At 57.0% G+C, this 57,671-nt stretch carries 53 protein-coding genes (2 of these 53 cut by a window edge); 32 read left to right on the top strand and 21 right to left on the bottom strand.

The genetic code is table 11. The features are described from left to right. The 3 genes from AC0YNU_RS21080 to AC0YNU_RS21070 all read right to left on the bottom strand — a co-directional run. Positions 1–525, bottom strand: partial view of an ABC transporter ATP-binding protein gene (locus AC0YNU_RS21080; RefSeq protein WP_475760268.1) — the 5' end (the start) only. It extends 1,191 nt beyond the left edge of the window; only the first 525 of its 1,716 coding nucleotides appear in the window; its start codon is at positions 523–525; its stop codon lies off the left edge, out of view. A gap of 241 nt (positions 526–766) precedes the next feature. Next, the gene (locus AC0YNU_RS21075; protein WP_475760266.1) at positions 767–2,803 is read right to left on the bottom strand and encodes a response regulator transcription factor; all 2,037 of its coding nucleotides are present in this window, start codon (positions 2,801–2,803) and stop codon (positions 767–769) included. 218 nt (positions 2,804–3,021) lie between these two features. Continuing rightward, entirely contained in the window at positions 3,022–3,714 is a 693-nt protein-coding gene (locus AC0YNU_RS21070; RefSeq protein WP_475760264.1) for a stalk domain-containing protein, read from the bottom strand. A 247-nt stretch (positions 3,715–3,961) separates the two neighbouring features. Here AC0YNU_RS21070 and AC0YNU_RS21065 point away from each other — a divergent pair, with 247 nt between their 5' ends. Next, positions 3,962–4,723: a YheC/YheD family protein gene (locus AC0YNU_RS21065; protein ID WP_475760262.1), complete on the top strand. Its 762-nt coding sequence runs from the start codon at positions 3,962–3,964 to the stop codon at positions 4,721–4,723. Between the two features lie 170 nt (positions 4,724–4,893). Here the strand turns inward: AC0YNU_RS21065 and AC0YNU_RS21060 are convergent, their stop codons facing one another. Together AC0YNU_RS21060 and AC0YNU_RS21055 are read right to left on the bottom strand one after the other, a co-directional pair. Next, positions 4,894–5,547, bottom strand: a complete 654-nt coding sequence (locus AC0YNU_RS21060) for a hypothetical protein (protein WP_475760260.1) — start codon at positions 5,545–5,547, stop codon at positions 4,894–4,896. 18 nt (positions 5,548–5,565) lie between these two features. Further along, entirely contained in the window at positions 5,566–6,363 is a 798-nt protein-coding gene (locus tag AC0YNU_RS21055) for a hypothetical protein (protein WP_475760258.1), read from the bottom strand. A 365-nt stretch (positions 6,364–6,728) separates the two neighbouring features. Between AC0YNU_RS21055 and AC0YNU_RS21050 the strand changes: the two genes are divergently transcribed. From AC0YNU_RS21050 to AC0YNU_RS21040, 3 genes are all read left to right on the top strand, one after another. Then, entirely contained in the window at positions 6,729–10,670 is a 3,942-nt protein-coding gene (locus AC0YNU_RS21050) for an S-layer homology domain-containing protein (RefSeq protein WP_475760256.1), read from the top strand. A gap of 80 nt (positions 10,671–10,750) precedes the next feature. Beyond that, a complete protein-coding gene (locus tag AC0YNU_RS21045; RefSeq protein ID WP_475760254.1) occupies positions 10,751–11,029 on the top strand; it encodes a hypothetical protein in 279 nt (92 codons plus the stop codon). 117 nt (positions 11,030–11,146) lie between these two features. After that, positions 11,147–13,108, top strand: a complete 1,962-nt coding sequence (locus AC0YNU_RS21040; RefSeq protein WP_475760252.1) for a dihydroorotate dehydrogenase — start codon at positions 11,147–11,149, stop codon at positions 13,106–13,108. Here the strand turns inward: AC0YNU_RS21040 and AC0YNU_RS21035 are convergent. Then, positions 13,074–13,271, bottom strand: a complete 198-nt coding sequence (locus AC0YNU_RS21035) for a hypothetical protein (protein WP_475760250.1) — start codon at positions 13,269–13,271, stop codon at positions 13,074–13,076. The two genes, AC0YNU_RS21040 and AC0YNU_RS21035, sit on opposite strands and share 35 nt — an antisense overlap. Positions 13,272–13,696: 425 nt before the next feature. Between AC0YNU_RS21035 and AC0YNU_RS21030 the strand changes: the two genes are divergently transcribed. Beyond that, a complete protein-coding gene (locus AC0YNU_RS21030) occupies positions 13,697–14,752 on the top strand; it encodes a FecCD family ABC transporter permease (RefSeq protein ID WP_475760418.1) in 1,056 nt (351 codons plus the stop codon). Then, positions 14,752–15,789: a FecCD family ABC transporter permease gene (locus AC0YNU_RS21025; protein ID WP_475760248.1), complete on the top strand. Its 1,038-nt coding sequence runs from the start codon at positions 14,752–14,754 to the stop codon at positions 15,787–15,789. Before AC0YNU_RS21030 ends, AC0YNU_RS21025 begins: the two co-directional genes overlap by 1 nt. A gap of 129 nt (positions 15,790–15,918) precedes the next feature. Here the strand turns inward: AC0YNU_RS21025 and AC0YNU_RS21020 are convergent, their stop codons facing one another. Next, positions 15,919–16,236, bottom strand: coding sequence for a hypothetical protein (locus AC0YNU_RS21020; protein ID WP_475760246.1), 318 nt, complete (start codon positions 16,234–16,236; stop codon positions 15,919–15,921). Next, complete coding sequence (locus AC0YNU_RS21015) at positions 16,229–16,597, bottom strand: DUF6864 domain-containing function (protein WP_475760243.1); 369 nt, start codon at positions 16,595–16,597, stop codon at positions 16,229–16,231. Before AC0YNU_RS21015 ends, AC0YNU_RS21020 begins: the two co-directional genes overlap by 8 nt. A 521-nt stretch (positions 16,598–17,118) precedes the next feature. On the opposite strand from AC0YNU_RS21015, the gene AC0YNU_RS21010 reads away from it, so the two are divergent. The 3 genes from AC0YNU_RS21010 (at position 17,119) to AC0YNU_RS21000 (ending at position 22,283) form a co-directional block, all read left to right on the top strand. After that, positions 17,119–18,870: an ABC transporter ATP-binding protein gene (locus tag AC0YNU_RS21010; RefSeq protein ID WP_475760241.1), complete on the top strand. Its 1,752-nt coding sequence runs from the start codon at positions 17,119–17,121 to the stop codon at positions 18,868–18,870. A 113-nt stretch (positions 18,871–18,983) separates the two neighbouring features. Further along, entirely contained in the window at positions 18,984–21,026 is a 2,043-nt protein-coding gene (locus tag AC0YNU_RS21005; protein WP_475760239.1) for an ABC transporter ATP-binding protein, read from the top strand. A gap of 24 nt (positions 21,027–21,050) precedes the next feature. After that, positions 21,051–22,283, top strand: coding sequence for an MFS transporter (locus AC0YNU_RS21000; RefSeq protein ID WP_475760237.1), 1,233 nt, complete (start codon positions 21,051–21,053; stop codon positions 22,281–22,283). A gap of 141 nt (positions 22,284–22,424) precedes the next feature. On the opposite strand, the gene AC0YNU_RS20995 is transcribed toward AC0YNU_RS21000, so the two are convergent. Further along, positions 22,425–23,612, bottom strand: a complete 1,188-nt coding sequence (locus AC0YNU_RS20995) for a GGDEF domain-containing protein (protein ID WP_475760235.1) — start codon at positions 23,610–23,612, stop codon at positions 22,425–22,427. A gap of 212 nt (positions 23,613–23,824) precedes the next feature. Between AC0YNU_RS20995 and AC0YNU_RS20990 the strand changes: the two genes are divergently transcribed. Next, entirely contained in the window at positions 23,825–24,415 is a 591-nt protein-coding gene (locus tag AC0YNU_RS20990) for a TetR/AcrR family transcriptional regulator (RefSeq protein ID WP_475760233.1), read from the top strand. 107 nt (positions 24,416–24,522) lie between these two features. Here AC0YNU_RS20990 and AC0YNU_RS20985 read toward each other — a convergent pair whose 3' ends face one another. Further along, positions 24,523–25,053 (bottom strand): SRPBCC domain-containing protein, encoded by a 531-nt coding sequence (locus AC0YNU_RS20985; protein WP_475760232.1) that lies wholly within the window; start codon positions 25,051–25,053, stop codon positions 24,523–24,525. 310 nt (positions 25,054–25,363) lie between these two features. Between AC0YNU_RS20985 and AC0YNU_RS20980 the strand changes: the two genes are divergently transcribed. The 3 genes from AC0YNU_RS20980 to AC0YNU_RS20970 are packed head-to-tail and all read left to right on the top strand — an operon-like array spanning position 25,364 to position 26,962. Beyond that, positions 25,364–26,086 carry a hypothetical protein gene (locus AC0YNU_RS20980; protein WP_475760230.1) on the top strand — a complete coding sequence of 241 codons (723 nt, stop codon included), beginning with the start codon at positions 25,364–25,366 and terminating at the stop codon, positions 26,084–26,086. Further along, a complete protein-coding gene (locus AC0YNU_RS20975; protein ID WP_475760228.1) occupies positions 26,083–26,637 on the top strand; it encodes an RNA polymerase sigma factor in 555 nt (184 codons plus the stop codon). The genes AC0YNU_RS20980 and AC0YNU_RS20975 overlap by 4 nt, the downstream gene beginning before the upstream one ends. Positions 26,638–26,650: 13 nt before the next feature. Beyond that, entirely contained in the window at positions 26,651–26,962 is a 312-nt protein-coding gene (locus AC0YNU_RS20970; RefSeq protein ID WP_475760226.1) for a hypothetical protein, read from the top strand. 169 nt (positions 26,963–27,131) lie between these two features. Here AC0YNU_RS20970 and AC0YNU_RS20965 read toward each other — a convergent pair whose 3' ends face one another. Both AC0YNU_RS20965 and AC0YNU_RS20960 read right to left on the bottom strand, forming a co-directional pair. Further along, positions 27,132–27,425: a transporter gene (locus AC0YNU_RS20965; RefSeq protein ID WP_475760224.1), complete on the bottom strand. Its 294-nt coding sequence runs from the start codon at positions 27,423–27,425 to the stop codon at positions 27,132–27,134. Positions 27,426–27,462: 37 nt separating this feature from the next. Further along, complete coding sequence (locus AC0YNU_RS20960; RefSeq protein ID WP_475760222.1) at positions 27,463–27,789, bottom strand: hypothetical protein; 327 nt, start codon at positions 27,787–27,789, stop codon at positions 27,463–27,465. A 143-nt stretch (positions 27,790–27,932) separates the two neighbouring features. Between AC0YNU_RS20960 and AC0YNU_RS20955 the strand changes: the two genes are divergently transcribed. The 9 genes from AC0YNU_RS20955 (at position 27,933) to gdhA (ending at position 39,167) form a co-directional block, all read left to right on the top strand. Next, complete coding sequence (locus tag AC0YNU_RS20955; RefSeq protein WP_475760220.1) at positions 27,933–28,712, top strand: M55 family metallopeptidase; 780 nt, start codon at positions 27,933–27,935, stop codon at positions 28,710–28,712. 206 nt (positions 28,713–28,918) lie between these two features. Continuing rightward, positions 28,919–29,920 carry an iron-hydroxamate ABC transporter substrate-binding protein gene (locus AC0YNU_RS20950; protein ID WP_475760218.1) on the top strand — a complete coding sequence of 334 codons (1,002 nt, stop codon included), beginning with the start codon at positions 28,919–28,921 and terminating at the stop codon, positions 29,918–29,920. A 237-nt stretch (positions 29,921–30,157) separates the two neighbouring features. Continuing rightward, on the top strand, positions 30,158–31,660 hold the full coding sequence (locus AC0YNU_RS20945; RefSeq protein ID WP_475760217.1) for a S8 family serine peptidase: 1,503 nt from the start codon (positions 30,158–30,160) through the stop codon (positions 31,658–31,660). Positions 31,661–31,812: 152 nt separating this feature from the next. Continuing rightward, positions 31,813–32,904 carry a serine hydrolase domain-containing protein gene (locus AC0YNU_RS20940; RefSeq protein ID WP_475760215.1) on the top strand — a complete coding sequence of 364 codons (1,092 nt, stop codon included), beginning with the start codon at positions 31,813–31,815 and terminating at the stop codon, positions 32,902–32,904. 61 nt (positions 32,905–32,965) lie between these two features. After that, the gene (locus AC0YNU_RS20935; protein WP_475760212.1) at positions 32,966–34,537 is read left to right on the top strand and encodes an ABC-F family ATP-binding cassette domain-containing protein; all 1,572 of its coding nucleotides are present in this window, start codon (positions 32,966–32,968) and stop codon (positions 34,535–34,537) included. Positions 34,538–34,600: 63 nt separating this feature from the next. Next, positions 34,601–35,359, top strand: coding sequence for a GNAT family N-acetyltransferase (locus tag AC0YNU_RS20930; protein WP_475760210.1), 759 nt, complete (start codon positions 34,601–34,603; stop codon positions 35,357–35,359). A gap of 128 nt (positions 35,360–35,487) precedes the next feature. Next, on the top strand, positions 35,488–36,447 hold the full coding sequence (locus AC0YNU_RS20925; protein WP_475760208.1) for a D-2-hydroxyacid dehydrogenase: 960 nt from the start codon (positions 35,488–35,490) through the stop codon (positions 36,445–36,447). A gap of 135 nt (positions 36,448–36,582) precedes the next feature. Beyond that, positions 36,583–37,461: an AraC family transcriptional regulator gene (locus AC0YNU_RS20920; RefSeq protein WP_475760206.1), complete on the top strand. Its 879-nt coding sequence runs from the start codon at positions 36,583–36,585 to the stop codon at positions 37,459–37,461. A 335-nt stretch (positions 37,462–37,796) separates the two neighbouring features. Next, positions 37,797–39,167 carry an NADP-specific glutamate dehydrogenase gene (gdhA, locus tag AC0YNU_RS20915; RefSeq protein ID WP_475760204.1) on the top strand — a complete coding sequence of 457 codons (1,371 nt, stop codon included), beginning with the start codon at positions 37,797–37,799 and terminating at the stop codon, positions 39,165–39,167. Positions 39,168–39,243: 76 nt separating this feature from the next. Here the strand turns inward: gdhA and AC0YNU_RS20910 are convergent, their stop codons facing one another. Further along, positions 39,244–40,230, bottom strand: coding sequence for a diaminopimelate dehydrogenase (locus AC0YNU_RS20910; RefSeq protein WP_475760202.1), 987 nt, complete (start codon positions 40,228–40,230; stop codon positions 39,244–39,246). Positions 40,231–40,522: 292 nt separating this feature from the next. Between AC0YNU_RS20910 and AC0YNU_RS20905 the strand changes: the two genes are divergently transcribed. From AC0YNU_RS20905 to AC0YNU_RS20890, 4 genes are all read left to right on the top strand, one after another. Further along, the gene (locus AC0YNU_RS20905; protein WP_475760200.1) at positions 40,523–41,431 is read left to right on the top strand and encodes an aldo/keto reductase; all 909 of its coding nucleotides are present in this window, start codon (positions 40,523–40,525) and stop codon (positions 41,429–41,431) included. Positions 41,432–41,538: 107 nt separating this feature from the next. Beyond that, positions 41,539–42,345, top strand: coding sequence for an alpha/beta fold hydrolase (locus AC0YNU_RS20900; protein ID WP_475760198.1), 807 nt, complete (start codon positions 41,539–41,541; stop codon positions 42,343–42,345). A 24-nt stretch (positions 42,346–42,369) separates the two neighbouring features. Then, complete coding sequence (locus AC0YNU_RS20895; protein WP_475760197.1) at positions 42,370–43,353, top strand: sensor domain-containing diguanylate cyclase; 984 nt, start codon at positions 42,370–42,372, stop codon at positions 43,351–43,353. A 93-nt stretch (positions 43,354–43,446) separates the two neighbouring features. After that, a complete protein-coding gene (locus AC0YNU_RS20890; RefSeq protein ID WP_475760195.1) occupies positions 43,447–44,154 on the top strand; it encodes a tyrosine-protein phosphatase in 708 nt (235 codons plus the stop codon). Between the two features lie 126 nt (positions 44,155–44,280). Here AC0YNU_RS20890 and AC0YNU_RS20885 read toward each other — a convergent pair whose 3' ends face one another. Both AC0YNU_RS20885 and AC0YNU_RS20880 read right to left on the bottom strand, forming a co-directional pair. Next, entirely contained in the window at positions 44,281–45,639 is a 1,359-nt protein-coding gene (locus AC0YNU_RS20885; RefSeq protein ID WP_475760193.1) for a cytochrome P450, read from the bottom strand. Between the two features lie 236 nt (positions 45,640–45,875). Then, positions 45,876–46,199 carry a 2Fe-2S iron-sulfur cluster-binding protein gene (locus AC0YNU_RS20880; protein ID WP_475760191.1) on the bottom strand — a complete coding sequence of 108 codons (324 nt, stop codon included), beginning with the start codon at positions 46,197–46,199 and terminating at the stop codon, positions 45,876–45,878. 185 nt (positions 46,200–46,384) lie between these two features. On the opposite strand from AC0YNU_RS20880, the gene AC0YNU_RS20875 reads away from it, so the two are divergent. The 6 genes from AC0YNU_RS20875 (at position 46,385) to AC0YNU_RS20850 (ending at position 53,339) form a co-directional block, all read left to right on the top strand. After that, on the top strand, positions 46,385–46,996 hold the full coding sequence (locus AC0YNU_RS20875) for a hypothetical protein (RefSeq protein ID WP_475760189.1): 612 nt from the start codon (positions 46,385–46,387) through the stop codon (positions 46,994–46,996). Between the two features lie 122 nt (positions 46,997–47,118). Continuing rightward, entirely contained in the window at positions 47,119–47,568 is a 450-nt protein-coding gene (locus AC0YNU_RS20870; protein WP_475760187.1) for a YdeI/OmpD-associated family protein, read from the top strand. A gap of 240 nt (positions 47,569–47,808) precedes the next feature. Further along, positions 47,809–48,813, top strand: a complete 1,005-nt coding sequence (locus AC0YNU_RS20865; protein ID WP_475760185.1) for a substrate-binding domain-containing protein — start codon at positions 47,809–47,811, stop codon at positions 48,811–48,813. Next, positions 48,810–50,318, top strand: coding sequence for a sensor histidine kinase (locus AC0YNU_RS20860; RefSeq protein ID WP_475760184.1), 1,509 nt, complete (start codon positions 48,810–48,812; stop codon positions 50,316–50,318). The genes AC0YNU_RS20865 and AC0YNU_RS20860 overlap by 4 nt, the downstream gene beginning before the upstream one ends. Further along, entirely contained in the window at positions 50,293–51,618 is a 1,326-nt protein-coding gene (locus AC0YNU_RS20855; protein WP_475760182.1) for a helix-turn-helix domain-containing protein, read from the top strand. The genes AC0YNU_RS20860 and AC0YNU_RS20855 overlap by 26 nt, the downstream gene beginning before the upstream one ends. A gap of 311 nt (positions 51,619–51,929) precedes the next feature. Next, entirely contained in the window at positions 51,930–53,339 is a 1,410-nt protein-coding gene (locus AC0YNU_RS20850) for a sugar porter family MFS transporter (protein WP_475760180.1), read from the top strand. 147 nt (positions 53,340–53,486) lie between these two features. Here AC0YNU_RS20850 and AC0YNU_RS20845 read toward each other — a convergent pair whose 3' ends face one another. The 6 genes from AC0YNU_RS20845 to AC0YNU_RS20820 form a co-directional block, all read right to left on the bottom strand. Continuing rightward, positions 53,487–53,756, bottom strand: a complete 270-nt coding sequence (locus AC0YNU_RS20845) for a hypothetical protein (protein WP_475760178.1) — start codon at positions 53,754–53,756, stop codon at positions 53,487–53,489. 328 nt (positions 53,757–54,084) lie between these two features. Next, positions 54,085–54,792, bottom strand: a complete 708-nt coding sequence (locus AC0YNU_RS20840) for a histidine phosphatase family protein (RefSeq protein ID WP_475760176.1) — start codon at positions 54,790–54,792, stop codon at positions 54,085–54,087. 298 nt (positions 54,793–55,090) lie between these two features. Continuing rightward, on the bottom strand, positions 55,091–55,456 hold the full coding sequence (locus tag AC0YNU_RS20835) for a hypothetical protein (protein WP_475760174.1): 366 nt from the start codon (positions 55,454–55,456) through the stop codon (positions 55,091–55,093). A gap of 289 nt (positions 55,457–55,745) precedes the next feature. Then, positions 55,746–56,717, bottom strand: coding sequence for an aldo/keto reductase (locus AC0YNU_RS20830; RefSeq protein ID WP_475760172.1), 972 nt, complete (start codon positions 56,715–56,717; stop codon positions 55,746–55,748). 44 nt (positions 56,718–56,761) lie between these two features. Next, a complete protein-coding gene (locus AC0YNU_RS20825; protein WP_475760170.1) occupies positions 56,762–57,613 on the bottom strand; it encodes an NAD-dependent epimerase/dehydratase family protein in 852 nt (283 codons plus the stop codon). 35 nt (positions 57,614–57,648) lie between these two features. Then, on the bottom strand, positions 57,649–57,671 hold the final stretch of the coding sequence (locus tag AC0YNU_RS20820; protein ID WP_475760168.1) for a VOC family protein. It continues 427 nt past the right edge of the window; 23 of the gene's 450 nt are visible here — the last part of the coding sequence; its start codon lies beyond the right edge, outside the window — the gene reads right to left on this strand; its stop codon occupies positions 57,649–57,651.

Below are 57,671 nucleotides of genomic sequence, written 5' to 3'. Positions count from 1 at the left end.
GCTGAAATAAAGGGATAGATAAATCATGAGCGGGATAATGACGAAGGTCATCAGGGCCAGCTGCCAGTTGATGCTGAGCATGATCCCGAACGCGCCGATCAGCGTCATCAAGGCAATGAACAGATCCTCCGGTCCATGATGCGCGATCTCGCCGATATCCATCAGGTCGTTGGTCATCCGGGATACCAGATGTCCCGTCTTATTGTTGTCGAAGAAACGGAAGCTCAGCTTCTGCACGCGATCGAACAGCTGCTTGCGCATATCCGATTCGATATTGATGCCGAGCTTATGACCCCAGTAGGTGACGACGTAATGCAGCACGGCGCTGATCATATAGATGCCGAGCAAGGAAATACAAGCGAATACGATCCATTTCCAGTTGCCGCTAGGCAGCAGATCATCGACGACCCGGTTCACCGCAAGCGGAAAGGCGAGCTCAAGCAGCGCAGCGAATATGGCGCAGGCGAAATCCAAAATAAACAGCTTCTTGTACGGCTTGTAATACGCAAAAAAACGGCGAAGCATAGCCAACTTCCTCTCTAACCTGTTTCAGGCTTCTAAATGAAAACGGTTATCAATTGCAGCCCATTCATCGTAAAACAAAGCGGCACCGGGCACAATGGACAAACGTGAGCCTTTTCTTGTACAAAAAACGGAGGCCGCGGCAGGCGAACGAGACCTGCTGAAGGCTCTCTGCGTTACCGCCCCGGCACCGTAGCGCGAACGAAAAAACCACCCGAGACGGGTGGTTTTGTCATGCGGGCGATTATACGCGATCCGATATTTTATGAATTAACTGCGAACGGCTTTTGACATCGAGCTTGCGGAAGATGTTGGCCAAATGTTTCTTGACGGTCACTTCGCTCAAGCAAAGATCGCTTGCGATCTCGAGGTTGGATCGGCCGAGCGTGACGCGTTCGGCAACCTCCCGTTCTCGGCGGGATAACGCGGCGGCGGCGGAAGTCTGCTCCTCTTCCAGGTTGTCCTGCAGGCCGAGCGACTTTATCATTTTATCGACGTAATGCTGCACCTTGTTGCCGCGCGTATCCATGACGTAGTAGGCCGCTGCCGTAACGCCGTCGTAGTCGTAATTGCGAACATCCTCCGCCTCTTCGAGTCCGAGGTTGGAGCAGATGGCTTTCGATATCGGGTTGCCGATCGGGGACGCGACGATATAACCGGTCGAGAGGATATGGCTGATTAACGTCGACAGCGAGGCGTGCATCATGGCGAAGTCGGAGAAATCGTAGACGTCGAGCGTCTTCACGAAGTAGCCGGACTTGCCCGGCGGCTCCACCGTCAGCTCTTGCCGCGTCTCGTCGGACAGCGCGTTGAAATACACGCGGGACAGCGGAGCGGAGCGCAGGTAGTCCATCGTACCGGCATGAATCGGAATGATTTCGATCAGGCCGCACACATCCCCGCCTCCGCCGCGAATCAGCTTCACGCAGCCCGGCTCCAGGTCGTACAGCTCCTGCAGGCGGATCTGGTTCAGCACCAGCAGGCTCTCCTGCCCGGACAGCAAATATTCCGCGGGCGTGCCGTCCTGATTGACGAATCGGATCGTCCCGTCCTTCGCGGTGCGCCGCCGGAGCTCCATGTAGCGGTCCGCTTCCTCGCGGTTGGCCAAGCTTAACGGCTCCACGCTATAGGATACCCATTGCCGGTACATCAGGTAGTGAATGAACTGGTTGCCGATGTAATACAGGAAATCGGCGTTCTCCCACGAGACCGATTTCTTCCGCGCGGATTGCTTGAGTTTATTCGAGTAGTATTGCATGCAGCGCCGCCAGAGGCGATTGTAGCGTTCCGGCATGCGCATGCGCAAATCGTTCGCGATCGATTCCCTTAGCAGCTCGTGCATCAACCATCCCCGGTCGATGCGCTGTATGAAAGAGTAGGAGACGAACCGCCGGAATTGTTCCGTCGTCACGGGCTTGCCCATCAAGCGGCCGAGCAGCTCTTGGTTGAAGTGGCGCGAGACGGCGGCGGATTCGACAAGCTCCCGCATGTCCGGATCGGGTACTTCGCGCAGCCACGTCTGAACGATGTGGGCGAACAAGTCGTCTTCGTCGTCGGCAGCCGTTTCCAGTCCCGGCGACGCGAGGGAGGTGGAGGCGAGAAGCGCGAGGGAGAGCGGGTGACCGCGCGTCCGCAGCCAGATGCGGCGGATGGTCTCCTCGTCGTCGATGCCGCAGGTCAACAAGTAAGCTCTCGTCGCATCGACATCGAGATCCCCCAGCGGCAGCCGATGAATCGTGCGCTGCCATGCGGGCGAAGCGTGCCAAGCGGGGTGCAGGGCGAATCGGCCGCTCAGAACGATGAGCACGCCCGCGGGCAGCCGCTCCAGGAAGCTTTCGCGCAGCCAATGCTCCATTTCGCCGATTTCTTCGAAGGTGTCGATCGCCAGGACGAACATGCCGCGGTTGCTTTTGTCCGAGATGGCCTCCCGGCATGTTTCCGCCAGCGCTTCCGCGTCGTTGGCATGGCCGACCCGATGCATCTGGTAATGCATCGCCCGCAGGAGGAACAGGCAAAACTCCGCGGGCGTATGCGCGAACAACCGGCTGTCGAGCATCAGGAAAGGAATGCCCGCGCGTTCCGCCAGCCGGCCGAATGTCCGCAGCAAGCTCGTCTTGCCGACGCCGCCTGTTCCGTGAACGTTGATGATCCGCTTGCCCGGCGACGAATTCGCCAAATATCCGGCGAACAGCCGCATTTCCCCGTCTCTGCCGTAAAGCTCTCCGGAACCCGGCATATCCAGGTCACCGGTCGATCGTACAACTCGTAGTTCCTTCGCCATGAAATACGTTCACCTCGCGCGATCGATTATACAAGCTTAATAGGTTCGGATAATACTTGAGTTTAATCGATCGGGGCTATAAATGCTGTCGAATTCTGGCATGCACGGCGAGAATGCAAACAGGCCGTAACGGCCGCCTGTTACGGCGGCCGTTACAGCCTTTTATTCGTGCAATGCGTGCCGAGATTATCCTGTTCCAAGCAATCGCGATTGCTGTCCTACTTGACCCAGCTGTCCTTCAGGAGATAGAAGACCGAATCGGTCGTGATCTTCCCTTCGTACGGATAAATAATAATGCCGTTGCTGCCTAACAAATCGATGTCGTACTCCGTTACCTGATCCTTCGTCACCGTCAATTCCGAGGCAAGCACCTGTTCCTCCAAATTAGCCACCTTGAACTTCAGATCCGTAGAGCCGGCAACGACCAGGTGAAGCTTCTGGTACTTCCCGTCGAACTGGAAGCTCATGTAATCGTTCGGCGCCGTACCGTTCCACGCCGGCATGCTGTAGGCGCCGCTGTACGTTTTATCGCCGAATTGGAGCTTGGACCGGTCCACGATCTCTTGGAATTGATACGGTTTGTATTTCGGCTTGATTCCGCTGGAATTGAATCCGACCGCGTCGCCCGATCCGATGCTGATCGTCTTCGAAGCGCCGTCGTACTTGATCGGCGTTCCGAAGGCGTCCGATACGGCTCGTACCGGCAAATAAGTGGTCCCGTTGTACGAAATCGGCTGAACGGCTTTGCCGCTCGCGTCGGTGGGCTTCCATTGCACGCCGTTGATCTTGAACTTGATGCTGCCGTCGAGAAAAGCTTGTATCTTCGTGGAGGAAGTTGCGGCCACTGCGCCCGTCGCCATGGAAATCAGAGAAACGGCACCCACGATCATCACCAGCATTCGCTTTTTCATTTATTCATCTTCGCCTCCCTTGGTTATGCTTTCGCTGATTCCATGGTAGCACCGCGATTTCGTGGCGAATATTATCCGAAAGAAGTATTTATTCGGCAGGGGCCACCAGCTGACGCGCGGCTGCGGGCACGTTGGACATGGGGGGAACAATAAACGGCTTCCCTCTTCATCCGACCATGATACCTGCCGTTCCCGTTCCCGCAGGGGATAATAATCTATCCCGAGAGACGCGAAAGAGAGGGACGGTATGCGTAGAAAAGGCAGCATGTCGGTCAAGAGCAAATGGACCAAGACCAAGTGGTTGCGGGCGGACCGTGCATTGAGACGGTTCGTTCCCGAGACGAAGCGGTTTACCCGTTCGTCATTGAAGAGGATGACTGCGCGATATAAAACGGTCTATTTCAAACCGACGGACGGAACGGGCGGCAGCGGGATCGCGCGCATCATACGGGTGTCTTCACGGAAGTATAACGTGAAGAAGGATATGCGGACGTTCGAGGTATCCACCGTCGGCTCCTTATATGGCCGGCTGGTGCGCATCGCGCGCGGCAGAGGCTATCTGCTGCAGAAGGGGATCAGCCTGCAGAAGTCCGGCGGGCGGCCATTCGATTTGCGCATGACGATGCAGCGGGCGGGGAATGGGAATTGGATGCCATCCGCCATGTTCGTCAAGCTCGGGAAGCGGAACAAAGTCGTGACCAACTATCATCAGGGCGGCAAGCTGGCGCTTATAGAGCCGACGCTTCGCCGTTCGGGCTACAGCTCGGCGCAGGTTAGCGGGTATAAACGGCGGATCAAGAAGCTGGGCAGGCAGACAGCCAAGTGCTTCGACCGGCACAGCGTTCGGTTCAAGGAGCTCGGTCTGGACGTGGCGCTGGATCGTCAGGGGCGGTTATGGATCTTGGAAGTGAACACGCGCCCGAATCTCAGCGCGCTGAAGCATCTTCCCGACAAAAGCATGCACCGGACCGCGATGCGATATGGCAAACAGTACGGGAGAACCAAATAAGCATGCCGAGTCCATGGCGGACGAGGAAAGATCGCTGAACCATATCGCATCGTTCAAGCCTCACAGGGTACACGTTTTCTTAACCAATCGGCAAGAGCCTGCTAACCCTTATTCGAGGGCTGGCAGGCTCTTCTTCAATGATGTAATTCAACGATGCAATCCGTCATCCATCAGCTCTTCAGAGGGAATGGGAGCTCCTGCCCCACGGAATGCTGCTCGGGAAGCACCTCCATCTCCTCATCGTCGGCGTTCATGTGCATCGCGTGTAGGCCTTTGGATACCAGCGTGCAGAGAGTGAAGAAAATGACGTACAACACAAACGAAATCAAGCTCGAGGCGAACAGCAGCGTGCCGGAGACTTCATCGGCGTTGCCCACGAACCGATTCAGAATATTCGCGGTAAACATGAAGATGACCAGCGGAATGGATAATCCTTGAATCCATTGTCCGTCCTTTCGAAGAGCGGGAGTCCGTTGAAACTGGCTTCCGATGATCTGATAGGTCGAGGGCAGGCCATATATACTGTAGAAAGGAATGAGCATGCAGGCCATCGCTTCTCCAGGCGTGCGAGGGTATTGCAAATACAGGCGATTCAAGTCCTTATGCACCCGGAAGATCCAAATCAAATAAACGACGATGACGATGTAGTAGAGCACGACGGAGACGATATCGACAAAGCCATAGAGGGAGTAGAAATGTTGGCTGAATAGATCGACGTCCATCATGTAGACGGCGGAGCAGACGAGATCAACGGCAGCGGCCGCGATGAGCGCCCCCAGGAGGATTTTGAGTACGAATGTCCAAAGCTCGGATTTCAATGGCAAGCACGTTCACGCTCCGATTCAAGAATAGGGTAGCTGCTTCAAACAGGCAATGGCTTCTTCCAAGGAACTCACCGGCACGACATGAAGCCGCAGCTGCAGCTCTTCGGCGGCTTGGAGCGCTTCTTCTTCGTTGCTGAGTCCCGCGTACATGAACGTTTCCTTATCCTTGGGCACGAAGAAAATATCCGCTCCCGCAGCCTCCGCCGTCCGCAGTTTGTCCCGAATGGCGCCGACGGAACCGACCGAATCGTCGGCCTCGAGCGTCCCGGTACCGGCAATCGTAAGCTTGCCGCCCTTGGAGAAGTCCTCGTGGCGTTCTTCCTCGTACAAGCCGATGCCGAGCATTAGACCGATCGAATTGCCGTAATAGTTGGCCGTTTCTTCGATTAACGCGTTCAGTTTCGTTTCCTCTTCGGCAGCGGCGTCGGCCTGGTTCGTCAGGTCCGCGGCCGAATCGATCGCATGCTGGATCGTATCGTCCTTCATGATTTGTTCGATGTCCAGCATATCGTCGAAATCGTCCTTGGCGTCGGCGTCGGTTCGCGTGAAATGCGCTTCGGGGTACGACCGGCTGACCGAAAACTTCTCGTATCGGTTGCGGGTGATGCCTTCCCGTACATAGACGAAGCGGACGCTGCCATTCACGCCGATCTCTCGAACGGGAACGAGCTCGCCAGGCGCCGAGAAGCTGTTGTACTGGGGGAGGTAACAATAGAGCCCGATCGAGAGGGGGATCAGGAGGAGCAGGGAGGCAATAATCCATTTGCGGCCGGTTTGACTTCTCGCTTTGGCGGGATTTATCGGTATATTGTCCAAGTGCCATCATCCATTCTACGCATGTGAATTTCAACGATTCGTCATTCTATTCGATGATCTAGATCGAAAGTCCTGCCGAAGAGAGGCAGAACGAATGCGAATATGGGCGTATTTCTGCGTTTATTGTAGAGTTGGCATTTTCCAATAATTAATAGCATCCTGAGAGGAGAAAGAGGACATGCGGAGAAATTACATAACTAGCTAAAAACTCATAAATTGGAGGAATAAGTTAAATGGTGTCCAATCCGCGATTTCGATCTCGAAAGATCTATAGCCTGATGCTGGTCTTATTTTTTTGTTTGAGTATGCTTCTCCCGTTATCACAGCAAGCGAATGCCAGCGAGGCTGAGGCGGATGCTCATGCGATGGCTTGGACCGACGACATCGCGGCCTGGCAATTAGACGATGAGTCTGGCATGCTCTATGTTCTCCCTGTTCAAGGAAATAATCTATATTTCATTAATGCTCATACGATGATAATAGAAAAAACGCTGACCGTGGGCGATAAGCCCAATGCGATGAGCAGATACGGAGATATACTCTATATTGCAATATCCGGGGAGCAAAAAATCGCCCGCGTGGATTTGTCGAGTCAATCCGTATTAGACCCGATTACGGTTGAAGGAAATCCCTATTATCTTGCTGCCACGTCAACGTATCTGCTCTACTCGACAGAGAACGGAACCTATAAGTATAAATTGTCCGACGGCACCAATGCCTATATGTACGTCACGGACAAGGCTTCGTTATATGCCGATGAATCCACGAACAGCGTGTATATCGGATCGCCGTTTTGGTCGGGCAGCGACTTCGTGAAGCTCAATTATTCGACGAACGAGAAGCTTAGCGAATCGCGTAGTTACGACGGCAATCATCTCAATTATCCGAACGAAAAGATTTTCATGGACACGGATTATGTCTATTACGCCGGATCAAAAATCGATCGGAACAACCTGAAACGGGTTTACGGCACTTATCCGTCCAATGGTACTTGGTATTACTATGCTCAGATCTCCGACGTGAACGAACGGTACGTACTCACGCATGAGGCGATCTATGCGAAGGATACCCTTAAGAAAGTCGCCGATTATCCCTATCCGACTACGCGTGCTTTAATATCCGCCCAGTCGGATGCCGTCTATTTATACAACAAAGATGGTCATGCTATTGAACGCTACGATCTGGGGCAGGCGGAAGCCGATCAATTGACGTTGGCGGCGACGGGCTCGAGTTATCTGCAGGCCAACCATGTCATCACCGACTTGGCAACGAACGAGTCGACCCCGTATTTGTTCGTTATATCGGAAGAAACGAATGACTTGGTCGTATTGAATAAAGCAACCAGCCAGGTCGTCAACACCTTCGCCATCGGCTCCAAGCCATCGGATATCGAGCTGCTTGGCGAATCGATCTTCATCGCTTTTGCGGGAGAAAACAACATCGGCACGATCTCGATCTCCGATGCGCTGCTCCCGGGCAGCGGTATCACCCGAATTCCGACCGTCGAATATCCGTATCGGATTGCGCCTGAGGCAGATCGATTATTCTATACGGGAAACGACCAGCATCAGCCGCTTCGCGTACTGAATCGGACCGACGGGACGGAGCAAAACTATGCTTCCTTGTATTATCCGAGTTTGTTCGCGGACCCGATTAAGCAGCTTATCTATGCGGCGGATTCCCATTCCACGGGCAGCCGAATTTACAAATTCTCGACGGCGAACCATGCCTTATCGCTTCAAGCGTCCTCGTCGAACGACATCCCTCATTATGCCGAACAACGTTATGTACATGCCGACGGGGAAAATTTGTATTATGATCATGACCGGCTGAGCGCCTCGGATTTGTCCGTCCTCTCGACATATCCAGAACCGATTATTTATGCCAAAGACGTAACGGTGTTCGGGATGAACGCCGTATACGACAGAGATACAGCCGCGAAACTGGCCGATTTGCCGTTTATCGCGCTTCATGTTTACGTTGCCGATAATGGTTCAATTTATATCTCAAGCGAGAAAAGGTTATATGAGTTCGAGAATAGGGATGCTTTAATCGCGTATGCCGAGACTGCCAATACTACCGGTGCCCCTTTGCTGGTGGATGAGCATGATGAAGCGGGCAAGATTCAAGGGAGCATTTATTTTACCGGCGCTGAAGATGACGGGGCGATTGGATCGTATAATTTGTATTTTGCGGATGCCCTGGGCAACAAGCTGGGTTTCATCGGGAATGCCAATGATCAATATCGGACCGGCGATTATTATCGTTATCGCGTCTTTCAGGAACTCGCGGTTCCGGCAGGTGCCGTTCGAATCGGCGTTGTTCCGGTAATCAAGGGCGCGCTATCGGATTCGGGTAGCCTTGTGCTGGGTCAGCTATGGGACTCCCCGACTTACATGGCCCAAGACATTCATTTGACGGATACGGATGCCAGACCCGGTCATTTTAGCGGGACAGTCGCGTGGAAAAAGGCTTCCAATGAACCGGCGGACGGACAGTACCGCGTGTTTTTCACGGATGGAGACCAGCTTCTCGGCGAATCGATCCGGACGATTCCGGCAGGCGTGGCCTCATATGGGGAGACCTTCGGAGATACAACCGTGCCTTCCGGAGCGATTGGAGTTGCGGTGATCTTGGAAGATTCCGCGGCCCAGTCGGGTCCCTTGTTCAAGCCGGCTGCATTCAGTGAATATCTGTCCGCGCCGGTTGCCCTCTCTGACGTTACGATCGTGAACAATGCGACGGGGACGGATCGAATTACGGTAAACGGTTTATCGTTCGGAGATTCCGTATGGGTCCGTAAGAACGGCAGCAATTTGCTGCTGTATGCATCCAGCGTCGCACCCTCGCAAAGCCGTCTGGACATGAATATTCCGAGCCTCGGAAGTCCGGCCGACAAACTTGTGTTGATCCGAAGAAGCGCCGGGAAATACTTTAGCGATCCTGTACTTGTAACGGTTCCGGAGGTAGGAACCTCAGGAGGCGGTACGCCTGGAGGAGGGACCCCTGGGGGTGGAATGCCCGGAGGGGATACCCCGGGTGGAGGCACGCCAGGAGGCGGCATGCCAGGCGGTGGAATTCCTGGAGGCGGAATCCCGGCCGAGGATTCGTCCGGCGAACCCTGGGACACGGATATTTCGACTATGGACGGCAAACAACTTGTCCGCATTCAGTTGAAGGATAGCGGCGTCGAGGAGCTAGCCGAGGGCGATGCATTTAAGTCCGGCAAAGTATTTCGAATTGACGCGACAGACCAGGCGGATCGCTACGAAGTAACATTGTCGAAAACATCTCTTACGGATATGTTATCGCTCGAAGCCTCAGCAACGCTCAGAATCTCAACACCGAATGGATCATGGGGGATTCCGGTAGCGGTTTTGCTGAAAGGGCTTGAGCAGACGGCGGACAGCATGGTCATTTCCATTGAACGCGCAGGCTCGGAATACGAAGAGATTCTAAAGAAGCAGTTGGCCGGAAGCGGTACGCAGCCATTGGGAAGCATGACGGATTTTTCAGTTACGGTTAATGGAGTGAGTGAGTCCGTCCATTATTCGGCATATGCGGAGCATGAACTTTTAGTGGCAACCGCGCAAATACCGGTCGATCAACTGGCAGGGTTGACGTATGATCCGCTCACGAAGAAATTCCTCCCCGTACCGATTAAGGCCGAATGGAAAGACGGCATGCTCCGCGTGTCGCTGTTCAAGAAAGGAAATTCGGTGTATACGGTTGTTCGTACCGGAAAAGTGTCGTATAAGGACGTTGCAGCAAACAGCATGTACCTGAAGAGCATCGAAGCGTTGAGCAACCGTATTGTTCTGACAGGCTTCCCGGACGGGACGTTCAGACCGACACAAGCGGTATCACGCGCGGAATTCGCAGCTTTATTGGACCGATCGCTTGGTATCCTGCCCGGCGGCGAACATTCGGCAAGTCGGTTTGCGGATGTTAAGAAAGGCGCCTGGTACGAGCAAGATATCGATTCCGCCGTATCCGCCGGGCTAATTACGGGGTATTCCTCGACGTCCTTTAAACCGGATCAGACCATTACGCATCAAGAGATGATCGTTATGCTTGCAAGGGCATACGATTACGCGGGATCGGGGTCTCCGGGCACGTCAAGCGTCGCGATTCCCGAAGCTTTGAAGCTGCCCGAATGGTTCACTCCGACCTATCAACAAGCGATTCGGGAAGGCATTCTTCTCGCCGAATCCGATCCGTTCAAATTTCAGCCTACACAGGCGGCGACCCGGCAGGAGAGCGCCTATCTGCTCTATCGACTGCTTCAGGTGCTGCAGTTTACCTAGAGAAGTGAAGGACATCCCGACATGAATCAACGCTGGTCTGCTATACTTAAATCCATAATGACATTCGGAGGGATTCGTTCATGTTCGGTAATAAAAACGCGCCGTCATCCGAGCCGACAGCTTCGCCTGAGCGAGTCGTGCCCGTCTATACCGTGCATACGCTGCCTCAGGCCTACGAAGTAATATGCGTCGTCTACTCGGGCAAAGTGAACAACAATTCGCCCCTTACCGTCTTGCAGCAGCTCGGGCGTGCGGGCGGTGCGGTTCCGGAGTGCGATGCGGTAATCGGCATGATGATTACGCACGGCTTCTCGGCCGGAGCGGTAAATGTGTACGGCACCGCCATTCGCTATCTATAACGATCGATAAATGCGAAGAGGCTAGCTGAAAAAGAACCGAGCAGCTGCTCGGTTCTTTTTGGTACTAGGACGAATGCGGTTAGGGATAAAGTCGAAACGAAGGCGGTGAAGTCGGGCATGCCGGATTGGTCTTATCAAACGCTTTTCCGCCCGGGCTTGTTCCGTCTGCCTGCCAGACGAGCCCGCGAATGGACGCTTCGGGCGATGCGCGGCGTAAGCGTACTGCCGGGGGGCACTTTATTGATCAAGACATTAGGCCATATGGAGCCTGCTTCGATTCTCGAGAGCCGGATCGCCGGGACGACGCTGCCGACGCCTGTTGGCCTATCGGGCGCCGTGGATCCGGAAGACATTGCCACTCGCGCGATGGCTCAGTTCGGGTTCGGCTTCGTCGAGGTGGGGCCGATTACGGTGAACAAGATCGCGGACGCTTCGCCGATTGAGATGGATCAACGCGAGGAAACGATCCTGTATCCCTGCCCGTACGAGAACGTTGGCGCGGAGGCGGCGCTTAAGCGTATTCGGAATCCCGGTCACCGGCTGCCGCAGTTCGTGCGCATCGCCTCGACGCCGGGAGCGAGTCCGGATCAGGCGAGCCTCGAGCTGCGGTCTTTAGTGGACCAATTTATGAACGAAGGTCAAATGTCGGCCCTTACAATCGAGGCGATTTCGCAAGACAGAAGTCTGGAAGAGAATGTACGCTTGCTCAACGTTCTGACCGCCTATATCCAAGAAAAACCCGCCAGCACGTCAACAGTGCTGCTTTATATCCCCCTGGATCTATCGGAGTCGCAGTTAGCGTCGCTGGTACGTGAAGCGGATCAAGGGATATGGAAGGGCTTCGTCATCGGCGATGCGATTCAAGGTCCGAACGGCACGGTGGCAGGCCGCCAGGGCAAAGCCGAATGTCTATCTAAACTGCGTGCGATCCGTATGCAAACCGAAGATAAGCCGAAGCCCCTTCTGTTTGCCGGCGCCGGCGTTCATGAACCGGCAGATGCGCTCGATTTGGTCGAAGCGGGCGCGGATTACATCCTGCTGCACAGCGGGCTCGTCTATTCCGGTCCGGGCCTCCCCAAACGCGTGAACGAAGCGATCATTCACCGCAAGCTGGCGGAGACGGAGCTTCCGGCTGACCAACCCTTCTGGCGCAACTGGGGTTGGATGTGCTTGCTCGGAATCGGCATGATCATCGGGGGCATTATCGCTTGGTTCATCGCGTCGACTTCAGTGCTTCTTCCCTATGACGAAGCCTTCCTCGGGATGACGGGGGACGAACTGAACGCGATCGACCATCGCTTGCTGCATTTCATGTCGCATGACCGTATCACGCTGGCCGGCACGATGTTATCGATTGGCATTCTATACTACCAGCTGGCGAAGCATGGCCTCCGGTTCGGTATCCATTGGGTAAGGATGGCGCTGCTGACGTCGGGTGTCGTCGGGTTTCCGAGCTTCTTTCTTTATCTGGGCTATGGCTTCTTCGATCCCGTGCATGCCGCGGCCGCCATCGTGCTGTTTCCGCTGTTTCTGCTGTCCATGCGGCGTAACCCGGACCGTCTTTATCGAGATCCGGTTAACTTGCATAACAGTACGGCATGGCGCCGGGCGTTATGGGGCCAGCTGTGCTTCGTCATTGTCGGTGCCGCGCTATGTATCGGCGGGCTCGTCATCGCGTTCGTCGGCGTTACGCATGTTTTCGTGCCTGAAGACATCGGCTACTTGGGTATGTCGCGCGAAAGCCTGGAGCTCGTCAACGCGAAGCTCATTCCGCTGATTGCGCATGACCGTGCGGGATTCGGCGGCGCGCTGTTCTCGGATGCGGTCGTGATTCTTATTTTCGCCCTATGGGGTCTGCAGCAGGGGGCCAAGTGGATGTGGTGGACGCTTCTCTGGGGCGGAGCGCCCGGTTTCGTCGCAGGGTTAAGCGTGCACTTTAGTATCGGCTACACTGATTTCCTCCATCTGCTGCCTGCTTACTTCGTCTTCGTGCTTTATATCGCGGGACTTGTGCTGCTCTATCCGTACCTGATGAAGCCCGCAGCTAACGAGGCCGCTTCTTCAACGAGCGGCGGATGAGCAGGGGCCCGATCATGCTCCCGGTCATGGCTGCGATTACCGAGTGGAGCGGGATTAGAAGCATGTAATACAGCACCGTTCCGCCGACGATATCGATGACGACGAATTTCTTGATTTCGGACAGCGGTACGACGACGACCACGAATTCCTGCTTGCTGCTCATTCCTGCATCCCTGCTTCCGTAACGATATCCACTTGAAAAGTGTATTGGCGTCTTTCTTGTCCGATGTCAGAAGGACGGCAAAAAAACGAAGACCCTGCTCAATGAGCGGGGTCTTCGTTCGGTACAAGTCAGGTGCAAGTCAGATGAAGAATGCCGTTCACGTGATGAGACAGGCTGTATAAGCGAACAACCCCGGTTTCTACGGGAAGAGGCCAGGGTGGTGCCGTCAGTTGTCGGTTGACAGTATCGTCCAATCCCCTTATCATAACAATGATAATCATTATCAATTATGATAGGCCGGACAATACTTCTATAACTCGAGAATCGCCTATAGGATTCGAGAAGGACGAGCGATTCCGGACAAGGTATAGAAGTGAATGAGGAGTGTCAACGTGGAAATAGGTGCTCGCAAACAGAACAAGGAGCTGCCCCTTAAGCCGAACAGTAAATCGGTCCAGAAAGCGGTCCAGCTCAGCCAAATTCAAACCAGGCCGGTTACCGCGATCTTAATCATCTTCGGAGGATTGATCGCGCTGGTTATCGGCCTTATCGTCTCGGTGTCATTCGGAGCGAGGGATATTCGCTTCTGGGACGTGTGGCAGGCCATCCTGCATTATAATCCGGATCTGACCGACCATCAGGTCATCCACGAGCTTCGCTTGCCGCGGGTGCTCGGCTGCGTGCTCGTCGGCAGCGGCTTCGCGGTCTCCGGCGCTCTTCTGCAAGGGATGACGCGCAACCCGCTGGCGGATTCGGGGTTGATCGGCTTGAATGCCGGGGCGGGCTTCGCGCTGGCGATTTGCTTCGCTTTCTTCCCGGGCCTGTCCTATTCGAAGCTTATCCTGACGTGCTTTATCGGCGCGGCCCTGAGCGCCGTGTTCGTCTTCTTCCTAGGCTCGATTGCGAAGGGCGGGCTGACGCCCATTCGTCTCGTCCTTGCGGGCGCGACGCTGTCGGCCTTGTTGACCGCGCTCAGCGAAGGCATTGCCCTCTACTACCGCATCGGCCAAGATCTCGCGTTCTGGTTCGCGGGCGGGGTGGCGGGAACGAGATGGGTGCACATCAAAATCATGTTTCCGTGGATCTTGATTGCGATCCTCGGCGCCATCGTCCTGTCCAAGTCCATTACGCTGCTTAGTCTCGGGGATGACGTTGCCAAAGGGCTGGGTCTCCGCACGGCCCGCGTCAAGTTCTTCGGCATGATCATCGTTATCGTCCTTGCGGGCTCGGCCGTCTCTGCCGTCGGCGCGGTTTCTTTCGTCGGACTGCTCGTCCCGCACGTGACTCGGAAGCTTGTGGGTGTCGACTACCGCTGGATTATTCCGACTTCGGCCGTGCTGGGAGCGCTGCTCGTGCTGTTGGCAGACTTGGGCGCGAGAATGATACGCCCGGGCTACGAGACGCCGATCGGCGCCTTGATCGCCCTTATCGGCGTTCCCTTCTTCCTCTACCTTGCCAATAGGGAAGAGAGGTCGCTGTGATGAATACCGAAATCTTACTATCCGCTGCGGAGCTGCGCAGACGCAGAAGGAATTTTATCGTCGTCGTCGTACTGGCTGTCGGGATCTTCTTATCCTTCGTACTGAGCATGAACACCGGCTACATCCGGCTTTCTCCCCTCGAGCTCCTGAAGACGTTGTTCACCGGGGGGACGGCCGACCAGCATTTGATTCTGTTCGACTTTCGGCTGCCGCGCATCGTCATCTCCATCTTGATCGGCGCCGGATTGGGGATATCGGGCTGCGTCTTGCAGGCCGTGTCGCGGAATGCCCTTGCGGATGCGGGAATTATCGGCATTAATTCCGGGGCCGGCTTTGTCGTGCTGTTGTTCGTCGCTTTCTACTCCTCGACGGCCGCGGTGCCCGCGTACGCGCTGCCGGTCCTTGCCTGGATCGGCGGAGGAGGGGCGGCCTTGCTGGTGTTCTTCTTGTCGTACCGGAGGAACAGAGGCTTGTCTTCCAACCGTCTCATTCTGAACGGGGTCGCGCTCAACCTGGGGATATCGGCATTTACGATCGTGCTGTCTCTGCGGCTCAGGCCGGAGCAATTTCAATTCGTGTCCACGTGGCTTGCGGGAAGCATCTGGGGCAAGGATTGGAAGTTCGTGCTTGCGCTCCTGCCCTTCATATTGGTCCTCCTTCCTTACGTTTATTTTAAAGCACAAACCGTCAACGTCATTAATCTTGGCAATTCGTTGGCTACCGGGCTCGGCGTAGCGATTAACCGGGAGCAGTTCCTGCTGCTGGCGGCGGCCGTCGGCCTTGCGGGATCATGCGTCTCCGTCAGCGGGAATATCGGGTTTGTCGGGCTGATCGCGCCGCACCTGGCCAGGTCCCTGGTCGGGCAGCGGCATCAGATCGTGCTGCCGGTTACGGCATTATCGGGCGCCTTGCTCGTGCTCGTGGCGGACACGCTCGGCAGGTGGGTCTTGCAGCCGACCGAGATTCCGACGGGTATCGTCGTGGCGGTCATCGGGGCACCGTATTTTCTCTATTTGCTCGTGCGTTCCAAATCCTAAATCCTTCATCCAAAATAATTAGGCCGGGTTGTCTCCGTTATGGGGAGCCCGGCCTTATTTGTTTTTGCGGTCTGTTAGCCCATGCGCAGCTACTGTGCAAGGAACATGCACGAATAGGCGCGAAATCACTCAACTTCCCGCGTCCTTCGACGACCGGGAGCCGATCAAGTAGCCGATAATCGTGGATTCGACGGGGAGAACGACGAGCGTCCACATTTCTTTTAGCCCGAAGTCGGGCGAGCGGAATTGGTCGGGGAGCAGCGTATAGACCAGCGCGATGAGCAGCACGCCGAGCGCGACCGTGCCGACGATATACAACCGCACGTTCTCGCCGGATCCGAAGAACTTGCCGAGGAAGCCGAGCTCCGCCTTGCGTTTGTCGCTCTCCGCGTTCGCCGCGATGATCTTGCTGGCAACCTTGGGGTCTTGGATTTCTATTTTATTCATGCTCCGCAACCCCCTCGCCCGCGAAGAACGTAAACGTGAGCGCCCAAGATGTCGCATCGAAGTTAATAGTCACCTCGTAGCGCAGCGAGAGCTTGCGGTTGTTCAGCACGCCGAGATGAATCATGTCCTGGTTGCCGGTCGGCTTGCCTCTCGGAAAATTGACGCAGGCAATCCGCACCTCATTGTAGCGGACGAGCCGAATATCCGTCATGTAGTCGTCCCTCGCCGGCTCCTGCTCCACGCAGAATACGAACGTTAACGGATCGTTCTCTTCCGACAGCACGATTTCGATGGGGTGCATGTCATAGGCAAAGACTCGGCCGTAATACACCGCTTCAAATCCGCCGGACGTGATTTTCATCTTGATCCCTCCGAGGTCATCAGTCATCGAACAAGCATCTTGGTCTAGTGTACGGGCGAGCGCGGGGATTCATGTCTATTACCGCGTCCATGGCGGCGGGCAGTCTAACAAGCCCGGCATGCATGCGCGGTGGATGTTCATCAAATCGTCAATTTTTTCGTTGACAGCTTTTGGGGGCCGATGGTAAAGTGACACATATACTTTGATGAACGGAAAGGAGGGTTACGTACATGCGCAACGGAACAATGGAATTTATCGCTCTGCCTGCGGGCGGAACTTACAATCGTAATGGACGTAACCCTCGCGTGAACTGACGAAAGCGAAGCGGAGAATGGCAGATTCCCGCTTGCATCGTCATGAGGCGCATGGTTACGGTGACGTAATCGTGCGCCTTTATTATCGCACCCGGCTGGCCTCGGCAGGTTTTCGACTGCTGTTGTCCGCATGCCGGGTCAAGGCGTACCGCTTACGGCGGCACGCCTTTTTTTGTTCCTTAGAAGTAAGAAAGGTTGAGGATATAAATGTTTGTCGTACTTAAGAAACTAAGCTGGTTTTTCAAAATGCGCTGGAAACGGTACACGATCGCCGTTATTCTGCTTACGATCGTCGGGATCATGGATGTGATTCCGCCCAGACTCATCGGCACGGCCGTCGATGGTATTCAACAAGGCACGATGTCGACGCATCGGCTGATGGAGCTGCTGCTCTTCTGGGCAGGGCTTACGGTAGGCGGCTATTTGATTACATGCGTCTGGTGGTCGCTGCTCTTCGGATCGTCCTTCGTGCTGGAACGGACCCTTCGTTCGCGGCTGATGCAGCATTTTATGCGCATGACCCCTACCTTCTACGAGCGTAATCGTACCGGCGACTTGATGGCCCGGGCTACGAACGATCTCGGCGCGGTGTCGCAGACGGCCGGCTTCGGGATTCTGACGCTGATCGATTCCACCTTGTTCATGATGACGATTCTCGTCATGATGGCGGGGGTGATCAGCTGGAAGCTGACGCTTGCCGCGATGCTGCCGCTGCCGATCATGGCGCTGATCATGCAGCATTTCGGGAAGAAGATCCACGAGCGCTTCATGGCGCAGCAAGACGCCTTCGGCAACCTGAACGATCAGGTGCTCGAATCCGTATCGGGCGTGCGGGTCATCCGCGCGTTCGTGCAGGAGGACGCGGATCGGAAGCGGTTCAGCGCGATGACGGATGAAGTGTTCGGCAAGAACATCGCCGTCGCCAGAATCGATGCGATCTTCGAGCCGACGGTCAAAATATTGGTCGGCATCAGTTATCTGATCGGTCTCTGTTATGGCGGCGTGCTTGTCTTCCGGAGCGAAATTTCGCTTGGCGAGATGGTGTCGTTCAACATGTTCCTCGGAATGCTCATATGGCCGATGTTCGCCATCGGAGAGCTGATCAATATCATGCAGCGGGGGAACGCCTCACTGGATCGCATTAACGAGACGCTCGGCGTGAAGCCGGACGTGAAGGATGCGGCAGCCCCGGTTCCGATGCCCGTGCCGGAGTCGATCGAATTCAATCAACTGACGTTCCGCTACCCGTCATCGTCCATCGATAACTTGGTCGATATCTCGTTCAAGCTCGTCAGAGGCCAGACGCTTGGCATCGTAGGCAGAACGGGGAGCGGCAAGACGACGCTGCTCAAGCAGCTGCTCAGGGAATACCCGATGGGTCAAGGAAGCTTGACGGCAGGCGGCGTCCCGCTGACGGATATCGAGTTGAACGAGATCCGCAGCTGGATGGGTTACGTGCCGCAGCAGCCGATTCTGTTCAGCAAGACCATTCGCGAGAACATCGGCTACGGTGTCGCGGGTCGGGAAGTCGATGAGGAGCTGCTGGGCAGCGCGCTGGAGCTGGCCGCATTCCGCAAGGATGTGACCTTCCTGCCGGATGGCCTCGAGACGCTGGTCGGCGAGAAGGGCGTGGCTCTCTCCGGCGGTCAGAAACAGCGGGTCAGCATCGCGAGAGCGGTCATCGCCAATCCCGAGATTCTCATGCTGGACGACGCCCTGTCGGCGGTAGATGCCAAGACGGAGACGGAAATTCTCACGGGCATTCGCAGAGAGCGCGCGGGCAAGACGACGCTCATCGCGACGCACAGGCTGTCGGCGGTGCAGCATGCAGATTGGATTATCGTGCTGGATGAAGGACGGATCGTGGAAGAGGGCGTCCATGAGCAGCTGCTTGCGAACAACGGCTGGTACAAGGAGCAATACGATCGTCAGCAGCTCGCTTCCGTCGTGGAAGCATAGCCCCGTTCGATTCGATAACTTAACGAATTTGCGATAACGGATAAGACATAGCAGATAAGACGTAACAAATAAGACGTAACAGATATACAAGGGCAAGTACGGATAAAGAGAAGGTGACAACACAAGTGGGCAACAACGGGAAACGATTATTTCAATATGCATGGCACTACAAACGCCCGATCCTGCTGGCGCTGCTGCTGCTGACGCTGGCGATCGCCGCGGAGCTGGTGGGGCCGTTCCTCGCCAAGCGAATGATAGACACGAACATCATGGGCATCGAGAAGCCTTGGTACCAGACCCAGTCCGAAGAACGCTATGCGGTCTCGTATGAGGGAAGCTGGTACAAGAGGGACGATCACTGGACGGACGGCGAAGAAAAGGGTCGCGAGGTGCGCGTCCTGCAGTCCGGCCGGAACTATTATTTCGTCGATGCGGCGGACGTTCCGGATAAAGGAGCCCGGGTATTCGATAACGACAACGCACGGTTGACGGTTACCGCGGAGGATGGGCAATCGCAGCAGTTTCCCGCGGATCAATTAAGCCGCGGCGAGACGTACGACTTCTTCAAGCCCGAATTCCGCAGCATCTTCACGCTTGCGGGGATCTACGTGGGCCTGCTGCTGATAGGCGCGGGGCTGGCCTATGGACAGCGATATCTGCTTCAGGTATCGGCGAACCGAATCGTGCGCAAGATGCGCAACGACGTATTCCGGCATATCCAGGAGCTGCCGGTTCAGTATTTCGATAATCTCCCTGCGGGCAAGGTGGTCGCGCGGGTAACGAACGACACGGAAGCCATCCGCGAGCTGTACGTATCCGTACTGGCGAACTTCTTCTCCGGGATTATTTATATGACCGCCATCATCGGCGCTTTGTTCATCCTGGACGAGACGCTGGCGCTCATCGCGCTGCCGCTGCTGCCGATCTTGTATCTCTGGATCGTCATCTACCGCAAGTTCGCGTCGCGCTTTAACCACGTTATTCGCTCGCGCCTGAGCGACATTAACGGTATGATCAACGAGTCGATCCAAGGGATGCCGATCATTCAAGTCTTCCGCCGGGAGAAAGAAACGATGACGGAGTTCCACGTGATGAACGACGAGTATTTCAAATACCAGAACAAGCTGCTGACGCTGAACTCCGTCACGAGCCACAACCTGGTGAACGTGTTCCGTAACGTGATTTTTCTCCTCGTCATCTGGATGTTCGCCGGCGGCTCGTTGAGCGCATCGGTATCGGTCGGTATCCTGTATGCCTTCATCGATTATATGAACCGGATGATGCAGCCGATCGTCGGCATCGTGAACCAGCTGTCCAATCTGGAGGTCGCGCGGGTGTCGGCGGAGCGCGTATTCGCGCTGCTTGATGAGCCCGGGGTCCAGGTATCGGAGGAGCGGATGAAGCGGTATACGGGCAACGTGGCGTTCGAGGATGTTTCCTTCGGGTACAAGGCGGGCGAGGACGTGCTGAAGAACATCAGCTTCCAAGCGAAGCAAGGCGAGACGGTCGCGCTTGTCGGCCATACCGGCTCGGGCAAAAGCTCGATTCTGAACCTGCTCTTCCGGTTCTACGATGTCGACCGCGGATTGATTACGATCGACGGCATCGATGCGCGCGACTTGACGAAGCAGCAGCTTCGCGAGCATATGGGCATCGTGCTGCAGGATCCGTTCCTGTTCACCGGCACGATCGCCTCGAACATCAGCTTGGACGATCCGTCGATTACGCGGGATAAAGTCGAGCAGGCGCTTCGCGACGTCGGCGCGTACGACATGTTCATGCAGCTGCCGGGCGGCTTGGATGAGCCGGTCATCGAGAAGGGGAGCACGTTGTCCGCCGGACAGCGGCAGCTGATCTCGTTCGCGCGCGCGCTGGCGTTCGATCCCGCGATTCTGATTCTGGATGAAGCGACGGCCAGCATCGATACAGAGACCGAAGCCATCATCCAGCAAGCGCTGGACGTGCTCAAGCGGGGACGCACGACGTTCGTCATCGCCCATCGCCTGTCGACGATTCGGGCGGCAGACCAAATTCTCGTGCTCGACCGCGGCCGGATCGTGGAACGCGGCAATCACGATACGCTGATGGAGACGGGCGGCAAGTACTACGCGATGTACCAGCTGCAGCAAGGCGCGGCAGTCGGAATAGGCGCATAACAAGACAGCGAAGGAGACTTTCAGTTGAGCAAAGCATTAACCAAGGCGCTTCCGATAAGCGCGACCGTATTTCCGATCCTATTCGCGATCAGCATCGTTCATTTGTTGAACGATACGATGCAATCCACCGTCACGGCGCTGTTTCCGATCCTGCGCGATTCGATGGACCTCAGCTATAAGCAAATCGGGTTTATCGCGTTTGCCATGAACATGACGGCAGCTCTGATCCAGCCGATGGTGGGCATGCTTGCGGACCGGCGTCCCCGTCCTTATATTTTACCGGTCGGGGTATGCTTTACGCTGGTAGGCGTCGTCGCGCTTGCGGTTGCGCCGGAGTATGCGTACTTGGTCATCGCGGTCATGATGATCGGTATCGGGTCGGCGATCTTCCATCCGGAGTCGTCGCGCGTCGCCTATATGGCTGCCGGAGCACGGAGAGGCTTGGCGCAGTCGATCTTCCAGGTAGGCGGCAATATCGGCGGCGCGCTCGGACCGATCATGAGCGCAGCCATCTTCGTGCCGCTGGGGCAAATCAGCGTGCTCTGGTTCTCGATTGCCGCGATCGCCGCGATCGTCATTCAGAGCTTCGTCGCGCGCTGGTATAGTCAGAACGTCCTGCAGCCGCGTCCGGCCGCATCCAAGTCCAAAGCCTCCTCGAGCGTGAAGAAGGAACGGGCCGCGGGAGCGGGCCTCTCGCAGCGGCAAGTGGTTTGGGCGATTATCGTGCTTGTGTCTCTAGTCATGACGAAGCATGTGTACATGTCCAGCATATCCAGCTATTATAGCTTCTATCTCATTGATAATTATGGCGTCACGGTTTCGCACGCGCAGCTGATTTTATTCGCGTTCTTGGCGGCATCGGCGGCGGGGACGTTCTTCGGCGGACCGCTTGCGGACCGTTACGGACGGCGCAACATCATCTGGTTCTCGATTCTCGGAACGGCGCCGTTCTCCATTCTGCTGCCGTATTGCAACTTGTTCTGGACGGGCGTGATGTGCGTATGCGCGGGGTTCGTGCTGTCTTCGGCATTCTCCATCATCGTCGTGTTCGCGCAGGAGCTGATGCCGGGCAAAGTAGGGCTCGTATCGGGGTTGTTCTTCGGGCTCGCGTTCGGTATCGGCGGGCTGGGCTCGGCCGTTCTGGGCTGGATCGCCGATTCCACGAGCATCGAATATATTATGAAGCTGTGCGCCTACTTGCCGCTGCTCGGCATTCTGGCGGTATTCCTGCCGAAGGATGAGCGTTTGCGGGCGTAGTGCCGCGTAGATTCAAAACATACAGAGCGAAGCGAGTTTGAAGCTTCTGCTCTGTTTTTTTATGAGAAGAGATGTGGGGCGTACGACTCGAGGGTCTCGTATAGCGTCGAGGATCATATATAGCGTGCAAAATGTACAGGGCTACAGAGGCTGCAGCGCCTGAGCCGGCAGCTGGCCGCGGAACGTGCCGCTTCGCCCGTTGCGCTTCGCGGTGTACAGCGCTTTATCGCAGCAGGTGTACAGGGTCTCAAGCTGCGTGGATGGATCGGGGATGAGCGTAAGAACGCCCATGCTGATGGTATAGGTGACGGGGAGGTCGTGAATCATCGTTCCGGTAAGCGCCCGGTTAATCCGCTCGGCGAGTTCATTGGACGCCGCTTCGTCCTTGCCGGGCAGCAGAATACCGAATTCATCGCCCCCGTAACGGACGAACAAATCGTCTTGTCCCAAATTTTGCTGGATGCGAGAGGTCAAGTCCTGGAGTACTTGGTCCCCGATATGGTGGCCGTACGTGTCATTGATGTTCTTGAACCAGTCGATATCGAACAGCAGGTAAGACAGCGGCGCTCCCTTCTTGGCATGATCCGCGAGATACCGTGCCGCATGCTCGGCGAAGGTTCTGCGGTTCAAGGCGCCCGTTAAATCGTCATAGCTGGCCAGCCGGATCAGCTCTTGGTTCGATCGCTCTTTCAATAGCAGCACGAATCCCATATTCTCCATGATCGTAATGAGATAGAGCGCCAAGGTCGCGATCATTTGATACTGGCCCGGCGCGTAAAAGCTTGTCGATATCGAGGCGTCGAAAAATAGAGCGGCGGCGCCCCTGGCCACAGTGCCGGCAAGCGTAAGCAGATAGAGACAGCCCATCAATCGCATGAGCAAGGATTGATTCTTCCCGAGCGCCATGCGATATGCCGGCAGCAATAGCAGGGCGAATACGAAGGAGCAGTAGGCGATTCGGATGTTCTCTTGGTTGTCTACGAGCAGAATCACTTGAAAGCCGACAATGCCGATGACCGCAATTATGACATAGAGAATCTTGGTTATCCGGCGAAGCTCGCCCCGCAGACGCAATAGAGCGATGATCTCCAAGGCGGCTCCGGCAAGCAGAATGGAGTTGGCGAACGAGATGGATAAGAAGTCGGCGATCTCCCCGCGCAGAATCATCAAGCACCAAGCGAGGATTTGCGCGCATTTGGAGAGGAAGAACATTTTGACCGTCGCAGCCTTCATATGATCATGCCAATAGGCGCTAATCAGAATGAACGTGAATATATAACCGATTCCAAGCGAGAGTAAGATCGTTTTGGAATCCAACAGCAACATCATGATGGGCCACCAGCTTTTAATAGAATGGACATGGTTTAATTATACAAAAGCTGGGAGGACTTTTGAACTACTGATTTAGACCGCGGGTCATGGACCGCAATCCGGGCGGCAGTCGAATATTGTAGAACGAGGGGGAGCGTCAATGACGTCCGCAGATGAAACTGATACACTAGCCTTATAGGGCAACAGAAGCGGATGGGAGCGTGTTGGTTTTGCCTCGGAATGCGGAGCGGGATTCATTGCTTAGGGAAGAGAGAAGGAAGCAGATTATTCGGGCGGGCAGTATCGTGTTCAGCCGGAAAGGGCTGGCTGCTGCCAAAATGAGCGACATAGCGGCCGAGGCGGGTCTCAGCCATGGGCATTTATATAATCATTTCAAAACGAAGGAAGAGCTGCTGACCGCGATCGTGCATGGCAGTCAAGAGGCATACAGGGTGCATCTGCTGGAGGCCATCGCACGTGACGAGCCTGCAATGGACAAGCTCCGGTGGAGCATGGAATTGCTTGTCTTTCGTCCCGGATTTTACAACAGCTACTGGGTGGTGCTGCAGGCGCAAGCATCGGACGTGCTCCCGCGAGAAGTGAAGGCGGATATCAACGCTCGCATGCTGCACAACTTGGAGCTGCTTTCCCGGATGATCGAGCAAGGGCAGGCGGAAGGAACGATGGCCGCCGGCGATCCCAAAGAGATCACGAAAGTCGTCATGACGCTGTTTCATAATATCGGACTATGGGGGATCAGGGGTCTCGGCGAGCCGACGCCGTCCGTCGTGGATTATTTGGTCAAGCTGGTGCGTCCGTGATGCGGAGCAACGTTGCTGTCGTGGCGTCCGGCTGCGGTGCGCCGGAAAAGAGAAAGGCCGTGATAACCGCCGATTAGGCGGCCGTCACGGCCTTTCTTCTATATGTCTTAAAGGCTTGCGAGATAGTCGTCAAGCTGGTCGAACGTGCCGCTGAAACCTTGCTGCATGGAATCGAACATGCCTCGGAAGAACGCGTGCTCCGCCGCGGATGCGCGGTGAGGGCCTCCGTCGATCGTAATGGTGGTTCGGCCGTCATTCTCGGCGAAGGTGACGGTATTCATCACTTCGAGCGGGAAATCAGGCGCGAACGGAGGACGCAGCGTGCCGCCCTCTTCATCCGAGAAGGAGTTCGTGAAGACGATTTTCTCCGGCGCGACGATCTCGTGATAGACGAATTTGCCCCACATTTTATGGCCGTCGGGCGTGCTCATGTTGTAATGGAACATGCCGCCCGGACGCAGATCGAGCTTGGCAACTTCGATGTTCACGCCTTTGGGTCCCCACCAATGCTGCAGGTGCTCGGCCTGCGTCCATACTTTGAACACCAGCTCGCGCGGTGCGTTGAAGGTGCGGGAAATTACCAATCTTGCTTCTTCCGTGCTGCTGGCATCGGTATTCGTTGCTTGGTTATCGTTCATTTCAATTCCTCCAATGTAAGATTAGATTAGGTTAGGTGCAGTCGTTCTTCCGTTGGTTCGTAAGTAAATCGTGCCGGTCCGTGTTCATAGCCTTCCCATGCAGTTCGTGCAAATAAACGTCTACAAGATGAGGTTCGGTGAGGCAGAAGAGTTAAAGCTCCTAAATCGAATATACCTGATATGGAATATTCCTGTCAAGGAATATATAATGACGCATTTTCCCGGACATTATTTTTCCAAATCGCCAACACTCGGCTCCTTCGAGCGTTATCCTATACGTAAGCCATTACATGGACTGGGGGAATGCGGAGTGGAAGACGTTGCACAAGGCATTACGATCGAAAACGTGGGGATGCTGGACCTGGCCGGGAAGCAGGCGGATGATCTGTCGGGCATCGCGTTGATTCAAAACGTAGGCCTTATTCTCGTGCCGCAGGCGTTAACGGCCGCGCTGATGAAGATCGCGCAGAAGAACGTCGGCTTGACCGTGACGCTGCCTGAACCTTCGGCGAACGGCAAACTGAAGGTAATCAGCGGCCAGGTAACGATAGGCGGGGAGGCCTTCGCCAACGAGAACGGTTCCGCCGACGACGTGCTCGTCATCGTAGGTCAGGTCATCGTGACCTCGCCTGTCGCCAAGATCGGGTTCGGCGAAGTGCACGCCGCCGGCCAGTTTATTTTTCCCAAGGTATCGGAAGCCATTCTTGCCGGCGGCATAACGCGGCTGGCGGGGCAAATCGTATACTACCACAAGGAAGCGCCGCGTCTGTTCGTCGGCAACGACACGTTCTCCAAGGGTTTCTTCGAGCTATTCGATACCCCGATGTCGATGGTGCTGGTCGGGGATTTCGAATTCGAGTCCGACGTGGATATCGCGTTGCTCAAGCAGAAGGTCACGGAGATCGTCCTGGTCGGCAACCTGAAGGCGCCGAAGCCGCTCGTGCCGCTGCTGCAGCTGCTGGCCGTTACGAAGCTCGGCGACATTATCGGCATCGATCCTGCGAATAGGTTGGATGCTGCGGGTGCAGAGTGAACCACCGCGAATGGTTTCACGGCTTGTACGCCGCGCATTCGAAGCAGCTCTTCTCCTTCCTGCTCGGCCGCACGAACAATCGCGAGCTTGCGGCCGACTTGCTGCAGGACGTCTATCTGCGAGCATGGAATCGCAGGGAGTCGATCGATCGGATTGAGCCCGACGAGCGGATCTACTGGCTCTTCGGTGTAGCCGCCAACCGTTTGAAGGACGAGTACCGGCGCACCGCGAACCAGAAGAAAGCGCAGGAGCGGCTGCGGGCCGCTCCTGCGGATAGCGAAGGCGATCTGTCAGGCGTTGTGGCCGGACGCGAGCGGGTTCGGGAGCTTGAAGCGAGGATGAACGATCTGCCGGACGAGCTGCGCTGCATCTTGACGATGAAGGTGCTGGGCGAGCTGAACAGCGTGCAGATCGGCGCTATTTTGCAGCAGCCTCCGGGAACGATTCGTTATAAAATCATGCAGGCGCGCAGGCTCCTGGCCGAGCAGCTGAAGCTGCTGGAGACGGTTCCGACCGGCGAGAAGGGGGATGTACATGCGCGAAGGCGATAGGAATGAAGCTAACATGAATGCAGATAACATGGATGAGGCTAACATGAATGCAGACGATTTGAACGAATATAGCATGAATAAGCATAGTGAGAATGAGTATAGCGCAAACGAACTGCCTGCAGGCGTTGACCGCGAACTGGATTGGCTGCTGGGCGAGTGGGCCGAGCAGGCGTGGCTGGACGTCCGGCCGCAGGAACCCGGAGAGCTCCGCGATATGATCGTCATTCATAAGGAATGGGGCTATGAATGGTGGCAGCAATTGTTCAACCGCGTGCCGCTTCAATCCGCTTACCCGCCGTTCAAGGATTGGGCGCAGGCGGTTTGACCGGGCGGGCTGCAAATTAGCGTCGGTAATCCGGCCACCTAGACCGATAGCGAATTTCCTTCAAGCCGGCACTAGAGCTGCGGGAGGCGTTAAGACGCAAAGAAGGCTCGCGCCATACATGGCGGAGCCTTCTTTGCTGTTCTGCATGCGGAATTCCCGGATCGGCGAATCAAACGCAAGTGAAAGCATCGATGCGCTGCAGATCGAAGCCGGAGAACATCCAGAAGAAGCCGTTCCAGCGAAAGCCCGAGATGGATGTCCGGCCGACGAAGATCGGGTAGAACCAGAAGCCCTGACCGCTGCGCGGCCAGATATAGGTGTTGCGGAACAAGCAGCGGGAAATCGCGCCCGGATCGATGGCGAGCGTCGATGCCGAGAGCGGCTTTATGGGGACGCTCTGCGGCGGCGGCGAGGACGGGGGCTGCTGCGCGCCCTGCGGCCCGATAGGAGGCATGAAGGCCATATGGATCACTCCTTGTTAGTCGACTGCTTCTGATGGCTCAGTGCAGCAGCGTGATGGCAAGCAGATTGAACAATACCAGAGGCAGCACGGGGTTGTTGTAATAGGGATTGAATCCGCCCCCCGGGAAAAATGCACGGGCATAGCCCTCGTTCGACAGGCAGATGTAAAGAATGCTCTTGTCGCAATGAACGATGTGTCCTTCGAAAACGTCGCCGTCCACCGTCTCCACCTTCACCAGGCTGTTGGCGTGCTTGGCGCACAGCTGGTGGAGATGGTCGTTGATCGAGCGCAGCGTTTGATGCGCTTCGGCAGTGCATTGATAGATCGGCGTATGGCCTTGCTGTACCGTGTTAGACGAGCTCATGGTTGGATGACCTCCGTTATAAACATGGTTCATCCTATGCGAATGCCCAGTTCCGGGTGACAAAATGCCAGAACCATTGTGCCATCCGAACGGAAGACGTATACTCCGAGTGGAAGGACATGCCAAGCGCGGAGGTGCAAAAGGTGAACGCTTATTTTATCTTAACCGACCTGGAAGGTGCGGCCGGCATAGACAATTTTACGCAAACGCGGCCCGGCGACGGATATCCCGAACGCGTGGAAGAAGCGAAACGGCTGCTGGCGCAAGAGGTGAATGCCTGCATGGCCGGCATTCGCTCGGTAGATCCGGATTGCCGCATCGACGTATGGGACGGCCATGGGCCGGGCGGACTGAACGAGGCCGACCTGGAAGACGGAGTATATTTGCGCGCGGGCGAGCCGTATAAGAGCCTGGCCGGTTACGCCGCGTTGCTGTTTGTGGGACAGCATGCCATGGCCGGCACTTACAATGCGCCTTTATGCCATACCTACAGCTCCAAAACGATTGCGTATATGAAGCTGAACGAGACGTTCATCGGCGAATTCGGGGCCAGGGCGATGATTGCCGGCCTTCAAGGCGTACCGACGGTCTTTATCTCCGGCGATGACAAGGCCATCCTTGAGGCGCGGCTATTCGTGCCGGGCATTGAAGCCGTCGTCGTAAAGCACGGGCAAGGAAGGGAAGCGGCTGTTCACTTGGATCGGAAGGAGGCTTGCAGACTGATTCGGGAAGGTGCGGCGAGCGCGGTGAGGCGGCTGCCGGACATCGAACCGCTGACGGCCTTCGCATCGCCGTTCTGTCTGGAGATCGGGTATCTGCAGCCATTAGAGGCGGATGCTAGCGGGAGCGATCCGGATGTCGAGTATGTCAACGACCGCACGGTGCGCATGCACAGAGCCGATCTGCTTCAACTTCCGCTATGAATCGGACATGCTGGGACTCGGAAAATAGGATTCCAATAGGGCAGGAATTCCGCGGGGAAGCTCCTGCCCTGGCGCGGTGCCATCTCGAAACTTGTCACGTATCCGTCATTGACAAGCCGGAAGCAACCGTTTATAGTTTTATTGATATTGATAATCGTTATCACTAAATGTGGGGCCTTATACGAATGAAGGGGAGAGAATTAGAAATGAAGAAGCTCGTCATTATTCCGATGCTCGTGGCGCTTATGGTCGTCCTCGGCGCATGCGGCAGCAAGTCGAACAACAACGGTAACGAGGGAGCGTCCGCGAACAACGGGAATGCGGCCGCGACGGAGCAGAACGGCAACGCCGCTACTACAGGGAATGGCAATGCTGCGGCCGAGAACGAACCGGCTGCGGGCACGATCACCTACAAATCGGAGGCGGGCGACGTCGAAGTTCCGGCTAATCCGCAACGCATCGTAGCGCTGACGAACGGACCGAACGTTATTTCGGCCGGCGGCACGCTGGTCGGCGTGGACGAATGGACGGAGAAGAACCCGCTGTTCAAGGATAAGCTGGCAGGCGTACAGGTCGTATCTCCGGATGACCTCGAGAAGATCATCGAGCTGAAGCCGGACCTGATCATCGGCAGCCCGGACATGAAGACGCTCGATAAGCTCAAGGAAATCGCGCCAACGGTCGTGTACACGTGGGGCAAGCTGGATTACCTGGCGCAGCAATTGGAGATCGGCAAGCTGCTGAACAAGGAGAAGGAAGCTCAGGCGTGGATCGACGACTTCAAGAAGCGTTCCTCCGAGCTCGGTACCGAAGTGAAAGCGAAGATCGGGGACAAGGCGACCGTATCGGTCATCGAGACGGATTCGAAGAGCTTCTACGTCTTCGGCAACGCTTGGGCGCGCGGAACGGAAATTCTGTATCAGGCGATGGGCCTGAACATGCCGGAGAAGGTCAAGCAGGATGCGCTCGGACCGGGCTACTATACGTTGTCTTCGGAAGTTCTGTCCCAATATGCCGGCGACTACGTCGTCCTCAGCAGAAGCACTGCCGCAGACAACGCGTTCATGAAGACGAGCGTGTGGACCAGCATCCCGGCCGTTAAGAACAAGCATGTCATCGAGATCGACACGGAAGCTTCCACGTACAGCGATCCGACGACGCTCGACTACTTGCTGGACATCTTCAAAAAAGGCTTCATCGGCGAGTAAGCACACTGACTGCGGAGAGCTCCGCGGTAAGCATAGCTATTACAAGCAGAAGCAGACACCTTCAAGGGCAATCCTTGAAGGTGTTTTTGTGTTGTTGTTAAGGTGGGGCGAAGGAACGAAGCCGTTCATGTTGAACTCCATACCATATGGAAATGGATGTAAGTGGACGGGGACCAGTTGAGAAAGCCTGGCTTTTGCTTGTATAGGATTAGAGACTGCAGAGGAGGGAGTATTACGATGACATGGCCATCCATCAGAACATTTCTCGAAGTCCCAGAAGTGCTCACAGGTGCAAACATCAACATCGCTATTATTGACGGTCACTTTGCTCCGCACCCGGATATTTCAACGCATGAGCAACGTCAAACCTTTGTAGTTCCTACCTCCGAAACAGATGCTGCCCCTATTCCATTACGGACAAGCGACGGGCCCTGGGATCCAGGCACGCACGGACTTTGGTGTGCTGCAGCCGCTGGAGGATCAGGTCAACTGTCTGGAGGGAAATACGCCGGTGCAGCGCCTGGAGCCAATCTGTATCTCCTCGAGACCGGCTCCTTCGCTACGCTGGAAGAGATCGAAGTCAAGGTCGTCAAAGCGTTGAATTGGTTAAAAAACAACTGGAATAAATATTGCATCCGAGGCGTCGTATTAACGGTAGTAGCAACAAGGGATACGGGCTTGCTGCCTTGGCAGGCCGATCCGATCCGCGTGTTATGCGAAGAGTTGGCGGAAGAGGGACTGCTTGTCGTTGCAGCGGTCGGCAACACGAAAGAGTTAACTTGTAATGGCCCTGCGGCATCCCCTTCCGTGCTATCCGTAGGGGGAGTTATTGTTCCTAAGGAGGGCGGCGGGGATAAAGCACTCCCGTATCATAGCTGCAGCGGGACGACTTTCGAGAATAAGCGGGTTCCCGAGACGCTGGCGCCTGCCGAAAATCTTGTTTTGCCATTCCCCTTTCAAACCGAGGAGGAGTGGAAGAGCCATGCTACCGCGCCATTTGATGGGTTGCCTAGCGGCTATGCGCGAATGGAAGGAACGTCTTTTGCCGGGCCGATCGTGCTCGGTATAGCCGCGTGCATCTGGCAAGCGCATCCAGACTGGTCCGCAGCTCAAGTAAAATCAGCCCTCGTCGGCAGCGGACTATTCCATCCTGCATGGAGTGACTCGAGTGCAGGACTCGTTCATGCAAGCGCAGCGGTTCAAACGAATGCGCCTTCACAATCGGAGTATGCTGACAGCGCCTATCTTCAGTGGCGGCGGTTGAAGGAGATGAGCATCGCGGACCGTTTTTCAGCAGGCACTGATAAGGCGGAGTGCATAGCGGAAAACTTGCTGTCCTTCGTTGAAGAATCGATTTCTGCCGAGACAGCAATGCTTGTGCAAGAATTTCTGGATCACGAGGCAGATCGCGTACGAGCGGCGGCCATTCTTGTTTTGTCCTACAATAAGGCCTATGTCAGTCCGATTCAATTGCAAACCCTATTGCTGGATGAGAGCAACTATGTCCGGACGGCGGCAGTATACACATTGCGTCAGTGTCCGGAACTATGGCGGCAGTGTACGGATGATGTCATTCGACTGCTTAGCGATCCCGATCTCGATGTGAAGTGCTGCACCATCAAGCTTGCCGCGCGAATGAAGCGGAATTGTTATGTGAAACCACTGATAGCTGGATTAATGAAGGACGCGGAGAATCAGCATGTCTCGCCTTTTGGGGAACGCTGTGCCGCGCTCGCTTGAACGAATAACGGGTATAAGCTTCTCTCCTGTTCCTGAATGGCAGGAAGGGCAGTGCCCCTATGCCAGCCGAAGCACGGAGGCCAGGCTGCATATAGCTGGTAAGTGGCTGGAGTGGTACGAGATGCAACGGACATAATGGAAGGATGGCGAAAATGGGCGGAGAACCATGGTTAACGATGGATCTTGAAGAACGAATGAAGCATTATGCCGTTCCGGGCGTCGGAATAGCCGTCCTACGTGAAGGTCGACTGGCGTACGTGCAGTGTAAGGGGATTATGGAAGCGGGGACGCAGCGGCAAGTGACGATGGATAGTCTCTTCCCGGCTTGTTCCATAAGCAAGCTGCTCACTGCGTTAGGCGTACTGCGCCTCGTGCAGGAAGGGGTGCTGGACCTGGAGGAGGATGTCAGCAAGTACCTGGTCTCCTGGCATATTCCAGAGAACCCGTACACGGATCAAACGAAGGTGACGTTAGGCAGCTTGCTGGCCCATCAATCGGGCATTATGGATAACGAGGGAAGTTTTGATGTCTATCAGCACGGCGATCCTTTCCCGGGTCCGCATGAGATTCTGTCTGGGCAAACAAGCTATCATATCGGGCCTGCCCAAATTACCGCTGTACCTGGCAGTCGGTTCGCCTATTCGGATGCAGGCTACAGCGTGATTGAACAGCTCCTGGAGGATGTAACCGGCGAGTCGCTCGCTCATGCTATTGAACGGCTTGTCATTGCGCCGCTAGGATTAAGCCGGACGTTGTTTTGGAAAGGCTCTGAGCCCGACGCGAAACTAGTGAATGGCCGTTACATCCGCGCGGAAGCCGTGATGGGGCACGATAAATTCGGCCGGGTCGTTGCTGGACAGAGAGCCCATTATCCTAATTTGTCAGGGGCGGGTTTATGGACTACGCCGGCCGAACTGGCAGTGATAACGCTGGCCATGATGGAGGCTTGGAGCGGCGATTCGCATGCATTCCTTCGCCAGCGTATTGTCCGGCGGATGCTTTCGGGCTATGGATGTGACCACACAGTAGGCCTGGGAGTCTTCCTGCCCCAAGGAAGCCAAGAAGCCTGCATGGTTTCCAAAGGCTGGGGCGTTGGGTCTCAGTGCATGCTGGTGGCGTACCCCCGCCTCAGAAGCGGCGTTGTCATCATGACCAATTCGGAACCGGGCAAACCGCAGGAAGAGGCTTTAATCGGCGAAATTGTCCGCGAGCTTTGCCGATCTTACGATTGGCCGGAACCTTGAAAGGAACTAATGATATAATCGAGCAAGGCATCAGATTGACGGAACTGGAAGGGTGATGGACATGAGCGTCATTCGCTTGGAGAACGTGACGAAGAAATACGAAGAGTCCTTGATCTTCCGCGATATTTATTTTCGCGTGAGCCAAGGCGAGCGCATCGGCCTGATCGGCCGGAACGGTGCGGGCAAGTCGACGGTGTTCAAGCTGATCTTGGGGCAGGAAGAGCCAACATCCGGCAAAGTAGAGCTAGATCCCAAGGCGAAGATCGGCTACTTCTCGCAATTCTCGGAAATGCGCGGCAGCTTGTCCGTGCAGCAGGAGCTGGAGCTGTGCTTCGAGCAGGTGGCTCTGATCGAGCGGGAGCTGGCGGAGGTCGGGGAGAAGCTGGGCACGGTCGCCGATGACGGCGAGATGGAAGCACTGCTCGCCAGGCAGGCCGAGCTGTTCGAGCAGATGGAGCATTTGGACGGCTGGAACGTCTCCGTCGAGATCAACACGGTGTTGACGAAGCTGGGCTTCAACGACCGGTCGCGCAACCAGCCCGTCGACGAGCTGTCCGGCGGCTGGCGGAACCGGGCCGCGCTTGCGAAGATGCTGATTCAACTGCCGGATGTCGTGCTGTTGGACGAGCCGACGAACTACTTGGATATCGAGGGCATCGCGTGGCTCGAGCAATGGCTGTTTCGTTTCAACGGCGCCATGATTCTGGTGTCCCATGACCGGCAATTCCTCGATAAGGTGGTCACGCGGACGATCGAGATCGAGAACTATCATTTTCAGGAGTACGAAGGCAATTACACCGACTATGTTCGCAAGAAGAAAATGCGCAAGAAGGAGCTGGACCGCCAGTTCGAGTGGGAAGAAGAGCTGCTTCTTATGGAGTCGGAGGCCATCGACAGCCGTGCGAGCCGCAAATCCGCCAAGGACCGCCTATCCCGCAAGCTGGCCGACAACAAGAAGCGCATCGAGCCGCATCCCGTCAATGTGCTGATTACGGATATTTACGAACGGCTTCGCTTCCCCGACAAGCTGGCCGAGGTGAAGAGCATCGGGCAGAGCTACGACGGGCGGCAGATTTTCCGGAACATCAGCTTCGATATTCAGAAGGAAGACCGGCTGGTCATCACGGGACCTAACGGAAGCGGGAAGTCCACGCTGATCAAGGTGCTCACGGGGCAGGAGAAGCCGGAAGCCGGCGAGGTGACGTGGGAGAAGGGCGTGGAGTATGCGTACTTCAACCGGATGTGGGACGAGCTGGATCCCAAGGATACCGTCAGTCACGCGGTCAACACGTACGGACTGGGACTGGATGCGCCGCGCAAGAAAGTGAACAAATTCCTATCCATGCTGCAATTCTCGGAAATGGACCTCAGCAAGACGATCGGCCATCTCTCCGGCGGTCAGAAAGCGCGCGTTGCACTGGCGAAATGCCTGCTCTCCGGCGCCGCGGTCATCATCCTGGACGAGCCCACCAACCACCTGGACCTCACGAGCATCCAGGTCATGGAGCAAGCGTTGATTCATTTTCCCGGCGCCGTCGTTACGGTGAGCCATGATCGCTTCTTCATCGATAAGATCGGCACGAAAATGCTGGTCTTCGATCCGGAAAAGGGTATAAGCGAGGAAGCGCTGTAGCAGGAGAAGCTTCCTGATCGGATGCCGACGATTTGCAAGCAGATCGGAAAGGGGAGATGCGGAGTGGTGACGGAAGAATGCCTGCGCGCAGACATTCAGGAGCTGTTGCAGGCTTGCATGCGGGAGTTGTCCTCGCCGATCGACTCCTTCTTGGAGGATCACATCCTGGCTTCGGCGTTCTACAGAATCAGGGACGAAGCAGAGACGATCGGGTATTATGCGATTCACGACGGTCAGCTGGTCACGCAATTTTACATTCGTCCATCCCATCGCAAGCATGCGCAGCGCCTGTTCGGCGGCATGCTGGAGCGTCACGCCGTGAAAGCTCTCTTCGTTCCGACCTGCGATGAGCTGTTCCTTAGCTTGGCGATCGACAAGGACGCCGGCATTCAGAAACAGGCTTATTTCTTTCAGGAAAGCGATTCGGCGGCCGGGATTGAAGACGATGAGGCGTTCCGGATGGCCGGCGTAGACGACCTCGGCGCTATCGAGCTCGTCTGCGGCGACTTCCTGGATCGTTATGAACAGCGAATCGCGAACGGCGAGCTCTTCACCTACTACAGAGGGAACGACTTGCTGGGCATCGGCATCGTCGAGCGCTCCAAGCTGTTCAATGGACGAGCGAGCATCGGGATGTTCACGAATGAAGCCTGCAGAAGGCAAGGAATCGGGACGACGATCATTCGTCAGCTTCGAAAATGGTGCGGGGTCCAAGGGATCGCTCCAGTCTGCGGATGCTGGTACTATAACGACGCCTCGAAGCAGACGCTCGAGAGCGCGGGCATGGTAACGAAGACAAGATTGCTGCGTGTTCAGCTCTAATGGCTTCGCTTTACTTCGTTAGCCGCTAATGTTCAGCTCCAACCTGTTCAGCGCTATAGGTTCAGACCTACCTGTTCCGCTTCAACCGCATTGACCATCTTCGCAACCGACAAGGAGGATATCCAGTTATGAGAACGATCCTTTGCCTACGCGCGTTTACGCCTAATCAGCAAGCAGCCGTGCGCGATGCGGCGCCGAATGAAACAATCGTGTTCGGACAAGCGTCCGAGTTGGAAGACCGCGATTATCTGGAAGCCGAAGTCATTTTGGGCTGGGATGCCAAGGTGAAGGACATCGCGCTGCGGGAAGGTTCCAAGCTCCGCTGGGTGCAAAGCTGGTCGTCCGGCATCGATAGTCTGCCGCTCGACCTGCTGGAGCGGCGCGGCATCCTGCTGACGGATGCCAGCGGCGTTCATGCCCGCTCGGTGTCCGAGACGGCCGTGGCCATGATGTTGGGCCTGTCGCGCGGCATTGCCGCCGCGGTTCGCAATCAGCCGGAGGAGCGCTGGGAGAGCCCGCAGACGCTGGCCGAGATGAACGGCGGCACCGTCGCGATCATCGGCGCCGGCGAGATCGGCCGCGAGGTCGCCCGGCTTGCGCGCGCATTCGACATGCGCGTCGCGGCCGTCAGCCGGTCGGGCCGCTCCGTGCCGGAGGCGGATGTCGTCTACGAGACGGCCCGCCTCGACGATGCGCTGCGGGAAGCGGATTATGTCGTCAACATCCTGCCGCTCACGGACGAGACGCGGCATTTGTTCCATGCCGAGCGATTCGCCGTCATGAAACGCAGCGCGTATTTCATCAATGTCGGCCGCGGAGGAACGGTGCGGACGGAGGATTTGGTCGCGGCGCTGAACAATGGCGTCATTGCGGGGGCCGGACTTGACGTGTTCGAGCAGGAGCCGTTGCCCGCCGGGCACCCGCTATGGGCGATGCCGAACGTGATCGTAACTCCGCATAATGCCGGCGGGATGACCGTTCGCAACAATGAGCGGCTGATTCGCCTGTTCGCCTCCAACCTGGGGATCTACTTGTCCAGCGGGCCGGGGAAGCTGCGTAATCTGGTCGACTACGGCAAGAAGTACTAAGAGCGACCCATTGCGCTTGCTGCTCCCAGCTCGACCAAGTGCCGCAAGCGAGTTGCAACCCCGTATAATCCGGCACGAAAAGTCGGATGCGTGCGCGCGATCCTTGTTATCCTTTACGTAGAGGAGGTCAGACGAATGGATGCGATCAAGCTTATGAACGAGGCGATGGCCTACATCGAGGAGCATCTCGCGGGCGAGATCGACGTGAAAGAAGCGGCGAAGCGGGCCTGCTGCTCCGACTACCATTTTCAACGAATGTTCTCCTTCCTGGCGGGCATTCCGCTGTCGGAATACATTCGCCGCAGGCGCCTGACGCTTGCCGCCTTCGAGCTTAGAGGCAGCGACGTCAAGGTGATCGACGTGGCGTTGAAATACGGGTACGGCTCTCCGGATTCCTTCGCGCGCGCGTTCCAGCTGCTGCATGGCTTGACGCCGTCGCAAGCCAGAATCGATGGCGAATCGCTGACCGCCTATTCGGCCATGACCTTCCAACTGGCCATTAAAGGAGGAAGCGCAATGAACTATCGCGTCGTAGAGAAAGAAGCATTCCGTATCGCGGGCATCATGAAGAGGGTCCCGATCGTGTTCAATGGGGTCAATCCCGATATCGCCGCCATGTGGCAGAGCTTGGACCCGGACAAGATCCGAGAGCTTAAGGACCTGTCCAATGTGGAGCCGGAAGGCCTGATCAGCGCATCCGTCAACTTCTCGGAGGACCGAATGGAGGAGAAGGGCGGACTGGATCACTATATCGGCGCAGCGACGACGAAGGCGTGTCCGGAACATCTGGCGCAGCTTGAGGTCGCAGCCTCGACATGGGCCGTATTCGAAGCCGTCGGTCCGTTCCCGGAGACGCTGCAGAACGTGTGGGGACGCATCTATTCCGAATGGTTCGTGTCCGCGAGCTACGAGCAGAGCGAAGGACCGGAAATCCTCTGGAACGCGGATAAAGACACGACCTCGCCCGTCTTCCGAAGCGAGATCTGGATCCCGGTCAAGAAGAAGCAAAGCTAAGCCTGCCCCGGCATGCAGGAGCCTCTATTTCCATTCGTGGAGATAGAGGCTTTCTTGCATTTTTGGTAGAAAAGAAAAGGCGCTATTACTAAAATAAATTGAAATAAATGGATTTTATTGCATGGGTATGCAAGTTGCCGAAGCGCGAATCATGCGAGTTTACTGGCCTCAAGACGGCTTTGGTATGGCAATAAATTAGATCATTTGAATTTTTAATCGCCTATACAAAAAATATTAATTGGCTTTATCGTTCGGCTTTCGCTATCATTCTTTGATAAATAGTACAAACAAACAATCAATTAATGCAAACGAAATCCGAACAATAGGAGGATTCCATGACAACCGCTGTTACGCAAGCATCCAAAGCTGCCGAATACGTCCAATCGGTATACGAAACGGTCATCTCCCGTAATCCGCACGAGAGCGAATTTCACCAGGCTGTAAAAGAAATCCTCGACTCCCTTATTCCGGTATTCGAGAAACACCCTCACTACGCGGAGCAAGGTATCCTGGAACGTCTCGTAGAGCCTGAGCGCATGGTTTCCTTCCGCATTCCTTGGGTTGACGATCAAGGCAAAGTTCGCGTAAACCGCGGCTTCCGCGTGCAGTTCAACAGCGCGATCGGACCTTACAAGGGCGGCCTTCGTTTCCACCCGTCCGTTAACGCCAGCATCATCAAGTTCCTCGGTTTCGAGCAAATTTTCAAAAACGCATTGACCGGCCAAGCGATCGGCGGCGGCAAAGGCGGCTCCGACTTCGATCCGAAAGGCAAGTCCGACGGCGAAATCATGCGCTTTACCCAAAGCTTCATGACGGAATTGTCGAAGTACATCGGTCAAGACACCGACGTTCCTGCGGGCGACATCGGCGTCGGCGGACGCGAGATCGGCTACATGTTCGGACAATACAAACGTCTTCGCGGTGCCTACGAGGCAGGCGTGCTGACGGGCAAAGGCGTCGGCTACGGCGGCAGCTTGGCGCGTACCGAAGCAACCGGCTACGGCTGCGTATACTTCGCGAACGAAATGCTGCAGTCCAAAGGCTTGAGCTTCCAAGGCAAGAAGGTCGTCGTATCGGGATCCGGCAACGTGTCCATCTACGCGATGGAGAAGGCGATCCAATTCGGCGCGAAAGTCGTGGCGTGCAGCGATTCCAACGGTTACGTGTACGACCCGCACGGCATTGACGTGAACACCGTGAAGCGACTGAAAGAAGTCGAGCGCAAACGGATCAGCGAGTATGTCGACGAGCATCCGCATGCGCAGTACACGGAAGGCTGCTCCGATATCTGGTCGATCAAATGCGATATCGCGCTGCCTTGCGCGACGCAGAACGAGATCGACGAGGAATCGGCGAAACTGCTGGTTTCCCACGGCGTACTCGCTGTCAGCGAGGGCGCGAACATGCCTTCGACGCTGGCCGCCATCGACGTGTTCCATGCGAACGGCGTCCTGTTCGGACCGGCTAAAGCAGCGAACGCGGGCGGCGTTGCCGTATCCGCGCTGGAGATGGCTCAGAACGGCATGAGACTGTCCTGGAGCTTCGAGGAAGTGGATGCGAAGCTGCATGATATCATGCGCAACATCTATAACAGCAGCGTGCGCGCGGCGGAAGTCTACGGACACCCGGGCAACCTGGTCGTAGGCGCGAACATCGCCGGCTTCCAACGCGTTGCTAACGCGATGCTCGCACAAGGCATCGTTTAATCGAAACCGTCCTTATACAAAAAAGAACCTTGCCATCCTCGGTTGGCAAGGTTCTTCTATTATATATAGTGCTTGTCTACAGCAGTTCCTTGCGAAGCTGTTCCGCCGATTTCGGCGAGAGGTGGCCGAGCGGAATATCGAATACTGTCTTGGCCCCGGTGATGCCGTCCTTGCGCAGGCGAACGGCCGCTCTTGCGTAGGCGACCAGCACGCTGGCGGTGAATTCCGGATTGCTCTCCAGCTTCAGGCCGAATTCGATGATTTGCTTGGTGTTCTCTCCGGTAATGCCGCTGCGAATCACGAAGCCGCCGTGCGGCATGCCTTCATGCTCGGCTTTCAATTGCTCTTCCGAGATGAATGTCACCGTCGTGTCGTAGTCGGAGAAGTAGTTCGGCATATTCACGATCGTCTCGCGGATCGCGTCTTGGTCTGCGCCTTCTTCCGCAACGACGAAGCATTCGCGAAGATGCTTCTCGCGCGTGGACAATTCAGGCGTTTCGCCGGAGCGAATGCGATCGATGACTTCTTGAACGGGAACCGTATATTGAACGCCGCCTTTGACGCCCGGTACGCGGCGAATGGCATCGGAGTGGCCTTGGCTGACGCCTTTGCCCCAGAACGTGAAGTCCTTGCCTTCCGGAAGAATGGCTTCGGCCAGCAAGCGGTTCAGGGAGAACAAGCCCGGATCCCAGCCCGTGGAAATGACGCTCAGCGTTTCGGCTTTCTTCGCAACCGCGTTCACCGCTTCGAAGAACTCGGGGATCTTCGCATGGGTGTCGAAGCTGTCGACCGTATTGAACATCCGCGCCAGGTCCGGCGTTTGCTCCGGCAGATCCGTCGCGGAACCGCCGCAAAGAATCATGACGTCGATGATGCCTTTGTACTGCTCGGCCGCGGAGATATGTTCGAACTTAACGCCTGCGTTGCCGTTCGCAAGCTCCGATGGCGTTCTTCTCGTGAATACGGCTACGAGTTCCATGTCCGGGTTTTGGCTGATGGCCTTATGAACGCCTTTGCCTAGATTTCCGTAACCGACGATACCTAACTTGATCGATTGCTGCATGATGATCCTCCTCGAATCGTAAAAGCGAATTGGGTATATAACTGATAGGACTGCTATATTACAGTATAAAGATATTACATGGTATGTAAACTATTTTCGTGAACTTTCTACAAATATCGCGGCTTCTCGGCGATCGGCGTTCATCGTCTCCGCTCCGGATATCGTATTTTTCGTCTAATAAAAGGATATTATTCACAATCGGGCGAAGACGTGGAAGAGGATGGATCGCCGCCGAACAATCGGCTACAATCAAGGAAACCTGCCGAACGGCACAAGGAAGGAAGCGGTATGAATGAAAATGAATCGACTTGGCAATTCCGGGCTGCTCGTCAGCGAGATCGGTCTCGGCTGCATGTCTCTGGGGACGGACGAACAGAAGGCCGTCGGCCTTATTCACGAGGCGCTCGATCGCGGCGTGAATCTGCTCGATACCGCCGATCTCTACGACGGCGGCCGCAATGAGGAGCTTGTGGGCAAAGCCATTCAAGGGCGGCGCGACCGCGTCGTGCTGGCGACGAAGGCGGGCAACCGGCGAATAGCCGGGCAGGCGGGCTGGACGTGGGACGCTTCCAAGGCGTATCTATTATCGGCCGTCAAAGACAGCCTGCGCAGACTCGGCACCGACTATATCGATCTCTATCAGCTTCATGGAGGCACCCTGGATGATCCCATCGACGAGACGATCGATGCGTTCGAGACGCTGAAGCGCGAAGGGGTCATCCGTGCGTACGGCATCTCTTCGATTCGTCCGAACGTGATTCGCGAATATGTCGCGCGCTCCGGCATCGTCAGCGTGATGAACCCGTACAGCATCGTTGACCGTCGCGCCGAGGAGGACGTGCTGCCCCTGCTTCAGGAGAACGGAATCAGCGTCATTGCGAGAGGTCCGCTCGCCAGCGGAGCGCTTGCGGCGAACCGGACGCCCATGAAGGGCGTGCCGGATTACGAGCTGGAGGAGCTCATGGCGCTTCGCGGGCAGCTGGAGGAATTGACGGCCGCCGATCCGAATCGGAGTCTCACGCAGCTGGCGCTTCGCTACTCGCTCAGCCATCCTGCCGTTGCCGTTGCCGTCCCCGGCGCCAGCTCGCGCGAGCAGCTCCTGCAGAATGTCGCGGCTGCGGAGGTGCGGGAGCTGTCCGGGGAAGAGGTGCAGCTCATCCGCCGCCTGAGCAAAGCGAACCGCTATGCGCTGCATCGCTAGTGGCGGAACGAGGCATGCATAACTTGGGAGATTTTTCATCCTAATTCGCGAATTTTCGCTATAATAGGGTCATATTCGACATTTGACACGATGGGAGGGGATACCCTATGAACCTTGACGTCCTCGCGCGCAATAACGTCCGCGTTCTCGGCTCCGGCAGCCGAACGATCGTGTTCGCGCACGGCTTCGGTTGCGATCAGGAGATGTGGCGGCTGATGGTGCCGAGCTTCGTTGACCATTACCGGATCGTCCTGTTCGATTACGTCGGCTCCGGTCAATCCCGAATCAATGACTACGACGCCATCAAATACAATACCCTGCATGGTTACGCCCAGGACGTCCTGGACGTGATGGAGACGCTGGAGCTGCGGGACGCCATCTTCGTCGGACATTCCGTCAGCAGCATGATCGGCATGCTGGCTTCCATCCGCGACCCGAAGTATTTCGAGCGCCTTGTCATGCTGGGGCCTTCCCCCCGCTATATGAACGATCTTCCGGCGTATTACGGCGGCTTCGACAAGCAGGATATCGACGAACTGCTCACGATGATGCAGATGAATTTCGTCGGCTGGGCCAGCTATTTGGCGCCGATCGTCATGCAGAACGCCGACCGGAAGGAGCTGACCGAAGAGCTGGAGCGAAGCTTCTGCTCCCGGGATCCGCATATCGCGCGGCAGTTCGCGGAGGTCACGTTCCGGTCGGATTGCCGGGAGAGCCTTCCGCAGGCGACGGTGCCTTCGCTGATTCTGCAGTGCGCGGACGACAGCATTTCCCCATTCGAGGTAGGAGATTATCTGCATGGACATCTGCAGAACAGCAGGCTGGAGCGGATGACGGCAAGGGGGCATTACCCGCATCTCAGCCATCCGGAAGAAACGACCCGTTTGATCAAAAGCTATTTGGCCGATGCGTAACGCTGGAGGAGAGTCATTCCCGACATGGATATTCAATTAGAACAAGCGCCTTGCGGCTACGTCTCGATCTCGGATACGGGCATCGTCCGCTCGGTCAATCAAACCTTCCTGGACATGCTGCGTTATAAACGGGACGAGCTGCTGGGCCAGCATATTGAATCGGCGATGTCCGTGACGAACAAGCTGTTTTTCCATACGTATTTCTACCCGTACATTCAGCTGTACGGCCATGTGAACGAGATGTATTTCTCGCTTCGGACGAGCGCCCGGGAGGACGTGCCCGTCCTGCTTAACGGCGTTCGCCAGGAACGCGGAGGGGAGACGGTAATCGATTGCGTCGTGCTCATGATGCGGAAGCGGATCGAATACGAGAAGGACATGCTGCAGACGAAGACCAAGCTCGAAGAGCTGTATCAGGCGACGAAAGAAGCGAACGAGCAGCTGGAACGGCTGCATGCGGAATACGAGTGCAAGCAGCAGGAGCTGATGCGCGTCAACGACCGGCTCGAATTGATGGCGTCGACCGATCCGCTGACGGGGCTCCGGAACCGGAGATTCTTCCAAGAGGGCCTGCTGGCGAGCCTCGCCGCTTATCGCGAGTCGGGCGAGCCGTTCTCGCTGCTGCTCTTCGACATCGACCATTTCAAGCGAATCAATGATACGTACGGACATCCCGTCGGCGACTTGATTCTGATCAAGCTGGCCGAGCTGCTCCGCTCCTTGTCGCGCGGATCCGATATCGTCGCCCGTTACGGCGGCGAGGAATTCGTCGTGCTTCTTCCCGAGACCGACCGGGAGCAGGCGCTGCTGGCCGCGGAACAGTATTGCACGGCTGCTGCGTCCACGGAGATGGAAGGGTATCGGATCACGGTCAGCATCGGCGCCGCGACCGTAACGCCGGAGGATACGGAGGTAACGCTCGTTCAACAAGCGGATTTGGCGCTGTATGCTTCCAAGAGCGGCGGGCGCAACCGGGTCACTCATTTCGAGCAGGTGCGGGAGAGCTAGCCGTTTCGCTCCCGGCGACAGGGCCGGATTTTGCGTTGCCGACTGCAGCCTGCTCTGCTAATATGGAAAAAAACGGAGTGTGGGGGTACCGCCATGATCGATATTCATTGCCACATCTTGCACGGCGTGGACGACGGCGCGAAGGATTTGGAAGAGTCGGTTGCCATGGCTCGGATTGCTTACGGGGACGGCATTCGCGATATTATCGTGACGCCTCACTTTAACGAGTCGTTTCTGACGACGGCCGACATCGTGCATCGCAAGCTGGATGAGCTGCAGACGGAACTGGAGCGGCAGCGCATTGACGTTCGGCTGCATCCCGGCAATGAAGTTCGACTGGAGAATCAAGCGTTCTTGGACCAACATACGAGCAACCGATCGTTCTCGTACTTGGGGAGGCGTGCCGCCCACCTGCTCCTGGAGCAGCGTTGGAAGGAATATGATGCGGACACGCCGGAAATCGTGGAGCGGCTGCTCGATGCCGGGATCCGGCCGGTGCTGGCGCATCCGGAGCGGCATTATTTCTTTCGGGATACGCCGGAGCTGCTGCTGCGGCTGATCGAGCTCGGCGCGTGGACGCAGGTGTCGGCGGACAGCCTGATCGGCAACTTCGGACCTGACGCGCAGCAGTTCGGCAAGTGGATGATCGAAGCCGGCATCACGCACACCATTGCGACCGATGCACACAATGTGAACCGCAAACCGAATCTATCCGCGGGGATGGCGGTATTCGAGGATCTGGCCGGCGCCAAAGCGAGGGCCGATCTGGAAGACCGGATGAGCGGCATTGCGCGCGAATAGCGATGAGATGAATGAGCACTTATAAGCTTATACTTGTAGGAAAGGCCAGGAACCGTGTCGTTACGGTGTCCTGGCCTTCTTCGTTATTATTCATGCCGTGCAGGTGCGACCCCTGCAGCTGAAGGACTAGCGGTTTTGTGCAGTTCTGCGATGAGGGATCATCATGCGTCCACCCTTGATCCGAAGCGAGACGAGCGGTTCAGGCACGGCTTCGCCTTGGCCCGGCAAGGACGTGAAGGTGAACTGTTCCGCGAGCGTGCCAAGTATGAGCGCCGCCTCCATCATCGCGAATTGCGATCCGATGCATCCCCGCGAGCCGCCCCCGAAGGGAAAGTAGGCGAACCTGGCCCAGCCTGAAGCTCCGTCCTGGAACCGGTCGGGCCGGAACGCTTCCGCGTCCCCGAATACGTCGTCATTGCGATGAATCGCATAGGGGCTGATTAAGAAGCTGCTCTTGGCGGGAAACCGGGAATCAAGCATATCCAAGCCTTGTTCCGCCTCGCGCAAAATCGCCCAAGCCGGGGGATACAGGCGCAGCGTCTCCTGGATAACCTGCCTCGTATACGGCTGATCCCGATAGCGGCCGGCAGCCGAAGCCGGCTCGTCGGCTGCTCGCTCCCGGACCCGAACCTCGTCCAGCTCCCGATGCAGCTTGGCGGCCGAATCAGGCGAGCGTTCGAGGCTGTACCATGCCCATACGAGCGCATTGGCCGTCGTCTCGTGACCGGCGAGGAGCATCGTCATCATCTGGTCGCGGATTTCGGTATCGGGAAGCGGTTGGCCTTCTTCATCCCGCGTATCGAGCAGCAGGCCGAGCAGGCTGTCCGAATAGAGGTCCGGTGCCTGCCGCGCAGCGGCTATGGCATCGTAGACCATCGCATCCAAGGTGCGAATAGCCCGATGATGCGCCCTGTTGCCCGGCGTCGGCCAGCCGAAGGGAAGGATGATCGGCGAGAAGATCGTGCTGGCCGTATGGCGGATCGTGATGTCCACCGCGTCCGCCAGCGCCGCCTTGTCCTGCTCCAGCTCCGTCTTGAACATGGTTCTCGCGATAATCCCGAGCGTGAGCTGCATCATCGCGTCATGCATGGCGATCGGAACGCCGTCCTGCAGCGTGTCGCACAGGCGCCTTGTTTCCTGCGTGACGATCTCTGCATACGCATGAATGCGCTCTTTATAGAAGACCGGCGTCAAATACCGTTTCTGCTGCCGGTGCGCCGAGCGTTCGGCGGTCAGCAGCCCGTCTCCGATCGTTCGGCGCAGCACGCCGGCGCTCCGGCCTTTGCGCAGCTTGTCCTCTTGATGGACGAGGAGCTCCTGCACGAAGTCGGGGGAATTGATAATGAACGTCGGGCGAAAGGAGCTCGTGCGGAGCGACACGACGTCTCCAAGCGGCCGCGCATCGACAAGAAAGCCAAGCGGGTCGCGCTGGAAGCGAAAGAAATTGGACATGCGGGATGACGGAATATCGACGATGCGCGACATGGCGAGACGCCTCCTTCTGAGCGGCAGCCACCGCTTCTGTCCCTTGAGTCTAGCATGTTTGACGGCGCGCATTCAAACGGTGCGCGGCGAAATCGCCGGATGCGGATGCCGGATTCTGCTTGGATGGTCGTTCATTACTGGAGGCATCTCCTTCAGAGTATGAACAGACAGACCAAAAAGGACAGCCGCGGTACCGGCTGTCCTTCCGTTTGATAAGTTCATGTTGGTTGATACAATTAATTCTGCGGACGCGGTCCCGCATCCAAGCCCGTCGAGGTTGTCGTCTTGATCAGCTTGATCGACAGATCGTCATGCACATGCAGCTGGCAGGACAGGCGGATCGAAGGATCCTCGACGCCTTTGTTGTTGCGCGCCGTCGCTTCCGCATCGCTCATCTCGCCGGCATTCCCCGACACGACTTCCACGGCGCAAGTGGTGCACTTCGCGTTGCCGCCGCAGCGGTGAAGAATATCGATTCCGTTGTCTTCCAGTGCAAGGACAAGCTTTTGTCCTACTTCGGCCTGAACGGCCTCTCTACCTTCAATTTGAATCGTTGGCATGCTTGTTCCCTCCTAAAAATGGTTCTTCTTCATAGTTACCGCATAGCTTGTTTATTAAACCACTTCAGGGACAAGATAGGAAGCAAAAGTTGCCGGACGGCATTGCCTTCCAACGTTTGTTGCGATAAACTCCACTCGAGGATGATCGCGATGGGCAGCGCAGCACGGTTACGGAGGGATTGGACATGCAGGTGTTTCGGATGAAAGTCGATGCGGAGGGCAGGAACGGCTTGCCTTGCTATCTGGATAACCATTATGTCAGCTTCGGCTTGCCGGGCGTTGGTGATTTAACGGGTCTCGGCAAGGCGGAGCTGCTTGGAAAGCTGGCCTCCGGGCATCGCCTGGAAGACGGGCAGGAGCTGGTGCGGCGAGCGGAAGAGCACCAACTATTCGCGCACGTCATGCAGGACGGCGATTACATCATCGTGGACGATGGCGAGCATCTGTACTTGGGCGATCTCGGCGATTATTATTATCTCGGTGATTGCGACAACGCCGAGGATCGCAGCGGTCACAGGCGAGGGGTGACGTGGCTTCGCAGCTTGCAGCGGGAGGAGCTGCAGCCGGAACTGCTAGGTTTTCTCGGCGAGCCGGGGGAACTGGGCAGGCTCGAGCGTCCCGTTACCCGGGAGCAGCTGGAGCAGTTGCTGACGAAACCGGCGGCGGCAGGCTCGGGCTGGGTGGACGATGCGACGATTCTGGAAGCGCTCGACGTGCTGAAGGCTGCCCTCAGAAGCGAGGATGCGGAGCGCCGGGAGCGGGCAGCGATCGCGATTTTGCAGGCTGCGCGGATGTAGCGCAAGGCGGTAAAGGTGCAATAAGAAGCCGTAAAGAGGCGGTAGGAGCATTGAAGAAGCTTTAAAGCAAATAATATTAAAATAATAGGAGAGCTAGCGGGAAGATAGGAGGAGGGTACGAAATGAAATTCAAATCCGTGATTGAGCTCGGCGGCAAGACCGCTACCGGCATCGAGGTACCGAGTGAAGTCGTGTCGGCGCTTGGGACGAGCAAGAAGCCGGCCGTCACCGTGACGATTGGCGCGTACTCGTACCGCAGCACGGTCGCCGTGATGGGCGGCCGCTTCATGATTCCGCTCAGCGCGGAGAACCGCGCGGGAGCCGGCGTTGCCGCGGGCGACGAGGTAGAGGTGGGGCTTGAGCTGGACACTGCGCCCCGGGAGCTTGACGTGCCTGCGGATTTCGCCGCGGCGCTGAGCGAAGATCAGGCGGCCAACCTGTATTTCGATGGACTGTCCTATAGCAATAAGCGGAGAATCGTGCTTTCGATCGATGGAGCCAAGACGGCCGAGACCCGTCAGCGGCGCATCGAGAAGGCCGTGCAGACGCTGAGCGAGGGCCGGACTCCGTAAGGATAGGGTGGTTGTTGGTCAACAGGCGCGGATATGAGGGCAGGATGCAGTCAGCGAATGGCTTGTCCGGCCTTTTTTTGTTTAGAAGATGACTTCCGATTCGTCGGAGGTCATCTTCTTTGTTATGGCCTGCGATAAGCGGGGCGTACATCCGGATGGCAGATGATTCCTTGCGAAAGGTTTGGCTCATACTAGAGCCATCGGCTGGATGTTTACCCTGGCAGAGGAAAGGAGCCGCGCATGCTTAACCGGATCTGGAATATAGGCTTGGTGCTGCTCGCGGCCGCGTTCGCGGGACTGCTGATCGCCTTCGCGCTGACGGCGCTGCATACGCGCGAGCTCGCCGGAAAGCTTGAGCTTCCGAACGAACCGAGCACGGCGGGGCAGGTTCGGGTAGCGCTGATCTCGCAGGAGCTCGACAATCCGTTCTGGCGTTCCGTCGAGAAAGGCGCCCGCGCTTCGGCTGAACGAAACGGAATGGCGCTCGACTACATGGGGCCGCTGCGTATCAATCCCGAGGAGCAGGCACGGTTGTTTGAGAAGGCGCTGCTCGAGGGTTTCGACGCGCTGCTCGTCCAGGGGCTGAGTGATCCGGCTTATGCGCGGCTCATCGCGCGAGCGTCCGAGGACGGCATCCCGGTGATCACGATCGATGCGGATGAGCCGAATAGCGCGCGAATCGCCTATGTCGGCACGGATAATCGGCAGGCGGGAGAGGAAATGGGCAGGCTCGTCGCCCGAGAGGCCGGCGAGCACGGCAAGATCGGCGTCCTGCTCGGGAGCGAGGCCAATAATCAGCAGTTGCGCCTGGAAGGCTTTCGCGGCATCGTGCGGACATTCCCCGATCTCTCGATCGAGGACGTGCGTTACTCGAACATTTCCCGCTTGCAGGCGACGGAGCAGGCAGAGGACATGCTTCGCAAGCACCCTGGCATGATCGCGGTGATCGGCTTCAGCGCGCTGGACGGCGTCGGTATCGCGGAGGCAGCCAAACGGGCGGGAGGCTCTGGCCTTCGCGTCTTTGCTTTCGACGATCTGGCAAGCACGCGCCAGGCGATCGCGGAACATCGCATTACGGCCGCGCTCGTGCAGCAGCCCGTCCGCATGGGCGAGGATGCGGTTGCCATCCTGCATGCTTATTTGCAGGGCAGGTCCGTGGAAAAGCTTCACTACACCACGACGACGGTGGTGGACGGGCAGGCCTTGACTTCTAAAGGGACCGGCAACGGGGTAAGCGACCGATGACGATTCGCGCGAAGCTGCTGATCGTGATCCCGCTGCTTGTTTTGTTGGCCAACACGATGTCGCTCTTCCTGTTCCAGAGTTCAACCGTCGTGCAGAGAGGCTATGACCATATGATGGAACGGGTGCTGGCTTACAAACTGTCCGTGCATCATGCCGAGCAATCGATGCAGGCGTTGTATGCTTATCTGCTCGACCCGGGCTCGCAGACGCAGGCCGAGGTGGATCGGCAGCGCGACGGACTCAAGGGAAGCCGGGGGACCGTTGCCGAGCAGCAATCGAGCGAGACGGTGCCGCCCGGGGTGGAGGGCTACCTGCATCTGCTCGACACGTTGGATCGCCAGGAGGTCGAGGCAGGATCTGCCGCCCAGTCCCCGGCATTGGCACTGACGCTCTATAAGGCCGCGGAGACGACGGAAGGTTTTATTCGGGAAGAGGGCCAGCGGCTCGTGGATCTCGAGCTGGGCAGCGACCAGCCGATCCTCCTTCGGATACAGCAGGCGAACATCCGATTGAATCGGCTGGGTGCTGCCGTTATTGCCGTTCAGACGTTGCTCGGCGTCGGGCTTGCGCTCTGGGTGTCCCGCAGCGTAACGGAGCCGGTAGGCCGGCTGGTGCGGATGGCGCGGCAGGTATCGGAAGGCCGGCCTTACCGGGAACTGCGGCCGCTCCCGCCCGTCACGAAGGACGAGCTCGGCGTCATGATTGGCACCTTCCTCCGGATGGTCGCGTCGCTTCAGGAAGCGTCGGAGCGGGACAAGGGCCGGGTCGAACAGGAGCGGCTGGTCAAGGAGCTCGAGCTGCAGGCGCTGCAGAGCCAAATTCAGCCGCATTTTCTGTTCAATTCGCTGAACGTGCTGTCCAAGCTTGCGCTTCTTGAGGGCGCCGAGCGGACATCCGATCTCATCGTCTCGATGTCGAGCCTGGTCCGTTACCGGCTGCGTAAGATGGACGAGCCGGTCTCGCTGCGCGAGGAGCTTGGCCACGTCATGGAGTACGTGACGATCCAAGAGGCGCGGTTCCGGAGCCGCGTTCGGTTCGAGACTTCGATCGACGAATCGGCGCTCGCTGCCCGTATTCCGGCGCTGACCATCCAGCCGCTGGTGGAAAATGCCTTCGTGCACGGGATTGAACGGATGGAAACGGGCGCCGAGATTCGGCTGTCTATTCGGCGGGAAGGGAATTTCGCCGTCATCGGAATCATGGATAACGGTGCCGGCATGGAGGAAGCGACAAGGCTAGCCTTGCTGGATTGGGACAGCGGATCTGCCGTGCAAGCGCTGGAACAACCGGATGGGAAAGCGACTGCAAGACGGACGCAGTCTGACGACCGACAGTCGGCCGGAATCGGTACGCGCAACGTGTTTCGCAGGCTGCAGCTGTTTTGCGGAGGCAAAGATGCCGTGGCCATTGCAAGCAAGCCCGGCCAAGGGACGATGATCACGATTGGCATTCCCTTGACCGCAGAGGAGGAGATCGATCATGTACCGCCTATTGATCGCGGATGATGAAGCGTTGGAGAGAGAAGGTCTGGAATGGATCGTGAACCGGATGCTGCCGGATACATTCGAGATCATTCATGCCGAGAACGGGAGGAGGGCGATCGAGCAGGCGGAGGAACGCAGGCCGCATATCGTGCTGATGGACGTCCAGATGCCCGGCATTCAAGGGCTGGAGGCGCTGCGCGAAATCCGCGGCTTGCTGCCGGGCGTCAAGCTCGTGCTGGTGACGGCCTTCGACTCGTTCGCCTATGCGCAGGAGGCGATCTCGCTTGGCGTCACGGAGTATATCGTGAAGCCGGCGAGCCGCGATCAGGTTGCGGGCCTGCTGTCCAGACTGGTCGCGGAGCTGGATCGCGAGAAGGTCCGGCGGTCTGAGCAGCTGGAGCTGAAGAACCGAATATCGACGATCCAGCCGCTCATCGAGAACGAGCTTGCGCTTATCCTGATGGTCGATCAGGTGCTGGACGCAAGTCCCGAGCAGCTGGCGGAATGGATGGATTTTTCGCTTATGGATTGCCGCTGCATCGTAATTGCTTTCTCGAGTCGGGATCTCTCCGTGAATCTTAAATCGTTGTACGAGACGATTCGCAGGCAGGCGAAGGCCCAGGGCAGCTGCATCGTCAGTTCCATTCTGGAACACCATGTGGCTTTATTCTTGCGCAAGCCGGCACAAGTCACGGACGACTGGCATGAGGAGCCGATCCGCTTTGCCGCGAAGCTCGCGAATGCCGCGCAGACACTGCTGGGCTCGGCGCCTTCAGCCGGTATCGGCACGCTGCGCAGCGGAGCCGAGGGACTTCGGCGATCGTACTTCGAAGCCGTATTCGCTTCGGCGTATTCCCGCCAAGAAGGACGCGTATGCGTATTCGATGACCTGAGGGAAGGCGGGCAGGCGGAGCTCTCCGATTCCGAGATGACGGAAGCCCGTCAGCAAGGCTATGTCCTGTCCGCGCTCCGGCGCATTCGGGAGCTGCGGGAAGAGCAGACCTTATCCGTCATGGACCGGGCCGTCAGCTACATTTTGCAGCGGTTTACCGAGGACATTTCACTCGAAGATGCGGCGGATTACGTACATCTGAACCCGTTTTACTTCAGCAAAGTGTTCAAGCAGCATGTGGGCGCCACCTTCATCGACTACGTAACCGGGCTGCGCATCGACAAGGCCAAACGATTGCTGGAAGAAGGGCAGCTGATTCTGAAGGAAGTGTGCTACCAGGTCGGCTACAACGATCCGAATTATTTCAGCCGGGTATTCAAGAAAGTGACCGGCGTTACGCCGTCGGAGTATCGCTCGCATTCCCGGTAACCGGTTCCGTCTAAAGAATGCCTCCAAGATTCGCGTCCGTTAAGACAAGGACTTTCTTGCGTTTTTCGATCATGCGGAACAGAATAATGCGGGTCGGGGCCGACTTGTGCCAAGCTTGTCCATAACCTGAATAATTGTGCGGTAACATCGCAAATTAGTGAAGATCATACCCCAACGCCCACTCGCGATCCGGTGGTATACTGATACTCGCTTTCCTCTGGAAGCTGTTCCTCCAAGCGGGGAGCAGAAGCCCTGGGAACGCGTGTCAGCTATACATTCCACCTATTCGAAGCGGAGAGGACAAGATAATCATGACAACCTTACAAGCAACTGCCTCCGGCCCGAGCATGCGATTCGTGACGCTGGTCTCGATGATCGCCGCGCTCGGCGGGCTGTTATTCGGATTCGATACGGCCGTCGTGTCCGGCGCGATCGGCTTCATGCAGGATAGATTCGATTTGAGCGAATTCGAGAAAGGCTGGGCGGTCTCCAGCTTGATCATCGGCTGCATCGTCGGCGCTGCCGGATCGGGTTGGCTCAGCGACGGGCTCGGCCGCAAAAAAGTGCTGATCGGCGCCGCGCTCCTGTTCGTCATCGGTTCGATCTTCTCGGCGGTCCCCGATACGTTCACGGGCTACGTCATGGCCCGCATGGTCGGCGGGCTGGGCATCGGCATCACGTCGACCCTGTGCCCGCTGTACAATGCGGAGATTGCGCCGGCCCGCTACCGCGGCCGATTGGTCGCCTTCAACCAGTTCGCGGTCGTAACGGGCATCTTCATCACTTACTTCATCAACTCAGGGATCGCGGGCTCGGGCGGCGACGCCTGGGATGTCTCGACGGCGTGGCGCTGGATGTTCGGCATCGGCGCCGTTCCCGGCGTCATCTTCATGGTACTGATGTTCCTCGTGCCGGAGAGCCCGCGCTGGCTGATCAAGCAAGGCCGTTCCGAAGAAGCGCTGGCGATTCTGCTTCGCATTCACGGCGAAGAAGCGGCCAAGCAGGAGGTGCTGGAGATCAAAGCCTCCTTCGCGCAGAAGCAGGCGAGATTCAGCGAGCTGTTCAAGCCCGGCGTGCGCTTCGCGCTCTTCGTGGGCGTCGTCATTGCCGTGCTGCAGCAGGTGACCGGGATTAACGCCATCATGTACTATGCACCGGAAATCCTGAAGTCGACGGGCGCGGGGACGAACGCCGCGCTGATCCAAACGATCCTCGTCGGCTTCATCAACTTTGCATTCACGATTCTGTCCATTTGGCTGATCGACAAGGCCGGGCGCAAAGCGCTGCTGCTCGTCGGATCGTCCCTCATGACCGCCAGCCTGCTGGCGATCGGCATCGTCTTCCATACCGGGCATGCGACGGGCTCGCTCGTGCTTGTCCTGATGCTGGTGTACGTCGCGGCCTTCGCGATCTCGCTTGGACCCGTCGTATGGGTGCTCTTGTCCGAAATCTTCCCGAACCGGATCCGCGGGCGGGCGACCGCCGTTGCGTCGATGGCGCTGTGGGCGGCCGACTATGCCGTATCGCAATCGTTCCCGCCGCTGCTCGATTCCGCCGGACCGGCCGCGACCTATTGGATCTTCGGGGCGCTGTCGCTGGTAACCGTCCTCTTCACCTGGCGCTTCGTTCCCGAGACGAAGGGCAAGTCGCTGGAGGAAATCGAACACTTATGGGATGAGCAGGGAGATACGGCGCGGGCGCGCGCCCGGGCGGCTGAGTAGCTGCTCATGTCGTTCCGGCCGCAGCTGGACAGGCGGCTGTTCATCCATCTGAACTTATAAACCGAAGTTAACCGCCAAAAGGCGCGTTGCTTCGGTTTTTTTGTGATGCGGACGCACGGACGTGCCGGCTTGCATCGACGCGCGCGCTCACGGCTTTTTCAATCGGTTTAATTGGATCGTCAACTCGTCGATTTGCTTCTGCATGCTTGCGAATCTTTCCTCTTGAAGCTTGCTGTCGAGTTGATCCTGGCGTTCTTCCTCCGCGATTTCGTCCAGCGCGATCGTGGCTGCAACGGTGCCCAAGAAGTCGCCGAGAATGTTGAATGCCCCGGCAATGACTGCGAGCTTGGCGGAGAAATGCTCGGATTTGTAGAGAGCCTGCTCGCTGTCGCTAGTATAGGATCGGCGCTTATTCAATCTTCAAGCCTCCTTCGTTCGAGCTGATCGACAGACGATGATGCAACAGATCTAATAGGCTTTTATACTTTATGCGCCTTCGAGGCTTCGCGTGTATGGTTGTGGTGGTGGCTTCTCGAGCTGTCGCGAAGGGTTCTTTATTCCTGCCATTTAAGGAACACGGCGATCCGGTCCAATGGCATAAGTTGTATAAAAATGGCCGGCAGCTCCTCATTCGAGGGTCTGCCGGCCATTTTTATGCGGAGGCGGGGGGTTCGGGCGCGGCTGTTTCCTTCAAGGCTTCGTAATCCATGTTCAGGACATTAGTCTTCTGCCGGACAACCCGCCCTCAGTCGATGTTGTCGGCGTACAAGCCGGCCCGGCTCGTCGGCAGTCCGGCCTGATAGAGATGCGACGTATCGCCGACGCCGTAGCAGCGGGGCGCGGCCCAGCCGTGCGCGCGCTCTTCCATGACGATCGTCGTGACCGAGCTCGGCGCGATCCAGAAGCCGGACCATACCATGGACAGCGGCAGCTCGAGCAGATGGGACAGCCAGGCGAGGCCGAAGCCGAGATGGCAGAAGACGGCGATCGCTTCGCGGTTCGGCTCGATGATCCGGTAGCGGCCGCCTTCGCGCTGATAACCGTGCTGCAGGAAGAAGGCATCGGAGTCATCCTGGATCTTGCGGAAATTCGCGAGAAAGGCCGGATCGTTGAAGGGCGCACGTTCATGCCAGTCGTCGCTGGACGGAAACGGCCGCTGCTCGCGTACCCACGTGTGGTCGCTGTTCCAAGCGACCAGGCGCTCGCCGGTCGGCTGGGTGACCTGCCAGCCGTCCAGCTCCGCGGTCCACGGGAGTACGGTCGGCGTCAGGCCGAGGGAATCGGCGGTATACTGCATCGTGTGCAAGGCTCGTCCCAGCGGCGAGCTATAAACTCGGTCGATGCGCGTGCCCGCCAGCCGTTCGGCCAAAGCTTTCGCTTCCAAATGCCCGGGCGCCGTGATGGTATTGTTGGGGTAATCCGGCTCTGCGTGACGAATGATATACATTTTCATGGCGGGTCCTCCAAATCATGGATGGGTAAGATTCTTCCCTAGTATAGGGGATGCTTCGGACATGAACAATGCTGGTAGGACCAAGGACATGTAGCCGATTTGCAGCGTATGAAGTACGAACGAATGACGAAGCACGGACGATTAGCGCGAACGATTATGCACAAACGATTATGCGCGAACGAAATAAGAAGCACGAGGAAGCCGCCCCTAAGCCATGCGGCGTAAGGGCAGCCTCTCTTGCTCGGATATAGAGGGTACGTTTGCGAATGCGTAATCGTTTACCGGTGGTTGGCTTGTTCTACAATCGGCGGTAATTGTCCGGGAGTTGTCCGCTGTTACGGATGGCGCGAACTTGGTCAAGCGATAGATAAGCGTTCGACGAGACGAGCGATTCCGCACCGCCGTATACGACGATATCCTCGATTTCGCGGAGATTCGTAACACCGCGGAACACCCGGAAATACCCTTTAAAGCCCGTGCGGCTGAAGAGGACGAGCGTCGCGTTGCTGCTCGTCGAGTAGAAACGGAGACTTTCGATGCCGCCTAATTTCGTGTCCAGGTTGACGATGCCGAGGTTGCCGCGATAGATTGCGCTGCGGCCTTGATAATTCTCTTCCGTGTACAGCGTCAAGCGCGGGTAAGTGACGTTGATGTTCACTGACATGGATCTAACCTCCTTCCCATGTACAGTGTATGGGGACAGGAGCGGGAAGCTTGGACAGATGAACGGAGGTCTTCGCGGATTTGAGGAGAAAGTGCTTATTCGGGCAAGCAAGGCGGAGGGCATATGTCTATGATCCGGCAAGGCATCCAAATCCAATCGAGCTTGTCCAAGAGGTAGGTGTTGTCACGCGAAGAAAGCGCCCCGTGCAGGGACGCTCTCTTCGTGTTGAGATCTGCTTTCGTTCGCTGTCAGATAGGGTCACTGAAGCCGCCCTTCGAATGCGCTAAGCTTAGCTTTGGTAGAAATTCCGGTCCCAGCGATGTGCTTTGAGCTTGCGCAGCTTCTCTGGGGACAAGCCTTCCCCGTCGCCGACCTTCATATTGCGCTCGACGTTGCCCACGGTACGCATGCCGGGGATAACCGTCGATACGGCGGGGCTGCTGAGCACGTAGCGAAGCGCCGTCTCTGCCATCTCATCGGTGGATATGCCGAGATCGGAGGCGATGCTTTGGACGCGATCGTAGACTTGCTGCTTCCGGTCTCCTTGGAAGTAGCGGCTGCGGAAATCCCCCGCATCGAACGTGGTTTCCGGCGTGAGGCGTCCCGTTAACCCGCCCTCGTCGAGCGCCACCCGCACGATCACGCCGACATTATGCTTCTCGCACGCTTGCAGGAGGCCGTCCTCGGGACTTTGGTCGAAAATATTATAAATGACTTGTACCGTATCGACCACGCCGGTCTCGATCAGCCGGATGGCGTTGTTCGGCTGGTGGTCGTTGATCGATACGCCGAAATGGCGAATTTTCCCTTGATCCTTCAGCTTCTGCACGGCATCCAGCCAATCGCCTTCGCCGACCCATTCGTCCGACCAGACATGGAACTGCTGCACGTCGATCGTCTCCAAGCCCAAGTTGCGCAAGCTTTGCTCCGTGCTGGATATGACATAGTCCGCCGGAAACGCCTCGTTCGGAGAAATGCCCGAAGGAGCGGGCCATTTGCCGTTCTTCGGCGGAATCTTCGTCGCGACATAGATCGGCTGCTTGTGTTCCCTCACGGCTTGTCCGACCAGCCGCTCGCTGTGGCCTTCGCCGTATGCAAGCGCGGTGTCGATAAAGTTCGAGCCCAATTCGATCGCCCGGTTGAGCGCCTGCAGCGATTCGTCGTCGGAGGCGCCGATCCATCCGGATTTGCCGATACCCCAAGCGCCGTAGCCGATCTCCGAAATACGAAGTCCCGTTCTTCCCAGCGTACGATAATTCATGAAACATTCCTCCTCGATTGTAAGGGTTGGATCAGGGTCAAACATCAGGATTCCGGCACGTAATTCCGCCAAGCATGCTTCGGCTGCCAGCCGAGCAGCTCTTTGGCGCGCGCATTGCTGAGCAGCGACTCGAAGCCGCTCATCGGCTCGCGGAAATCGCTCACTTCGGGAAATTGTTCGGCGAGCAGCTGGCGGCTCGGTATGGCCATGCTCGTATCGTCTGCCGCGAGATTGATGGCGACGGAGCCGAGTCCGTCCTTCTCGATGGACAGTTGGCAGGCTTCCGCGATGTCGCGCGTGTCGACATAGCTCCATAGGATGCGGTCGCGCTCGGCCGAGTCGTGAATGAAAGAAGGGAACTGCTCGTACCGCTCGGGCGGGATGACGTTGCCGATTCGAAGGGATACGACCTGCATGCCGGTCCGGCGATGGAACATGTCCGCCGTCTGCTCGTTCACGACCTTGGACAGGCCGTAGCTGTCCTGCGGAAGCTGCGGGTGGTCTTCGTCGACCGGCACGTAGGACGGTCCGAACCGATTGACCGCGAACACGATGCCATAGGACGATTCGCTGGAGGCGATGACCGCTTTACGGATACCCAGGCCTGCGGCAGCCTCCAAAATGTTGTAGGTGGACATGACGTTGTTGTGGAACGTAACTTCGCTCGTTCGGATATGCGCGGCAGGAATCGCCGCCAAATGCACGACGGCATCCGCTCCGGCAAGCGCGCTGTAGACCTCGCCCAGGTTGGTGAGATCGGCAATAAGCGTGGGGCAGAGCCATTCCTTCGGCCGTACGGTATCCACGTTCACGACTTCGTATTGCTGTTCGACGAAATGCTTGACGACCCATTGGCCGAGCATGCCGCTCCCGCCTGTGATGACGACTTTTGCCACTTGATTATCCTCCTCTGAACTTCTGGTGATCGGTATTACGGTGTTCCTGCCCTCACGG

It is taken from the genome of Paenibacillus sp. J31P316 (genome assembly GCF_056269105.1).
Note: the sequence above shows the minus strand (reverse complement) of the source record. Positions and strands in the feature narration are given on the sequence as shown.

Coding starts and splice junctions, on each gene's coding strand:
- AC0YNU_RS21045 (WP_475760254.1), top strand. CDS start 10,751: ATGTTCGGTAATAAAAACGCGCCGTCATCCGAGCCGACAGCTTCGCCT.
- AC0YNU_RS20880 (WP_475760191.1), bottom strand. CDS start 46,199: ATGCCAACGATTCAAATTGAAGGTAGAGAGGCCGTTCAGGCCGAAGTA.
- AC0YNU_RS20985 (WP_475760232.1), bottom strand. CDS start 25,053: ATGAACGATAACCAAGCAACGAATACCGATGCCAGCAGCACGGAAGAA.
- AC0YNU_RS21010 (WP_475760241.1), top strand. CDS start 17,119: ATGTTTGTCGTACTTAAGAAACTAAGCTGGTTTTTCAAAATGCGCTGG.
- AC0YNU_RS20870 (WP_475760187.1), top strand. CDS start 47,119: ATGAAATTCAAATCCGTGATTGAGCTCGGCGGCAAGACCGCTACCGGC.
- AC0YNU_RS20865 (WP_475760185.1), top strand. CDS start 47,809: ATGCTTAACCGGATCTGGAATATAGGCTTGGTGCTGCTCGCGGCCGCG.
- AC0YNU_RS20970 (WP_475760226.1), top strand. CDS start 26,651: ATGAATGCAGATAACATGGATGAGGCTAACATGAATGCAGACGATTTG.
- AC0YNU_RS20920 (WP_475760206.1), top strand. CDS start 36,583: ATGGATGCGATCAAGCTTATGAACGAGGCGATGGCCTACATCGAGGAG.
- AC0YNU_RS20855 (WP_475760182.1), top strand. CDS start 50,293: ATGTACCGCCTATTGATCGCGGATGATGAAGCGTTGGAGAGAGAAGGT.
- AC0YNU_RS20940 (WP_475760215.1), top strand. CDS start 31,813: ATGGGCGGAGAACCATGGTTAACGATGGATCTTGAAGAACGAATGAAG.
- AC0YNU_RS20900 (WP_475760198.1), top strand. CDS start 41,539: ATGAACCTTGACGTCCTCGCGCGCAATAACGTCCGCGTTCTCGGCTCC.
- AC0YNU_RS20960 (WP_475760222.1), bottom strand. CDS start 27,789: ATGAGCTCGTCTAACACGGTACAGCAAGGCCATACGCCGATCTATCAA.
- AC0YNU_RS20850 (WP_475760180.1), top strand. CDS start 51,930: ATGACAACCTTACAAGCAACTGCCTCCGGCCCGAGCATGCGATTCGTG.
- AC0YNU_RS20840 (WP_475760176.1), bottom strand. CDS start 54,792: ATGAAAATGTATATCATTCGTCACGCAGAGCCGGATTACCCCAACAAT.
- AC0YNU_RS21035 (WP_475760250.1), bottom strand. CDS start 13,271: ATGAGCAGCAAGCAGGAATTCGTGGTCGTCGTCGTACCGCTGTCCGAA.
- AC0YNU_RS21040 (WP_475760252.1), top strand. CDS start 11,147: ATGCCGGATTGGTCTTATCAAACGCTTTTCCGCCCGGGCTTGTTCCGT.
- AC0YNU_RS20905 (WP_475760200.1), top strand. CDS start 40,523: ATGAAAATGAATCGACTTGGCAATTCCGGGCTGCTCGTCAGCGAGATC.
- AC0YNU_RS21015 (WP_475760243.1), bottom strand. CDS start 16,597: ATGAAAATCACGTCCGGCGGATTTGAAGCGGTGTATTACGGCCGAGTC.
- AC0YNU_RS20935 (WP_475760212.1), top strand. CDS start 32,966: ATGAGCGTCATTCGCTTGGAGAACGTGACGAAGAAATACGAAGAGTCC.
- AC0YNU_RS20925 (WP_475760208.1), top strand. CDS start 35,488: ATGAGAACGATCCTTTGCCTACGCGCGTTTACGCCTAATCAGCAAGCA.
- AC0YNU_RS20835 (WP_475760174.1), bottom strand. CDS start 55,456: ATGTCAGTGAACATCAACGTCACTTACCCGCGCTTGACGCTGTACACG.
- AC0YNU_RS20890 (WP_475760195.1), top strand. CDS start 43,447: ATGATCGATATTCATTGCCACATCTTGCACGGCGTGGACGACGGCGCG.
- AC0YNU_RS21050 (WP_475760256.1), top strand. CDS start 6,729: ATGGCTTGGACCGACGACATCGCGGCCTGGCAATTAGACGATGAGTCT.
- gdhA (WP_475760204.1), top strand. CDS start 37,797: ATGACAACCGCTGTTACGCAAGCATCCAAAGCTGCCGAATACGTCCAA.
- AC0YNU_RS21020 (WP_475760246.1), bottom strand. CDS start 16,236: ATGAATAAAATAGAAATCCAAGACCCCAAGGTTGCCAGCAAGATCATC.
- AC0YNU_RS20910 (WP_475760202.1), bottom strand. CDS start 40,230: ATGCAGCAATCGATCAAGTTAGGTATCGTCGGTTACGGAAATCTAGGC.
- AC0YNU_RS20965 (WP_475760224.1), bottom strand. CDS start 27,425: ATGGCCTTCATGCCTCCTATCGGGCCGCAGGGCGCGCAGCAGCCCCCG.
- AC0YNU_RS20950 (WP_475760218.1), top strand. CDS start 28,919: ATGAAGAAGCTCGTCATTATTCCGATGCTCGTGGCGCTTATGGTCGTC.
- AC0YNU_RS21025 (WP_475760248.1), top strand. CDS start 14,752: ATGAATACCGAAATCTTACTATCCGCTGCGGAGCTGCGCAGACGCAGA.
- AC0YNU_RS20830 (WP_475760172.1), bottom strand. CDS start 56,717: ATGAATTATCGTACGCTGGGAAGAACGGGACTTCGTATTTCGGAGATC.
- AC0YNU_RS21070 (WP_475760264.1), bottom strand. CDS start 3,714: ATGAAAAAGCGAATGCTGGTGATGATCGTGGGTGCCGTTTCTCTGATT.
- AC0YNU_RS20995 (WP_475760235.1), bottom strand. CDS start 23,612: ATGATGTTGCTGTTGGATTCCAAAACGATCTTACTCTCGCTTGGAATC.
- AC0YNU_RS20860 (WP_475760184.1), top strand. CDS start 48,810: ATGACGATTCGCGCGAAGCTGCTGATCGTGATCCCGCTGCTTGTTTTG.
- AC0YNU_RS20895 (WP_475760197.1), top strand. CDS start 42,370: ATGGATATTCAATTAGAACAAGCGCCTTGCGGCTACGTCTCGATCTCG.
- AC0YNU_RS21075 (WP_475760266.1), bottom strand. CDS start 2,803: ATGGCGAAGGAACTACGAGTTGTACGATCGACCGGTGACCTGGATATG.
- AC0YNU_RS20945 (WP_475760217.1), top strand. CDS start 30,158: ATGACATGGCCATCCATCAGAACATTTCTCGAAGTCCCAGAAGTGCTC.
- AC0YNU_RS20885 (WP_475760193.1), bottom strand. CDS start 45,639: ATGTCGCGCATCGTCGATATTCCGTCATCCCGCATGTCCAATTTCTTT.
- AC0YNU_RS20875 (WP_475760189.1), top strand. CDS start 46,385: ATGCAGGTGTTTCGGATGAAAGTCGATGCGGAGGGCAGGAACGGCTTG.
- AC0YNU_RS21065 (WP_475760262.1), top strand. CDS start 3,962: ATGCGTAGAAAAGGCAGCATGTCGGTCAAGAGCAAATGGACCAAGACC.